Annotated in this window: 51 protein-coding genes and 1 riboswitch (2 of these 52 only partly in view); of the genes, 22 read left to right on the forward strand and 29 right to left on the reverse strand. The window is 36.8% G+C overall.

The features are described from left to right. Positions 1–69: riboswitch (cobalamin riboswitch) on the forward strand (it extends 134 nt beyond the left edge of the window). A 469-nt stretch (positions 70–538) separates the two neighbouring features. The 4 genes from ACQY44_RS22805 to ACQY44_RS22820 all read left to right on the forward strand — a co-directional run bounded on the left by ACQY44_RS22805 (position 539) and on the right by ACQY44_RS22820 (position 5,370). Continuing rightward, entirely contained in the window at positions 539–1,822 is a 1,284-nt protein-coding gene (locus tag ACQY44_RS22805; RefSeq protein ID WP_428232576.1) for a cell surface protein, read from the forward strand. Between the two features lie 44 nt (positions 1,823–1,866). After that, positions 1,867–3,108: a hypothetical protein gene (locus ACQY44_RS22810; RefSeq protein WP_428232577.1), complete on the forward strand. Its 1,242-nt coding sequence runs from the start codon at positions 1,867–1,869 to the stop codon at positions 3,106–3,108. Positions 3,109–3,112: 4 nt separating this feature from the next. Further along, positions 3,113–4,354 carry a hypothetical protein gene (locus ACQY44_RS22815; protein WP_428232578.1) on the forward strand — a complete coding sequence of 414 codons (1,242 nt, stop codon included), beginning with the start codon at positions 3,113–3,115 and terminating at the stop codon, positions 4,352–4,354. 68 nt (positions 4,355–4,422) lie between these two features. Further along, positions 4,423–5,370 (forward strand): DUF4465 domain-containing protein, encoded by a 948-nt coding sequence (locus ACQY44_RS22820; protein ID WP_428232579.1) that lies wholly within the window; start codon positions 4,423–4,425, stop codon positions 5,368–5,370. 215 nt (positions 5,371–5,585) lie between these two features. Here ACQY44_RS22820 and ACQY44_RS22825 read toward each other — a convergent pair whose 3' ends face one another. The 5 genes from ACQY44_RS22825 to ACQY44_RS22845 form a co-directional block, all read right to left on the reverse strand. Further along, the gene (locus tag ACQY44_RS22825; RefSeq protein ID WP_428232580.1) at positions 5,586–5,885 is read right to left on the reverse strand and encodes a PAAR domain-containing protein; all 300 of its coding nucleotides are present in this window, start codon (positions 5,883–5,885) and stop codon (positions 5,586–5,588) included. Between the two features lie 104 nt (positions 5,886–5,989). Further along, a complete protein-coding gene (vgrG, locus tag ACQY44_RS22830; protein ID WP_428232581.1) occupies positions 5,990–7,792 on the reverse strand; it encodes a type VI secretion system tip protein VgrG in 1,803 nt (600 codons plus the stop codon). A gap of 122 nt (positions 7,793–7,914) precedes the next feature. Then, the gene (locus ACQY44_RS22835) at positions 7,915–9,525 is read right to left on the reverse strand and encodes a phage tail sheath family protein (protein ID WP_428232582.1); all 1,611 of its coding nucleotides are present in this window, start codon (positions 9,523–9,525) and stop codon (positions 7,915–7,917) included. A gap of 12 nt (positions 9,526–9,537) precedes the next feature. After that, entirely contained in the window at positions 9,538–10,272 is a 735-nt protein-coding gene (locus ACQY44_RS22840) for a hypothetical protein (protein ID WP_428232583.1), read from the reverse strand. Between the two features lie 104 nt (positions 10,273–10,376). Then, a complete protein-coding gene (locus ACQY44_RS22845; protein WP_428232584.1) occupies positions 10,377–10,946 on the reverse strand; it encodes a DUF4255 domain-containing protein in 570 nt (189 codons plus the stop codon). Positions 10,947–11,582: 636 nt separating this feature from the next. On the opposite strand from ACQY44_RS22845, the gene ACQY44_RS22850 reads away from it, so the two are divergent. Next, positions 11,583–12,713 carry a patatin-like phospholipase family protein gene (locus ACQY44_RS22850; protein ID WP_428232585.1) on the forward strand — a complete coding sequence of 377 codons (1,131 nt, stop codon included), beginning with the start codon at positions 11,583–11,585 and terminating at the stop codon, positions 12,711–12,713. Between the two features lie 173 nt (positions 12,714–12,886). Further along, positions 12,887–13,240: a DUF1622 domain-containing protein gene (locus ACQY44_RS22855; RefSeq protein WP_428232586.1), complete on the forward strand. Its 354-nt coding sequence runs from the start codon at positions 12,887–12,889 to the stop codon at positions 13,238–13,240. 51 nt (positions 13,241–13,291) lie between these two features. On the opposite strand, the gene ACQY44_RS22860 is transcribed toward ACQY44_RS22855, so the two are convergent. From ACQY44_RS22860 to ACQY44_RS22875, 4 genes are all read right to left on the reverse strand, one after another. After that, positions 13,292–14,464, reverse strand: coding sequence for an oxygenase MpaB family protein (locus tag ACQY44_RS22860; protein ID WP_428232587.1), 1,173 nt, complete (start codon positions 14,462–14,464; stop codon positions 13,292–13,294). Positions 14,465–14,677: 213 nt separating this feature from the next. Further along, the gene (locus ACQY44_RS22865) at positions 14,678–15,436 is read right to left on the reverse strand and encodes a GH12 family glycosyl hydrolase domain-containing protein (protein ID WP_428232588.1); all 759 of its coding nucleotides are present in this window, start codon (positions 15,434–15,436) and stop codon (positions 14,678–14,680) included. A 334-nt stretch (positions 15,437–15,770) separates the two neighbouring features. Then, positions 15,771–16,253 (reverse strand): CAP domain-containing protein, encoded by a 483-nt coding sequence (locus tag ACQY44_RS22870; RefSeq protein WP_428232589.1) that lies wholly within the window; start codon positions 16,251–16,253, stop codon positions 15,771–15,773. Positions 16,254–16,457: 204 nt separating this feature from the next. Then, entirely contained in the window at positions 16,458–16,679 is a 222-nt protein-coding gene (locus ACQY44_RS22875; RefSeq protein ID WP_428232590.1) for a hypothetical protein, read from the reverse strand. A 403-nt stretch (positions 16,680–17,082) separates the two neighbouring features. Here ACQY44_RS22875 and ACQY44_RS22880 point away from each other — a divergent pair, with 403 nt between their 5' ends. Both ACQY44_RS22880 and ACQY44_RS22885 read left to right on the forward strand, forming a co-directional pair. Then, positions 17,083–17,718, forward strand: coding sequence for a hypothetical protein (locus tag ACQY44_RS22880; protein WP_428232591.1), 636 nt, complete (start codon positions 17,083–17,085; stop codon positions 17,716–17,718). A 90-nt stretch (positions 17,719–17,808) separates the two neighbouring features. Next, positions 17,809–18,261 (forward strand): hypothetical protein, encoded by a 453-nt coding sequence (locus ACQY44_RS22885; protein ID WP_428232592.1) that lies wholly within the window; start codon positions 17,809–17,811, stop codon positions 18,259–18,261. A 69-nt stretch (positions 18,262–18,330) separates the two neighbouring features. Here ACQY44_RS22885 and pgl read toward each other — a convergent pair whose 3' ends face one another. From pgl to ACQY44_RS22910, 5 genes are all read right to left on the reverse strand, one after another. Further along, complete coding sequence (gene pgl, locus ACQY44_RS22890; protein ID WP_428232593.1) at positions 18,331–19,047, reverse strand: 6-phosphogluconolactonase; 717 nt, start codon at positions 19,045–19,047, stop codon at positions 18,331–18,333. Continuing rightward, positions 19,028–20,566 (reverse strand): glucose-6-phosphate dehydrogenase, encoded by a 1,539-nt coding sequence (gene zwf / locus ACQY44_RS22895; protein WP_428232594.1) that lies wholly within the window; start codon positions 20,564–20,566, stop codon positions 19,028–19,030. The genes pgl and zwf overlap by 20 nt, the downstream gene beginning before the upstream one ends. A 27-nt stretch (positions 20,567–20,593) precedes the next feature. Then, positions 20,594–22,003 (reverse strand): NADP-dependent phosphogluconate dehydrogenase, encoded by a 1,410-nt coding sequence (gene gndA / locus ACQY44_RS22900; RefSeq protein ID WP_428232595.1) that lies wholly within the window; start codon positions 22,001–22,003, stop codon positions 20,594–20,596. Positions 22,004–22,526: 523 nt separating this feature from the next. After that, positions 22,527–23,561 (reverse strand): hypothetical protein, encoded by a 1,035-nt coding sequence (locus ACQY44_RS22905; protein WP_428232596.1) that lies wholly within the window; start codon positions 23,559–23,561, stop codon positions 22,527–22,529. A gap of 62 nt (positions 23,562–23,623) precedes the next feature. Next, positions 23,624–25,156 (reverse strand): sulfatase-like hydrolase/transferase, encoded by a 1,533-nt coding sequence (locus ACQY44_RS22910; RefSeq protein ID WP_428232597.1) that lies wholly within the window; start codon positions 25,154–25,156, stop codon positions 23,624–23,626. Positions 25,157–25,795: 639 nt separating this feature from the next. On the opposite strand from ACQY44_RS22910, the gene ACQY44_RS22915 reads away from it, so the two are divergent. Continuing rightward, positions 25,796–28,744, forward strand: a complete 2,949-nt coding sequence (locus ACQY44_RS22915) for an Ig-like domain-containing protein (RefSeq protein ID WP_428232598.1) — start codon at positions 25,796–25,798, stop codon at positions 28,742–28,744. Between the two features lie 245 nt (positions 28,745–28,989). Here the strand turns inward: ACQY44_RS22915 and ACQY44_RS22920 are convergent, their stop codons facing one another. Genes ACQY44_RS22920 through ACQY44_RS22930 form a run of 3 tightly spaced genes read right to left on the reverse strand, consistent with a single transcriptional unit; the run spans position 28,990 to position 31,258 of the window. Further along, positions 28,990–29,463 (reverse strand): hypothetical protein, encoded by a 474-nt coding sequence (locus tag ACQY44_RS22920; RefSeq protein ID WP_428232599.1) that lies wholly within the window; start codon positions 29,461–29,463, stop codon positions 28,990–28,992. Between the two features lie 34 nt (positions 29,464–29,497). Continuing rightward, positions 29,498–29,917, reverse strand: a complete 420-nt coding sequence (locus ACQY44_RS22925) for a Dabb family protein (protein ID WP_428232600.1) — start codon at positions 29,915–29,917, stop codon at positions 29,498–29,500. A 12-nt stretch (positions 29,918–29,929) separates the two neighbouring features. Then, on the reverse strand, positions 29,930–31,258 hold the full coding sequence (locus ACQY44_RS22930) for a hypothetical protein (protein WP_428232601.1): 1,329 nt from the start codon (positions 31,256–31,258) through the stop codon (positions 29,930–29,932). Between the two features lie 264 nt (positions 31,259–31,522). On the opposite strand from ACQY44_RS22930, the gene ACQY44_RS22935 reads away from it, so the two are divergent. After that, on the forward strand, positions 31,523–32,212 hold the full coding sequence (locus ACQY44_RS22935; RefSeq protein ID WP_428232602.1) for a response regulator transcription factor: 690 nt from the start codon (positions 31,523–31,525) through the stop codon (positions 32,210–32,212). Further along, on the forward strand, positions 32,209–33,579 hold the full coding sequence (locus ACQY44_RS22940) for a HAMP domain-containing sensor histidine kinase (RefSeq protein WP_428232603.1): 1,371 nt from the start codon (positions 32,209–32,211) through the stop codon (positions 33,577–33,579). Before ACQY44_RS22935 ends, ACQY44_RS22940 begins: the two co-directional genes overlap by 4 nt. 87 nt (positions 33,580–33,666) lie before the next feature. Here ACQY44_RS22940 and ACQY44_RS22945 read toward each other — a convergent pair whose 3' ends face one another. The 5 genes from ACQY44_RS22945 to ACQY44_RS22965 form a co-directional block, all read right to left on the reverse strand. Continuing rightward, complete coding sequence (locus tag ACQY44_RS22945) at positions 33,667–34,125, reverse strand: RNA methyltransferase (RefSeq protein WP_428232604.1); 459 nt, start codon at positions 34,123–34,125, stop codon at positions 33,667–33,669. A 410-nt stretch (positions 34,126–34,535) separates the two neighbouring features. After that, positions 34,536–36,119, reverse strand: coding sequence for an acetolactate decarboxylase (gene budA, locus ACQY44_RS22950; RefSeq protein ID WP_428232605.1), 1,584 nt, complete (start codon positions 36,117–36,119; stop codon positions 34,536–34,538). A gap of 3 nt (positions 36,120–36,122) precedes the next feature. After that, positions 36,123–37,130: a zinc-dependent alcohol dehydrogenase family protein gene (locus tag ACQY44_RS22955; RefSeq protein WP_428232606.1), complete on the reverse strand. Its 1,008-nt coding sequence runs from the start codon at positions 37,128–37,130 to the stop codon at positions 36,123–36,125. A gap of 69 nt (positions 37,131–37,199) precedes the next feature. Continuing rightward, entirely contained in the window at positions 37,200–38,105 is a 906-nt protein-coding gene (locus tag ACQY44_RS22960; RefSeq protein WP_428232607.1) for an AraC family transcriptional regulator, read from the reverse strand. A gap of 311 nt (positions 38,106–38,416) precedes the next feature. Next, positions 38,417–38,827, reverse strand: coding sequence for a helix-turn-helix domain-containing protein (locus ACQY44_RS22965; protein ID WP_428232608.1), 411 nt, complete (start codon positions 38,825–38,827; stop codon positions 38,417–38,419). Positions 38,828–39,008: 181 nt separating this feature from the next. Between ACQY44_RS22965 and ACQY44_RS22970 the strand changes: the two genes are divergently transcribed. The 3 genes from ACQY44_RS22970 (at position 39,009) to ACQY44_RS22980 (ending at position 40,714) form a co-directional block, all read left to right on the forward strand. Next, entirely contained in the window at positions 39,009–39,383 is a 375-nt protein-coding gene (locus ACQY44_RS22970) for a hypothetical protein (RefSeq protein WP_428232609.1), read from the forward strand. 479 nt (positions 39,384–39,862) lie between these two features. Beyond that, the gene (locus ACQY44_RS22975; RefSeq protein ID WP_428232610.1) at positions 39,863–40,030 is read left to right on the forward strand and encodes a hypothetical protein; all 168 of its coding nucleotides are present in this window, start codon (positions 39,863–39,865) and stop codon (positions 40,028–40,030) included. Positions 40,031–40,201: 171 nt separating this feature from the next. Beyond that, entirely contained in the window at positions 40,202–40,714 is a 513-nt protein-coding gene (locus tag ACQY44_RS22980) for a PRC-barrel domain-containing protein (protein WP_428232611.1), read from the forward strand. A 186-nt stretch (positions 40,715–40,900) separates the two neighbouring features. Here the strand turns inward: ACQY44_RS22980 and ACQY44_RS22985 are convergent, their stop codons facing one another. The 5 genes from ACQY44_RS22985 to ACQY44_RS23005 form a co-directional block, all read right to left on the reverse strand. Continuing rightward, on the reverse strand, positions 40,901–41,881 hold the full coding sequence (locus ACQY44_RS22985; protein ID WP_428232612.1) for an SDR family NAD(P)-dependent oxidoreductase: 981 nt from the start codon (positions 41,879–41,881) through the stop codon (positions 40,901–40,903). 73 nt (positions 41,882–41,954) lie between these two features. Further along, on the reverse strand, positions 41,955–42,218 hold the full coding sequence (locus tag ACQY44_RS22990; RefSeq protein WP_428232613.1) for a hypothetical protein: 264 nt from the start codon (positions 42,216–42,218) through the stop codon (positions 41,955–41,957). Positions 42,219–42,395: 177 nt separating this feature from the next. Beyond that, positions 42,396–42,908, reverse strand: coding sequence for a DUF421 domain-containing protein (locus tag ACQY44_RS22995; protein WP_428232614.1), 513 nt, complete (start codon positions 42,906–42,908; stop codon positions 42,396–42,398). 99 nt (positions 42,909–43,007) lie between these two features. Beyond that, positions 43,008–44,261 (reverse strand): DUF2252 domain-containing protein, encoded by a 1,254-nt coding sequence (locus tag ACQY44_RS23000; protein ID WP_428232615.1) that lies wholly within the window; start codon positions 44,259–44,261, stop codon positions 43,008–43,010. 298 nt (positions 44,262–44,559) lie between these two features. Next, positions 44,560–45,474: an SDR family oxidoreductase gene (locus ACQY44_RS23005; RefSeq protein WP_428232616.1), complete on the reverse strand. Its 915-nt coding sequence runs from the start codon at positions 45,472–45,474 to the stop codon at positions 44,560–44,562. A 587-nt stretch (positions 45,475–46,061) separates the two neighbouring features. On the opposite strand from ACQY44_RS23005, the gene ACQY44_RS23010 reads away from it, so the two are divergent. The 6 genes from ACQY44_RS23010 to ACQY44_RS23035 all read left to right on the forward strand — a co-directional run bounded on the left by ACQY44_RS23010 (position 46,062) and on the right by ACQY44_RS23035 (position 52,864). Beyond that, positions 46,062–47,117 (forward strand): pesticidal protein Cry7Aa, encoded by a 1,056-nt coding sequence (locus ACQY44_RS23010; RefSeq protein ID WP_428232617.1) that lies wholly within the window; start codon positions 46,062–46,064, stop codon positions 47,115–47,117. 22 nt (positions 47,118–47,139) lie between these two features. Further along, the gene (locus ACQY44_RS23015; protein WP_428232618.1) at positions 47,140–48,042 is read left to right on the forward strand and encodes a CorA family divalent cation transporter; all 903 of its coding nucleotides are present in this window, start codon (positions 47,140–47,142) and stop codon (positions 48,040–48,042) included. 346 nt (positions 48,043–48,388) lie between these two features. Next, positions 48,389–48,571 (forward strand): hypothetical protein, encoded by a 183-nt coding sequence (locus tag ACQY44_RS23020; protein WP_428232619.1) that lies wholly within the window; start codon positions 48,389–48,391, stop codon positions 48,569–48,571. A gap of 58 nt (positions 48,572–48,629) precedes the next feature. After that, complete coding sequence (locus ACQY44_RS23025; protein ID WP_428232620.1) at positions 48,630–50,138, forward strand: DEAD/DEAH box helicase; 1,509 nt, start codon at positions 48,630–48,632, stop codon at positions 50,136–50,138. Positions 50,139–50,369: 231 nt separating this feature from the next. Continuing rightward, complete coding sequence (locus ACQY44_RS23030) at positions 50,370–51,293, forward strand: ABC transporter ATP-binding protein (RefSeq protein WP_428232621.1); 924 nt, start codon at positions 50,370–50,372, stop codon at positions 51,291–51,293. Next, positions 51,290–52,864 (forward strand): ABC transporter permease/substrate-binding protein, encoded by a 1,575-nt coding sequence (locus ACQY44_RS23035; RefSeq protein WP_428232622.1) that lies wholly within the window; start codon positions 51,290–51,292, stop codon positions 52,862–52,864. The genes ACQY44_RS23030 and ACQY44_RS23035 overlap by 4 nt, the downstream gene beginning before the upstream one ends. A gap of 93 nt (positions 52,865–52,957) precedes the next feature. Here the strand turns inward: ACQY44_RS23035 and ACQY44_RS23040 are convergent, their stop codons facing one another. After that, positions 52,958–53,632: a YceI family protein gene (locus ACQY44_RS23040; protein ID WP_428232623.1), complete on the reverse strand. Its 675-nt coding sequence runs from the start codon at positions 53,630–53,632 to the stop codon at positions 52,958–52,960. 375 nt (positions 53,633–54,007) lie between these two features. Here ACQY44_RS23040 and ACQY44_RS23045 point away from each other — a divergent pair, with 375 nt between their 5' ends. After that, entirely contained in the window at positions 54,008–54,565 is a 558-nt protein-coding gene (locus ACQY44_RS23045) for an NADPH-dependent FMN reductase (protein ID WP_428232624.1), read from the forward strand. 121 nt (positions 54,566–54,686) lie between these two features. After that, entirely contained in the window at positions 54,687–56,960 is a 2,274-nt protein-coding gene (gene katG / locus ACQY44_RS23050; RefSeq protein ID WP_428232625.1) for a catalase/peroxidase HPI, read from the forward strand. Positions 56,961–57,243: 283 nt separating this feature from the next. Here katG and ACQY44_RS23055 read toward each other — a convergent pair whose 3' ends face one another. Continuing rightward, positions 57,244–57,671, reverse strand: partial view of an alpha-keto acid decarboxylase family protein gene (locus tag ACQY44_RS23055; RefSeq protein WP_428232626.1) — the end only. Its footprint extends 1,333 nt past the window's final position; 428 of the gene's 1,761 nt are visible here — the last part of the coding sequence; the start codon falls outside the window, past its right edge; the stop codon is at positions 57,244–57,246.

The following is a 57,671-nucleotide window of genomic DNA, read 5'->3' on the forward strand; positions in this document are numbered from 1 at the left end:
GTTTGCCGGATGAGAAGGCTGTTTAAAGATGGAACAAGTCAGGAGACCTGCCACAATCATATAGTTTAAAACTTTCGTGGAATAAAGTTGAGCAACAGTAAATGCGCCTGCTATTTTATAGCGGGATTCTTTCCTATTGTTTCTTTCTTATACCACGGAGATTATTTTAATAAAATCAGTGATGTATAATACCAGAAAAAAACGTTTCATCCTTTTTATATTATTTATTTCCTTTTTCTATTTTAAAGGAATGAATGATACTTTGCGCATTTTAAACCATGATGCCTTAAAATCTAAACTTCTTCAGGAATTACCGTTATCATACCATTTTTCAAAAGATAAAATCGAAAATTGGACCCTCCAATATCCAGTTGCTTTTTCTGGTTTTTCTCCCCAGACTCAAATTATAAAAAATCTTAGAGATTTCCCCGTAAAATACGGAAACCGGAAACTAAGCTCACACATAACATTATGATGAGCGATAGAATTCATTGCAGCAGACCATCGCTTTACTACCTAAAAAAATAAAAATAAATATATGCATTACAGATTCTTACCCAATTTTAGATTAGTACTCCTTTTACTGCTTACCATATTACTTGCCAACTGTTCTGATAATGGCGGGGGCAGTGACGATAGTAACCCACCAATAAGCAGCCAGGATATAAACACCACAAGATTTACCATAGTCGAGGTGAATACAAATACTGTTGCGGGTACAGAGGCTACTTACAACTGGAGTGTTACAAATGCACCATCACAAAATTATTCGCTCGTGAATACAAACGCAAAAGAAGCTTTGTTTGCAGCAACAGATACAGGAATTTATGAATTGGCAGTAGTGATAAATGATAAAGGGGCTACACAGACTAAAAAGATTAGCATAACAGTAAACAAAGAAACCAAAGAACTAAAAACCTTCATCTCCAAAGTATTTGATTTCAGACCGGCTCCGGGACAGTTTATAAATGATTTGCCGGCAGCCAATGATGGCGATACTACTGAAAGGGTTTTAGCGAGGGCCAACAGCTATCTGACCAAGAAAAACGGAGATCTGATTTCTCTTGGAGGTTTTGGAGGTTATGTCGTTTTTGGATTTGATCATACCATTGTAAATGTTAAAGGAAAACGGGATTTCAGGGTACTGGGTAATGCGTTTTGGGCTGATGCAAATCCCAATCCAGATCTTACGATGCGCGGTGGCAGTAGTGAGGCAGGGGTAATAATGGTTTCTTATGATCGAAATAAGAACGGACTTCCGGATGATGAATGGTATGAAATAGAAGGGGCAGGACATAAAATGGCAAAAACTATTGCCAATTACGAAATTACTTATTTCAGGCCGGACCCCAATAAAAAACCAGTTCCCGGTGGAGGAACAGGTACAGTGCAGTTTACCGATGTGGAATATATCTTTTGGAAAGACAATCAGGGCAAAGAAGGCTATATGGCACAAAATAATGCGTACAATCATTCTCTGGACTATTGGCCAAAATGGCTCAAAGACCAGCCAAGTATCACTTTTAAAGGGACGAGATTGCCAGATAATGCAGTCGATGAGAGCGGAACAGGAAGTTACTTTGTGCAGTATGCTTTTTTATACGGATATGCAGATAATGCGCCTAATAACGATGATGATTCGGCGATCGACATCAATTGGGCGATCGATAAAAACGGAAATAAGGTACAACTTGCGGGAATTGATTTTGTCAAAGTTTACAACGGCCTTAATCAGCAGGCAGGATGGCTTGGAGAAACTTCAACAGAAGTTTTAGGTGCCACTGATTTACATCTTTTGGGTGAAAATATTCCTACCCGATAAGCAATTCAATAGTGTGTTCAATTAAAATTATTATATCAAAAAACATGAAAAAAAACATTACCCATTTGTTATTAATTGCTGTTGCTGCTGTTTTTACAGGATGCAACGATGATGATAATACCCCCGCAGAAGGTCTTGCAATACCCATAGCAGTGAAGCTTCAGGAAAAATTTGAAGTACCTGCATTTAATGTATTAAACATAACAGCAACTGCTGATACCTCTAACCCAACCTATGAATGGGTACTCACCAAAAATCCTGCAAACCAGACAAAAGATTCTATTGTTGGAAATAGTAAAGACTTAAGATTTATTGCTTTATATCCCGGTCCTTATGAAATTACTTTAAATGTTACAGAAGGAGATAAAAAAGGAAAAAGCAGCACTACTGTTACTGTTATTAATGAAACTAAAAATTACAATCCTTACCTGACAGGCATTTATGATTTTAATCCGGCACCAGGTATGTTTGCCAATGACCTCTATAAGGACGGATTCGTAAAAGCAGATGTGATGCGAATAGCCCTGGGAAGAATAAACGAAACCAGCGTTGGGTATCCTATTGATTTGGGTGGGTTTGGAGGATCGATTGTAGTAGGTTTTGATCATACTGTTGTAAATATTCCGGGACAAAAAGATTTTAGGGTTTATGGAGGTGATTTAACAGATAAAGGCAATCCGCCTGCACCTGGTCTGATATATGTGGCCTACGATAAAAACGGAAATGGCAAACCTGATGAGGATGAATGGTGCGAAGTAATAGGAAGTCAGCATACGAAAGAAAATACAGTTAAGAATTTTAAAATCACCTATAATAAACCGGCTGCCGGAAAACCTGTAGTAGTAAGCGGCCCTAATGATCCTTTTGCAGATCGTGAACATATTTTTTGTGAAAACAATAAGTCCGAGTCTTATTATTTGCCAAGATCTAAGGGTAAAAAAGAATATTATCCAAGTTGGGTTACTCAGAACACAGCTGTGTATGAAGGAATGAGGCTGAATGTGAATTTTACACCGCAACGCCCGGGGCAAACTACTTTATGGAATTTTGACGCACCTGAATGGGGCTACGTAAACGCAGTAAATCCGGATATTGATATTGACTGGGCGGTGGATAAAAATGGAAATAAAGCCAATCTCCCCGGCATAAATTTTATAAAAGTGGTGAACTGTGTGAGCGAGCCAATGGGACTGTGTCATCAGCAATCTTCAATGGCTACGAGGGTTGCAGGTGCAGCTGATCTTCACCTGTTAAAAAAATACAATCTAAAAAAAGTAAAGGAATAAGAATATGAAAAAGTTTTTAAAATACAGTGTATGCCTATTGGCAATTGGCGCTTTTTATAACTGCAGTAATGATGATTCGAACTCAGATCCTGTGATTATAACTGAGCCGGAACCAAAGCCGGTCAAGGAACCTGTTATTACGCTAAAATTGCAATCGGATTTTGCGACAGAACGGTATAATGTTGTAGCTATTGATCCGGAAATAGGTATCGAAAATGCTAATGGTGCCGTTGCCCAGTACAAATGGACTGTAAAAGTTACCGGTAAGGACGGGGTGGTTAAAGACTCTGTTATTGGTGATGCGAAGACCTTACAATTCATAGCTCCAAAGGCACAAGATTATGCTGTAGATCTTACTGTTACGGTAAATAAAGTTGTAAAACAGGCTTCCGCCAAAGTTAAAGTTTCAGAAACAGGTAAAACATACACTTCAAAAGCTTTGTCGCTTATTGATTTTGTACCATCTCCAGGTTATAGTATAGAAAACTATGCTTTTACGACAAAGATACAAGCGTTAGAAACAATTCAGACGGATCTTAAAGCCGGAACGAGTATCAATCTGGGAACTTTTGGCGGTTATATTGTTACAAAATTCGACCATACTGTTATTAATGCCTATGGCAAACGGGATTTTATTGTTCAGGCGGTTGTGAATAGCGCTACTGTAAAGTATTTCCCGGTAAGCATCAAAGTGGCTTATGATGCCAATAAAAATGGTATTGCAGAGGACAATGAATGGTATGAGATAGCGGGTAGTGAATACCATAAATCTTCGACAACAAAAAATTATGAAATCACCTATTATAAGCCAGATCCTAATAAGGCAGCGGTAACAGGCACAGCCGATTGGCAGTTTGACAAAGAATATTTAAAATGGTCGGATAATAAAAATGCATCAGGCTTTATTACAAAAACAAAAAAATGGAGACGCTATAATTATTATCCACAATGGATCGGAGATTCTTATACAGTGAAAGGTACAAAAGTCTACCTGCCTGTAAAAGATGTAAGTGATGGAGAAGGAACAGCTTTCAATGTTGGGACTTTTGACTGGGGGTATGGCGGTATCAAAGATCCTTCAATAGATATTAGCTGGGCGGTAGATAATAACGGAATTAAAGTGCATTTGCCGGGAATTGATTTTGTGAAAGTATATGTTTCAACATTTGCAGAATTAGGGTCTTCAGATTTATTGACAAGCTCTTTCAAAGAAGCTGAAGATTTAAATTTTACAGCAGCCAAATAATCAAAGAAGTATGGTGCTATATACTTACAATAATTAACCATGAATATTAACCCTAAATTTTATAAATTATGAAAAAAGTACTTTGTTTTTTGACGGTAGGTTTGATTTTGGGACTTTCGTCCTGTAGCAATGATGAGAACCTTTTAAGCAATGAAAGTGCCAGTGCAGCCGCACAAAGCTCCAGTGTAACTTCAAAAAAAGCGGTAATTGATCCTGCGGTAGGAACCACATCTACCCTTAATCTTAGCAGTTCTTTATTAACGAGCGGAACCACAACAACCGGAGGTAAGTATTGGGAAAACACCTATGTTTCAGGCACGAATTTAAATGTAGATATCTTTACGTTTTCTCATACTGCTACTTCTGCAGGTTATAATTACTGGGATGGTTTTATTGTGTCAAATGTAAATGACATTAGAGATTACGGTTCAGGAGCTGCTCCCGGCGGATCTGATGGCTGGGTGCCTCATCAGTGGGGAACTATGGCAGGAAGTGGTTTTGGCAGTTCTTCTACGATTCCTGCAGGAACTCCCGGTACAACCGGAGATCCTTATATTGTGGCATATTGGTCAAGTTATTTAGATCCTCAAAATCCGCAAGGGTCTACTTTTAGTGAAAGTGGATTCTCTAACTGGATTAAAATTGGAAACACAGGATTATATTCAGTTCAGGGATTAAAAATCAATATGCATCCATGGCCCTATTATGGCTGTTTGAATGGGGATGGTTTTGCGAGGGCATTTAGTTCAGGCGACCATTTTGATTTATTAATTTATGGTGTTGATGAAGATGGAATTATTACAGCTCCAATCACGCATTCATTAGCGAGCTACACAGGATCTTCTTTGGTAATGCCAACAGGATGGGTAAATGTAAATACCTTAAATCTTCAAAGTTTGGGAGATGTAAAATATCTTGTTTTTCAGCTGTACTCAACAGACGCAGATCCAGTTTACGGGATAAATACGGCGGCCTATTTTTGTTTAGACAAGCTTTCTGTAAAACGAGTAGAATAATAAAAAGAGCATGTACAAAAACAAAAGAGCCATCGAAAGATTGGCTCTTTTGTATTTAAAAACAGATGACATCTCAGGTTAATTAATACATAATCAGTTCGTTTTTTATGATTTTACAAAGGATTCCCTGATCAGAAAATTTGCTAAAGCATTTGATTGTAAGATCATTTTCTTTTTGTAACAATTATAAAATGGTGTCGCTTTTTACAATGTACTTATCCACCTATTAGGACATTAAACGCTCCGAGAACAATTGAGCCTCCATGAGCGGTTGGATCTCCCAGTCTGGCAGCGGGTAATCCGTCTATCATAACTGTTGCCGATCCTTTTATTATAGTATCCGGTGGTCCTACGCATGCGAGCGTATCCCCAACTCTGGCCGCCGGTAATCCTCCTATTAAAACATTTGCTGCTCCCGGACCAATGATAGGCCCGCCTACATGTGGAATTGGAGGTAGTCCCGGTGTTGCCATGGGACATTCGTGAAAATCTGTAAGTCTTGCTGCTGGTGGCATATTCTTAAATTTTAAAGGTTAGTGATTAATTATTAATTGTTAATTGTTGGTATGTTGTACAAAATTTGCGAAAATCTAAACCTTGACAAAGCGTTATGCATTTATTAGTTGATCATTACCATAGCACCTTTCAGCGTCAATTGCATTCCGCCTGATACCTGAGCTGTTTGCCCGCCTTGCGCATTATATTGGTTATCGGCGTTTTCTTTGATATTTATTCCTTTTGTGGTAACATCACCGTTATTGGATTCGATGGCAACGCCTTGCATTCCTTTGATTGTAACATTTTGCTGAGCTGAGATGTTGATGTTTTTTTGGCTTGTCATATCAATACCATTACCAGACATTACGATACTGTTTTTATTCTCATCATTAATCGTAATTTTTTTGTCTTTATCACTTATAATAATGGTGTTTTTATTAGGAGTAGCAACGGTCCAGATTTTGTTTTCATCATCAAATTCTATAGATATCCCGGATTTAGAAACAATGGCTTTTTTTGAATTTTTATCGTCGGGCGCTAAGTCTTTGAAAGGTTTTATTTTGGTATTGCTGTATAAGCTTCCCAGAATTACGGGATAACGCGGATCTTCGTTCAAAAAGCCAAGAATAACTTCATCTCCCACTTCGGGAAGGAAAAAAGCTCCGGCATCATTGGTAGCATAAAAGTTAGAAAGTCTTGCCCAAATACCTGCTCCGTTACTATCGAATAAAGGAACGTCTACAAGAATTCGGTATTGAGAATCCGGATCTCCGGACATTTTTTTTACCGTTCCGTTAAAAAGGCCTCTTGCTCCGGGAATTAAACCGGAAGCGGCGGGTGCCATGACATCAGGCTCTTCGGTAAACCAAAGTGGCGAAAGACCAAAAGAAACTTCGGATACCCAGTTTCCCTGCGAAAAATCATGAACCACTCCTGAGATGAGGTAATCACCGTTAAATCGGGTACCAAGTCCCTGAAAAGTTATCTGTTTCCCGGGTTCAGCCAAACTGCTTCCCTGAAATTTAGCTTCCCCTGTTATTTTAGAATATTCACTTTTTAGCATTTGTGCTTTAGACCAATTATTTAAATCTTTAGTATCTAATGAGGCCGAAGTTTGCAATTGAAAAGCTGATAAACCCACAACTTCGGATAGTTTTTGAGACGATAGATTTCCGGCTCCTTGTTCATTGGGTGCTGCCTGACCCTTTATAACAACTTGATTTTTATAATCCCAGCTATTCGAAGTTACATTTCCTAACTGCGTCTCAGCGTTTAATTTAGCATTAAAATGCAGTAAGTTATCTCCATACGTTACAGTCAGTACAGATGTCGTATCACTGTTGGGTGCATTCACAGAAATTTTGCCGTTTATAGTTGTTACAATCAATCCATTTGCTTCAGCAAGAGCCAGAATATAATCCCAGTCGGTTACATAATATTGCACTTGTTCCGGCCATACAGTAGTGGTAGCAGCCACGTTTGAAGTTAGTCCTGAATATTGTGCTATAATGGATGAAATGATTTCACTGTCTTTTTTATTGGCATAAGTAAGACTTTTTCTTCCTACGATCATTTTTATTGCAGGATCACGGCATTCAACTTCCAGTATTGACCCACTTAATTCATCAATACTAAGGGATTGGCTCATGATTATTCCCTCAAAAATAATGTTATTAAAACCATCATATCCGGCTTCTATACGAACTACTGCACCGGGTAAAAAGACAGATGAGGAACTTATGTCAAAATTGCCCGTGCTGGCCTCACCGTCTAAAATCACAATTTTAGCCGTAGCGATTCGGTTTACTTTTTTTTCGACATAGACAGATACTATGCTAATCTCATCCGGAATTGCACTTCCGTTAATTTTAATAGAGTAGGAGATTACTAAATCTTCGTTTGACATTTCTTTTGATGTGGCCATGGAGTTGGGATTGAATTATGATTAAAGTATTAGTTTATTACTACCATTTAGATGTCTAAATTTGTTGACGTTGTTGAATTTAGTTAAGGCTATTCTTTTTTTTAATTATTAATTGCGATGCTTCAAGTTTCTTTGTTAGCAAGATGTTTCATTTGCTGTTGAACTGTAAGGGTAATGAATTCATCAGGACGAATAAGGGCGACTTTTATAAGGACTATCATGTACCCATTTAGAATATCTTCGCCGTTCATCGTCTGACCTAATCCGCAAATAACCTGAAAAGCATCTTTTGGACTTGCCCCCTGTAAACCACCCTGTTTCCAGACAGAAGTAAGGAAATCACTTATCATTGAAGTAGCAGCTACCCAGGTATTTTGGTCATTAGGCGCAAAAATAAAAGGCTGAATGGCAAATTTGCAAGACTGTTCCAGATAAACGAGGGTTCGCCTTACAGAAATATATTTAAAGTCCGGACTATTTCCATCTAAAGTTCTTGCTCCCCAGACTAAAATTCCCAGACTGTTAAAGGAACGGATAACATTTATGGATTTACCGCTAACGGCATCGACATTCAAAGGACCTTGCTGACTGTCTGAAAGGGCAATAGGTAATGATATTACTCCGGCAATAGAGGTGTTTGCAGGTGCTTGCCAAGGACCTGTGTTGGTATCGGTTGCCGTAATAACACCTGCCATTCCACCGCTTGGCGGAAGAATATTAGCGTTGGCCAGTACATGATTTATAATTAAGGAATAGAGAGAACTTGCATTCATAAGTGCATTATTATTTTGAGCAATAGTCAGACCGCTTTCCGGATTTCGAATGTTGTTAAGAATTGCAGTAATATCCGGGTTGGGAGCACTTGACGGGTTAATTATAGATTCTAATTGTTTAAAGTCACCACCAAACAAATTGGTATAATCAATAGCTGTATTTTGCATTAGATTAGTTCCTATAAAAGGGTAATACGCTATTCCGTAGCTTAGTCCATTCATGCCTGTATGCGCCCTGAAATTTGCAATATCCTGTTTGTACAAAACAGGATCTGGTGCATTTCCTCCAATGATATCAAAAATACATACGCTGGTCATCAAAGTACTGGCCTGATTCAACATATCCTGCATAAGTGTACCATTGTCCTCAAGGTTTAGCAAAGTAGCCTCAGGACAAATATACATTGTTGGTTCTTGTGCGTTTAATAAGGCATAAAGACCTTTTTGCAAATCGTTCAACTGTACGTTTGCGTTTACAAGAGGAGCATCCGGTGCCATTGGTTTTTGAGAAGCTGGTCCGTAAGGCCCAACAGATACAATGTAGGCATCTCCACCGCCGTTTTCATAAAAGAGTTTTACACTATTGTACAAATAATAAATAGTACTCGGATCCGGAACTATCGAGTAATAAGATCCATTATTTAAGATATAATCGCCCTTAACAGGTTGACTTTTTTGTTGTACTAAATAATATTGAGGACTATACTGTTTCGTCTGATTTGTTGGTTGCTGAGGATCTGGCAGGCAAAAATAAGTAGTAAACTCAGCAAACGAACTGATTTTTACAGGGATCTTCGTATACGATTTTCCTAAGTAAGAAGCTTTTGGCGTGTATCCTATAAACGCTGGTACCGCTGTAGCCACTCCTGTAACCGAATTTGGAAAAGCATTTAACTCCTGAATGTAAACACCGGGAGTCTGAATGGTAGCTAAATTTGTTGATTTTGATTTAGGGCTCATTTTTATTTGTTTTTACAGATAGATATACATTGGCGACACCACTTGACCACCCTGGCTATTTTGAATTATTGTCATTCGGGAAACATCAGGAACGGGTAGACTTTTAATAATTATTTTAGCATTTATATTGTCTGGGCTCAATTCCTTTCTGCCACTAGTATTGATCAGATCAAATTTGAATTTGGGTTTCTCGCTAAGAGAAATATGTTTATTATTTGAGGTAAAAAGCAAGGCCTGTTCCCCGGTTTGAAGTGTTACTTTGGTAGGACCGTCAAACTGTACGATGCCTTTTTCGGTAATGGCAGCATTGTTTAATAAAACATCATTTTTATTAATGACATAATAGTACCATTGCGTTTCTCTTGCTTTAAAAATTATTTCAAAAAGTACAGGACTTGAGTTGTTGAGGAATTTTTTCAGGTCTTCAAAATAAATTTTCAGATTGCCTGTAAAAGAATTTGACTGCTTGGTCTCTAAGGTTTCAAGGAGTGTTATAGTTCCGTTATTATTATTATTATTATTATTATTATGACTTGTATACGTAATTAACCCAAACCAGTTAATGGGTAACGCTGTAAAAAAATAGAAGTTAAGATTACTGGATTGCATGTTGAATTCGAAATAATCCTGCGAACTAGTTTTAGATATATAATCCAACATAGTGTTTATGGGTACTGAGGAATTATACAACACTTCAAATCCATTAGAAGAAGGATGTAGTATAAAACCATTTTTCTTCAGTAGCATTTCAGTTTTATTTTCAGGCATAAATTGCAGGCAATCGCATTTATTGTCCTCAAAGAAAGTATGGGACGCCAAAACACTAAATATCTTTATATAATTGCTGTGTATCATTTGGCGAGATCATCATTTATACCTTTTAAAGCAGGAATAGTTTCTGTGATTTCAGGAGTCTGAACTTGTGTCAATCTCATCTTATAAATTACAGAAGGCCGGTATTTTGCCCCCATTGCTGTCCATAAATGGTGCATTTGATCAGAAGAAATTTTTTCATATTCAAATTCCAGTTTTGTCAAACCTGCAGGAAAGGCAGCAAAGGAGGAAGGATCTAAAGAATTATTAACGTGAAAAAAATAAATAACAGCATCCAAAAATTGTAAAGATTCGCTATAATTGTCAAAATTACTGCTAATGAGTATGTCTAGAGTGTATCTTTCGATAGGATTAAAACCAGAATAATTTTCGTTTTCTAATTTTTTACTTCTAACATAAGAAGGCTGATTGGTTTCTTTCTCTATATTAATTAGGGACACAACTACTTTGTTTTGATTCACCTGTGGTAATGAACCATTGGGCTCAACAAGATAATTAAGGACTATTTTTTCTTCATCCAGACTAAAACGGTTTCTAAAAAACTGTCCGAGTACTTTACTGGTAAATTGAAGGGATTTTTCTATCATAGCAATTTGAAATTAGTTTCATTAAAAATGGACAGATTCTTTTTAAATCCCAAAATAACTAAATCAATATCTAATGAATTCACGGTATTGTTCAGATTGGTTTCAGTTGAAACGGATACAGCAGAAAACCTAAAATTAGTTATAGTGATTATTGTATTCAATACCCTTTTGACATCGTCACATTCTATTACTACAGACTTTTTCTGGGGCATATTTGAAATACTATTTATTGCTCAGTTATGTATTTTTTAATCTCGTTTAAAATTAAATACGGAGGGCTTATAAAAAGAAAAATATGTTATAATATGGATTTTTCATGTCATAAAACCCTTTTTGGTATAAGTTATACGTAAGAGTTTTATGAAAGCAATAGGGCTTGTATTATTTGGCTTATAAATTTATAAAAAATATAAGATAATACCACTAATACTATTGTGTGTTTTGTTTTTTTGAAGCCTGTAAAAGATAAAAAAGGCTGTTTTTTTATTCTGTCAAAAGCGTATTTTTCAAAAAACTAAAGCCCAAATTTAAATAGGTATTTCTACTTATAAGCATTTGAGTATATTTTATATCTTTGATTATCAGAATTATACTATTTATTGTGGTAAAATAAATTAAATTATAAAATAAAATGATATGAGTAAAATTTTAATTTTAGCAGTTGACGGAGGTGGTATAAAAGGAATAATACCGTCTTATTTTCTTACACAATTAGAAAGTACTATGGGACTGCCTTGTTATCAGATATTTGATATTATAGGCGGGACTTCTACAGGAGGGATTATTGCCACTGCTCTGACTTCTCCAATAAACGAAACAGTGCCTCTAACAGCATCAGAGGTATTAAGAATCTACAGTACTGATGGTGATAAAATTTTTGTATCGCAAGAATTTGAGGAGCTCAAATATGTATCACATTACTATGGAGATGACGGCAAAGGAAATGGCATAGAACCTTATTTGCAAAGTACCTATCTGTGGTCTTCTCTCAATGATGCAAAAAATAATATGAAGGAAGTGTTGAATGGAAGAACAAAACATGTTTTTACAACCAGTTATACCATAAATAGTAACGGGGGCATCATTAACAATCCACAAAAAGGAAGTGATTATGGCCCTTATTTATTTAACTGGTTAGATGCTTCAGATTATCCGTCAGATGATTATTATGTCTGGGAGGCAGCAAGAGCCACAAGTGCAGCTCCAACCTATTTTCCTGTTGCCCATGTAGGCGGTAATCAGGGACCAAATTCAGCTGCAAATGAAAGATGGGCGCTGGACGGCGGAGTAATGTCTAATAATCCCGCCATATGGTCTATTAGCGAAGCTTTTAGAACCGGATTAGCGAGTTCTTTAAGTGATATCGTCTTAGTGTCATTAGGAACCGGTTCTTATCCGGCCGGAGCAGGATTGGTTACAGTAGATCAGGGAGGTTTGGATCCTGATAATGGAAATTGGGGTGTTGCGCCCTGGATGGCTAGTGATTTAGATGATTTAGCGGGTATAGAAAATGGCGACGCTGCCATTATAAAAATAATTACAGAAGCGGTTCAATTGGTATCAAGTCAGCAATTAATAGGATTGACGAATTCGGGATTATCATATTACCGACTAGAGCCGCCAATTGCACAAGCCCAATCTCAAATGGATAATGTAGACCCGTCAAATGTTGAATCTCTAATTACAAGCGCATCGGATTATCTTAACAGTCCCGAAGGCAGTAGTATTTTTGAGCAAATTGTGAATGAACTGACGTCTAATCTATAGATTTTTCTTTATAGAAATACCAGTATAAAGTTATAGTGCGAATGTTTCTTTATTCTTTGCAGAAACATTCGTATTTTATCTGTTTGAAATTAATGCAATAAAACACATCAAATTCAGGCTATTTAAGGTATTTTAGATTGCGTACTAAATGGAACATTTTAATCAGGATAAAAATGGATGAAATAAAATTATACATTGAATATGTAGCCAAAGGAATTGAGATCGCCGGTATTATCACCATAATTATCGGTACAGTGCTGGCAATGGGCAAGTTTATTTTTACATTACAAAATACGGTTCCACGATCTTATAAGATCTTAAGACAAGAACTGGGTAAAGGTATTTTGCTGGGTTTAGAAATCTTAGTAGCCGGAGATATTATAGGTACTGTAGTCACAGAACCTACAATGGACCGCGTTCTTTCATTAGCGGTAATTGTTTTGATCAGAACCTTTTTGAGTCTGTCACTTGAAGTAGAGATCGAAGGAAGATTTCCGTGGCAGAAGGGTAAAGATCTAATCGAATAAAAATTGGGACTTTCAATTTAATTCAGGAGTGTTGCTAAAAGTAGTACCCGATTAACTGGTGCTATTTCCTGCTTTCAGGTATTCTTTGGAGATCTTTACCTGAATTAAATTACCGAGATATACAGAACGTTTGTAATTTTTGTCGCTACTTGAAATTAGTTTCTGGTAAAGGATATTTCGCATTTTTCGAAATCGGGGGAAAAAATACGGCATTCGGATTTTAGAAATCTGAAGTCTCTCACAGGTTTCCTTGTCTACCAGAAATCGGACAAAACTAGTGTGCAAATAATTAAGGAAATTCTTCTGATATGCTTTTTGGAAAATATTAGAGGCTAAAGATTCATTTTCTAAAGCTTTTGCCAGCATTACAGAATCTTCATCGGCAGCAGCCTGAGAAGTAGTCCACAAATAAAACATTTCTGTCGCTTCTTTTTTATTATTTGGCAGGTATTCTGTTGGGAGACCAAGCAGGTAGCCTATGTATTTCCAGAGATGAAAAACTCCCAATTCTTCCTTTTGCGAGATATCAAGACCAAGTTTATGAAGTCCATGCAGGAATATAAGACTGAACCCAATACTGGTAGCGACCATATCGGCAAAATTAATGGGCTCTCCCCAGGTTTCTTTATCCCAGGCAGGATGCTTTTCTTTAATCATTATTCTGGAAAAACAATGTATCATTCTGGTTCTGAAAGCATACTGATAACCATCATGATTAATTTCTAATGCATTATTGCGTGTTACATGCGTCCAGAAATCTAAGGTGTCCGTTATTCTTTTTGCGGCGCCTTTTTTTAATGCACCGGTATACACAAGTGCTTTATTGAGATACGCATAGTCGTACCCGCCCATGAGGCTATAATCCCGAAGTGAAATAAGTGCGTTTGTACCGCTACGCATAGAAAGCTCACAGCCTGCAACAATGAGATTATGATCCAGCCAAGGCGGAATTTCCTGCATCTGAAGCATCATTTTTTTTATATTATCAGGCAGTATATCAGTAGGCGTTATAATAGTGCGGGATAATTGCTGGATATAAGAATAGGCTTGTTCGAAATTGCGGTTGGCAAAAATTTCTTTGGCAGCAAGATCTCCCAAAGTATCATATTCCAATTTCATTGGTTTATAATAGTCCGTATGATCAGGATTGATCGTTGCACCTGACCAACTGATGAGGTCATTTCCATTGCCTTTATCCCAAAATGTCCTGATGTGATGATCCATATGATGTAGATTAAACAGACAAGTACCTTTTGCTTGCCTAATGGTTTAACCTAAAGTACAAAAAAATAAGCTTCAATACTATTGAAAAGAATTTTTGCTTTTTTATTAGAATTTAGAGCGAATTTAATCTTGGCATAAACCATCACATAGTGAACAAAAAAAAAAACAGACTCAATTGTTGGATTGAGTCTGTTATAAATATTTTTGTATAAATTAATTGCTGGTAACAGAGTAGCTGTTACAGGTAAAATTTACCCCGGCTCCATTTGTACCATAGCAGGATGAGATTTCAAAACCATACTGTATGTCTCCAACTGTAACATTGCCAAACCATCCTTTATCTTTTATCCAATTATAAATGGCTTTTGCATCAATTGTCCCGCTATTGGTTTTTGTTGTACGCAAGAAAGAATACACATTATTAGAACCATTGTTTCCTCTAAATACGTTCCAGGTATGACCACCAATGCTTTGGTTGGTATAGACCGGAACTGCAGCACCACTGGAGGAATAATTATAAGAAATTGGTTTTACATTTCCTGAACCATCAGAATTTCCGGTATAATTCAGCCATAGCATTATTTCATTGGCTTTATTACTATCCCAAAGATCATAAGCTGATACCCAGGCCCCTCCACTTGGGGTAGTAGCATTAAAACTGGTGCTAAGCGTGCTGATGGCACTCAATACTTTACCCACATATTTGGTCGAATTTGGATAGGATTTAATTCCCGCTGTATTGGGATGATTGGCCCAAAGTCCCCAATTACTATAACTATTTGCCCATATAGACTGGCTTCCGGCACCGGAGCCCCATATGTTGTTGTACACAGTATAACCTCCATTAGACCAACTCGCATATTGATCAGAGGACGACCATGCCGCTTTTACTTCGGGGTCTTTGTTTAACTCTGTTGTTTCGCAACTCATAAACAGAAGGCTTAATACTACAAATAAAATTGATTTTTTCATAAAATTTTAGTTTAAGGTTAATTAATAAAGTTGCACTAATGTATTAATAATTAAGTATTTACCGTGATATTTATTAATTATACCCCTAATTTTTTAATTATAATCATAAAAAAATAACTATCCTTTATAAAAATGCAAATTTGATTTTTAGTTATGGTAAAATTGACCATAAATAAAATAAAAAACTGAGAATACTTTAATTTATAAAAAATAAAATGGTCTTATTCTTAATATAGTAAGAATAATTCTGTTATTTTGATGATCGCTAGAGAAGAGTAATTGTTGGTTAATGTGTTGTAGTACAGTTGAATATGTTTTTGGTAAAGAAAATAGTTTACTTTCCTAAATTGGCAACCCATGTATTTCCTGATTTTCCAGCACCCATTTCTATATAAGTGCCACTCATCATAGCTTTGCAATGGTCTTCGCTATTTTTCCATCCTAGTACAACTTCGGCGGGAGTATTATAATTACGGGCAATTACTTCGCCTACGTATTTACCGGTATAACCAAAGGTAAAAGCTCTTTGTATAGGACTGGTACCTTCCGGGGATATGTGCGAAAAAAAATCCCGTACATTCATATCATGGGCGTAATAGATTGCAGTTTGTGTTAATATCGAATTGCTTACCAATGGCGGAACAGGAGGCATGTCTTCGGTGCCACATTTACATCCCGTTGCTCTAAGCTTGTTCATTTCGGCCAAAACAGTAGCAGTAACGTTGGTATCAATAACCACAGGTGTATCACTATCGTTATCACAAGACAGGAATAAAAAGACCGTTAAAATGACAATAATAAAATGTTTTGAAAACATAGCAAATGATTCTTAATGAGAATATAAAGATATTCGTTTTTTTATTTTGAAGACTTTCAAAAGTTAACGTTCGCTACTAAAATTTCGGACTAACCATTCAAAATTACCTCGCTATAGCCAGTAGTTTGTATTTCATTACAAAATTTATAGCAATAAAAAACTCCATGTCAAATGGAGTTTTTTATTGTTTAGCCTTATAAACTGCTAGATGCTTGCCATACCATCTGCATCTCCAGTACTTTCGCTTACCGTCTTTTCAATACAGCTTTGATCCTGATAAGAATGATCCGGTTTGTCATCCCAGTGTCCCCAGTCTCCCCGATAAGATTTTACATAGATTAAATCAATATTGTCTGTTGCGTAAACCTTGCATTGATACGGGCATTTTTTAAGGTTCTCACTTTGAAAATTATTTGAATTCTTCATGACTTGAGTGTTTAGGTATTTATCTCAAAATTAGTGGTTTAGCAATACGTTTAAGTTACATCATAATCCGTTTTTGTTATCAAATTAACATATAAATTTAATCAAATTTTTCAATTAAACTACAGTAATATAGTACAAAAATATTTGCTGTCATTTTTACGATTAATATTGGAGCGGTAGTTCGCATTATTAAAATTATGATACTGAGGTTGAATGAAATACAAATTACTAATGTTTTAGGCACCTTTCAGGTTTTCAAACAGAAAGTAGTTCATTTTTCAATTGCAATTTTTTTTAATAAAAAGTGATGAAGTAAAAAACAACTACGACTTGATTTTTATAGATTTGTAAAATCTATATATTCTCAAATCAGTTGGGGAAATAATCATAAAATCCAAAAACAATGAAATCTGTTAGTTCAATATTTTTATTTTTAATGTTTGTCTCGTCAAATTCTTACTCACAATTGAGTTCAGATAAAATATTCGAAAGTTTTAAACAGGGAGAACGTACCAATTGTTCGTCGATTGCTTTTATTAAAGCCTCTTTAAATGTGTATGGATTAGATAATCTTTTTGTAACTGAAAAAATAAGTGACAATTCATATACTATTACATTAAAAAATAACGCCACATTTAATCTCAAAGAAGATGAAATAAATAAAGCGAAGGTATCAGCTGATTTTGTATTTATCAAAGACAATTGCGAGAGCGAAGAAATAACAGATTATGCCATATTGACTTATGCAGTGATGGCAAAATACAAGCAAATTATTGACAAGGAGGCCACTTTTGATAAAGCATTAGAGGCTTTAGAAGATGGAGCAGTATATACCCCAACCATTTACAAATATTTAGGATTCAAAAAAGGCAAGCAAATAGAAAAGTTAAAGCGACAATCCGGAAGTGAATTCTGCGGGGTTGTGGCATGGTCAACAGCACATGCCGTTTTTGTTTGCGAGGAATTTATGGACTATTACGGGAACAAAAAAAGTATATGGATAAAGTATCCGGGGCGCTTTAGAATAATCAAGTCATAAGCGATTAAAAAGAAAACGATAAAAATAAAGTTGCAATTTAAGTTAATTTATATATTTTTGTTTTTATCAACAACCAACTAAATAAAAAAAATGAAGAGCAAAATTATTTTACTAAGTGCACTTTTCTTCTTGACAACCGGTGCTATTTCAGCACAGGCAAAAAATGCTCCAAGAAGTATTATCAGTACAACAGCTTTAATCCGTAAATACCATGATCAAAAAGAACTGAGTGGTATGCAAAAAGGAGAACTTTTAGAATTGTATATTGAGCGTATTAAAGTTTTAGTAAAAACACTTCCTTACATCGCCTTAGTTACCAAACCAGGTGTAACCATGTCAGATTTAGGTATTCCTGACGATGCTGAGCACAAAAAAGTATTAGATGCTCAGGCAGTAGGAACTACTGATTTTTTAGATATAACAGTAGGGTTCCAAAGAAAGATGATGCCTTATTCTGATAAAGGAAATCTTATTGCAGCAATATTGTTTTACGAAAACACATTAAAATCGTTACACGAGTTCAATGAACTGAACGAAATGTAAGATCATTTTCAACAAAAAAAGTTTATACTGTAAAGTATAAACTTTTTTTTATTGAGCTTAAAAAGAATCTTATTTCGTGCCGGCAGCACTTTTATCTACAAGAAATAATAATTCTCCGGAAACGGGTTTAATTAACTGCATCGGGTAAGTTGCAGGATTATAAGTTCCAGTTGTTACCTCTTTTAATGCAGGCGCTTTTTTCTCCCCAAAGGCCACAACAATAATCTTTTCAGCTTTGTTGATTAGCGGTGCAGTAAGCGTAATGCGATACATCTTTTGAGGCTCCAGATAGTAGGCAGCCACCCATTTATTTTGTTCTTTTAATACTTCCTGACCAGGAAAAAGAGAGGCTGTATGACCGTCATCGCCCATTCCTAATAAGATAAGATCAAATTTTCCTTCATCTCCCAGAACTTTTCTAATAGACTGTTCATAGGTAATAGCATACTCTTCAGCCGTGACACCCTCTTTGTACATCTCGAATATGTTGCTTTTTGGAATAGGAACGTGGCTTAGTAATGTAGCATAAGACATTTTTGCGTTACTAAGGTCATCATGAAGAGGCACCCAGCGTTCGTCGCCCCAGAATATGAACACTTTACTCCAGTCTATTTTAGTTTTGTAATCGTCAGAGGCTAATAATTTGTAAATTCCTGCAGGAGATGAACCTCCGGTAAGTACAGCTGTAAATTTGCCTTTTTTAGCAATTGCCTGTTGTGCTGCAGCTACAAAAAGATCTGCAGCTGTAGTATTGATTTCTTCTGTACTATTGTATATCTGTATCATCTAAAATATCTTCTTTTATATTACTTTGTGTATTTTGAATCCAGGCATGTCCCTGACGGGCCAATAATTCGTCAGCTTCTTCAGGTCCCCAGCTTCCTGCTTTATAATTAGGGAAATTGGTTGGTGGTATCGTTTTCCATACCTGCTGAATAGTATCAATAGCATCCCATGCCTGTTCAACCTGATCCCATCTCATGAATAGGGTAGGGTCACCTGCCAAAGCATCAGCGATTAACGTTTCATAAGCTTCCGGGGACATGGTAGAGCAGGAGAAATAATCAAATACCATCTCTGCCGGTCTCAAAGAAAGTGACAGGCCTGGTTTTTTGGTCATAAATTGCAGCTTAATATCCATTGCCGGCTGAATATTGATAATTAGCCTGTTGGGTGTCATACCTTCTTTTCCATAAGAAAAGGCAGAATGCGGAACAGGTTTAAATTGTATGATAATTGAAGATTGCTTTTCTTCCATTCTTTTTCCTGTACGCAGGTAAAACGGAATTCCCTGCCATCTCCAGTTATCCAGATAAATTTTCATGGCCACATACGTTTCTGTCTTAGAATCCGGAGCAATTCCTTTATCCTGGCGGTATCCCGGAACCGAATTTCCTTTTATAACACCTGCATCGTATTGCCCTCTGACAACGTAGTGATCCACTTCATCCGGTTTGATGCGACGAATAGATTTTAAGACATCTGCTTTACGGTTTCGGATATCATCTGCTTCTAATGAAGCGGGAGCTTCCATAGCAGTCATGCATAAAATTTGAAGCAAATGGTTCTGAATCATATCTTTTAAAGCACCGACTCCCTCATAAAACCCGCCACGTTCTTCGACACCCACTTCTTCGGCTACTGTGATTTGAACAAAATCAATAAAGTTACGGCTCCATAAAGGCTCAAACATTGAATTTCCAAAACGGAAAGCAAGAATGTTCTGAACGGTTTCTTTACCTAAGTAATGATCGATCCTGTAAATCTGTTCTTCTTTGAAAGTATGCGAAAGCATCTCATTAAGCGCAATTGCAGAAGTTTTGTCGTAACCAAAGGGTTTTTCAATAATAATACGATCTTGCTTGGCATTACCGGCAAGTCCGATTTTTTTGATGTTACTAGAGATGGTAGTGATAAAAGAAGGAGTGATGGAAAGGTAAAAAAGACGATTGGCACGTTCTCCAAACACCTCATCAATACCCTCTATCTTTTTGCTTAAACTTTGATAAGACTCTTCTTTGTCAATATCAAGACTATGATAGGTGATATGAGATAGAAATTTTTGTGTTTGAGGGTCAGAAAGACCTTTTTTTCTTGAAAAAGTATTTAGATTTTCTAAGACATAGCTACGGAACTCTTCATCGCTTTTCTCAGCTCTTCCCAGTGCGATAATCTGAAACTTCTCTGACATACGACCGTCAAGATACAGATTTTGAAATGCAGGAAAGAGTTTTCTTTTTGCGAGATCTCCGGTTCCTCCAAAAATAACAATGATTGTTGGATTTATATTTTTGAACTTATTCATTTTGTATGTTGTGTTGCTTAAAGTTCTTTATTCAGACCATTGTGTGTGAAAAACACCAGTGGTATCAATACGTTCGTAGGTATGAGCTCCAAAATAGTCACGTTGTGCCTGAATTAGATTTGTTGGAAGGTTTTCAGATCTGTAGGCATCAAAATAAGCTAATGAATTCATAAGCCCCGCTACAGGTAATCCTTTTTGAACAGCATATTGAACAACGGTTCTTATTCCTGCCTGATTCTCTGTTAATTTGGAAGCAATTCCCGAATCTAAAAGTAAATTTGGTAAATCTGCTTTTGCTGCGTATGCTTTTCTAAAATCTTCTAAAGCATTGGCACGAATAATACAGCCTCCGCGCCATATTTTGGCAACAGTTTCCAGATTCAGTCCGTAATTGTATTCTTTAGACGCAGTATGAAGCTGTGCTAATCCCTGGGCATAAGTGACTACCATAGAAAAGTAAAGTGCTGATTTTAATGCTGCAATTGCTTCGCTTGTATTTACATTCGTTTCATCGTTGGTTTTCCAGACTAATTTAGTGGCGGCCTCAATTCTTTCCGGTTTGGTTTTAGACATATCGCGCATAACAACTGCTGCATCGATAGTAGGAACGGGTACCTGCAAATCCATTGCATTTTGAGAAGTCCATTTTCCTGTTCCTTTAGATTTTGCCCAGTCCGAGATTTTATTGATCAGCCTGCTGCCGTCTTTGTCTTTTTCCTTCAGTATGTTTCCGGTAATTTCGATCAAATACGATTTAAGATCCGTTTGGTTCCATTCTTCAAAAGTTTGCTGAATGGTATCTTCATCCAGATTGTACCCTCTTTTCATCAGGTCATAGATCTCAGAGATCAGTTGCATGATTCCGTATTCGATTCCGTTGTGCACCATTTTTACATAGTTACCGGCAGATCCGTTTCCTAAATATTCTACACAAGGTTCTCCATCTACTTTTGCCGCAATGGCTTCAAAAATAGGACGAAGTCTTTCGTATGCTTTCTGATCACCACCAGGCATCATAGCAGGACCAAATCTGGCGCCTTTTTCACCTCCTGAAATTCCCATTCCAAAAAAATGAATTCCCTTAGCCGATAATTCCAAAAATCTTCTGTCTGTATCCGTAAAATAAGTATTACCGCCATCAATTATAATATCACCTTTGTCCAGATGAGGAAGTAAACTGGCAATGGCACTGTCAACAGGTTTTCCGGCAGGAACCAGCAGCATAATAGCTCTTGGCTGTTGTATAAGCCCAACAAAATGCTTAACATCTGTCGTAGCTTCAATTCTATGATCAGGATCGGCTTCCTGCTGAAGAGAGTTAACTTTTTCAGTATCTAAATCTAAGCCTGCTGCCGCAAAGTTATGGCTCGCAATATTCAAAAGTAAGTTACGGCCCATTACACCGAGTCCTACAATTCCAAAATCAAATTTGTTCATAGTTTTCAATTAACTAAAATTATTAGAAAAATGTTTTTTCCAAAAAAAAGTAAGAAAAAAAACAATAAGGCTTTTTCATTCAGTTCTTTGCAGAAAAACAAAGTTTGTTTTAATCTTATATTTTAAGATCTACTGTGCTAAGTTAAGAAAAATGTGAAACATTAAAGGATTAATAGTCCTCTTTAAGGCTTTATTATGATAGTTTTTCTGGTGTAAAAAATACGTTTTATTTAAATTGTAAGACTCTTTAAAAGCCAATTGGATTTGTCTTTTTAATTAAATGTAAAAAACGACAAGTCCGGCATTCATATTTTGCCTTATGTCACAGATCAGAAAAATAAAATGATCTACAGCTTTTCGTGATTAGGTTTAAGAAGTAATTACTATAAACGAAATGAAGATTATTTCCTTATATATAATTAACAAGCCAGAAGAATTGTTTCAAATAATAATTTTTGGTTCACTATTATCTTCAATGTTTCTGGCCTGAAAAGTAGTAAGTTTCTTAATAGGAGATATTATTTTATGCTTCAATATTTACTTTCGCAACAAAAGAAGATACTGTTTTGGTATCAGCACTATTTTCAGCAATATAAACCCCTAATATATTATTTTTATAGGCGGTATTAGCACTGGTAACATTCGCTCCCGGAAACTCAAGATCTATCCAATTTGCTTCTCCAAATGATCCGTCTGAATTTCGACATACAGCAACAAATGACGCACCGGTTTTTTTCCCGTCTAAAGTAATCCAGTCAGAGGGCATATTGTATCCATGATCTTTAGATGCGGTAATGCCTTCAAAATGAGTTATTATGGATAGAAGGGTTTCGTTCTTGTAACTAAAAGATTTTAAGTTACTCGTCTTTTTGGTTGTCGCATTATAATCAATCAGAAAAGCCTGACTTAGCTTCCCTAATTTAGGACTGGTATATCCTCCCGCCAGGGTATAACTTTCACCACCATTATGCCAAATACCATATAACGTAGTCGTTAATGAATCCGGCAATTGAAATTCTGTACATTCTTTATTGGCAATATCATACAAAAATGCGTATCCGTTTTTATCATTTTCTACATCATAATTTCCAACAGCGAGGCCGCCCATTACGCTGTGAACAAATACATTATTCGTATTTCCTCCATTAGGCAAGACCTGAACCCAGGTTCCTGAACCATCAATAGGACCTTCATAATAAAATCCGAGGTTGCCACTTGGTGCTTTACCCGTAGAAGCTGATATTTTATAAGAGCCAACAAATTGTATCGTGCCGTGAGGTCCGTTATTTGGTCCGTAGCAAGAAGTGTTGGTTACTGTGGCTTCTGGTGTACCTGGAAAATTAACAACATGCCATTTTCCTTCATTGCCATTTCCTTTAAGTGTTCCTTCATAAATCAATCCCTGTACAATTCCATTCTGGCCTAATAAACTGCCTGAAATGTATACATTTTCAGATCCTGAGACACCTCTTATTCCTTGTATTGTAGTCTGCCCGGCAGGATTATTAAAATCGGCATAACTTACTGTACTAACTTCGAGATTTATATTTTGTGACATAATGCGTGGGGTTTTATTATTATTTATTTGATGGGGTACTTTTTAGATTTTAGAGCTGTTTTTTAGTTGAATGTCGTAGTACTGTAAACATCTTTTGGCATATTGACCCAGAGTTTTTCTACTTCGAGTTGATGCAACTGCTCCTCTAAATCTCTTCTAATATCACTGTATCCCGGATCGTAAGCAAGGTTTGTAATTTCTAATGGATCATTGATTAAATCATACATTTCATATTGTTTGAAATAAGCAGTTGATGCATCAAAGTAATAATCGAATTTCCATTTTTCTGTCCGGATACAACGGATACGATTAGCTGCTTTTACAACTGTCCAGCTGCTATTAGAGCCAGCCTTTATATCGTCATAAGTGAATAAGATGCTATGCTGAACGGGAGTATTGTTCTCCATTACAGGCAGTAAACTGGTACCTGCAAGTCCGGTAGGCGGATTTGATACATTGGCGATATCTAAAAAAGTAGGCATAATATCAACCAATGTGGCCAATGCCATTGACTGTTTTAGATTATGGCCTTTGAATAGTACCGGATTTGAAATGACAAGTGGCACTCTTAACGCTTCTTCATAGGCGACAAAAGTTTTCTGGCGCAGTCCTCCGTGAGCCAGACCCATTTCTCCATGATCTGAGGTTAGAGTAACAATGGCAGAGTCTGCCAGTTTATTTCCCTCTTCATCTTCCTGGTATAGCTCTTTGATCAGATATCCAATTTCCTTATCCACATGACTTAATAGGTGACCATAAAAATTGATATAGTTCAGTTTGTCTTCCGGAGTGGTTATTTCGCCCAGGCTTAGTGCCATATTGAGCAAAATTTGCTCCTGGGCCATTGGTTTTTTATTTTCAAGCAAATTTTCATTAACGGTAGCCGGAAGCCCGATTTCTCTGCCTGACCAGGTTGACGAATGATATCCTGACGTACCTGCCGATTTTGGATAGGCTAAAACATCATGCGGATTTACAAGTGAAAGAATAAGACAGTACGGTTTATGATTTCCTGCAGCTCTTTGTACTTTTACTTGTTTGAGATATTGTATGGCCTCGGCGGTGTATTTTGCATCATGATTCGCATATCCGCCACCAAAATTAAGCGGATTAACATCTTCGCCGGCATCTGGCGCAACCCAGCCCATTGCTCCAAATAATGAAATATCTGCAGCTGTTAGATCTTCATAGTTCGTACTCGTGCCATTTGGCGCGACTCCCTTGCTCATATGCCATTTGCCTCTGTATTGCACATCGTATCCTTCTGCCCAAAGGACATTCATGATATTGGGCAATGAAGTACTGAGTGTTGGTTCTTGCGGAGATAAAAGACCTCCTTCGGTTAAGGTTTGGCTTACTCCATGTTTGGCAGGATAGGTCCCCGTAAATAAGGTTGCACGACTAGGAGAACACATGCAAGTATTGCAAAACGCTCTGTCGAAACTAAAACCATTTTGTTTTAGAAATGTCAGGGTAGGCAGATTTTCTTCTTCCCATCCGGGTGGAAAATGTTGAGTAGCACGCTGCTCATCTGTAATAATAAGAATCAGGTCCGGCTGTTGGCCAATTTGGTTCAGTTTTTCTTTTAAGTCCATTGTTTGTTGTTTAAGTATTAATAAAAAAATATTATTATGTAAGCATTAATGAGGATATGGGGTAATCTAAAAGGGAGTGGATTCGGGAACTTCTTATAAAATTGAATGTAATTTTCTTATCGAACAGGGCTGGTAATAATCAGAAATAGTAGCAGCACCTTTATTAGGTAATGAATATGATTTTCAATTAATAAGAATAAAATTACAATAATAAAGTGAGCCTGCAAAACGTATAAATACCTGTTTTACAGAAATATGTAGTTCATTTAATTTCGTTTTTCCTGATGCAAAAATTCCCGTCAGGAAATTGAAACAATGAAATACTCAGAATAAAAAGATGTGATCCTGATTTTTTTTAAGAGAATAGATACGGAATGTAAGTTTTGAAGCTATTTTAAATTCTTACAAACACTAACAAACTTGTTTTTCGCTTGAAATAACAAATACGCTATCTATATATCTTCTTGATTTAATATTTTGATTAAAAATGTATAATGCTGATTGTTAGTTAATTGTGTTAGCGAAAACGTTATCTTCATCTTGATTTTTAGTACATTCTTTTTTTAGTTTCTTTTTTAAGTCTAGTTTCGTTTTGTCCTTTTTTTAGGAACTAACTTACTAATTTAAAAACCAAAAATTATGAAGAATCAATTACTTACTATTTTTTTTAAAAGGGTCCAATATTGTCCCGCAATGTGGCTTTTTTTTATCCTCTTAACTTCAGGTCTACAGGCACAGCGGGGGTATTATGATGCCCCTTACAAAAGGTATGAAGCAAACTTGGGCCAGTTGTCTAATGGAGCTTCGACTACTCCAAAATCATATGCTCAGGCTGATCTTCAATCAGAAACGTCAGATCAGCAATGTGTAAATATGTCTGCTACCAACGCTACAGTACAATGGACACTTACCGAAGCTGCAGACGGACTTGTAATCCGATACAGTGTTCCTGATGGACAAACGGCCACTTTGGGTGTGTATAATGGGAATACAAAAATTACCACTTTGACTCTGACAGCAACCTGGTCGTGGGAATATTTGTGGAGCAATGGAAATCCTAATAATGGCGGGATTACGAATCAGAATCCAAGAATGCGATTTGACGAAGTACGTTATAAGCTTCCTGCTAAAATTGCTGCATCCGGACAGTTAAGACTAGTAAGAGAAACAGGGAATGTTCATGTGGATTTCGCTGAGATGGAACCAGTTCCAACGGCCGTTACAGCTCCAGCAGGTTCTGTTACTTATACGGGGAACGGAAGCGATCTACAGACTTTTATTGATGCAAACGGCGGTAAAAAAATATTTGTACCAAGTGGTGTTTTTAATGTGAATCGGGAATTGTATTTTGGGACTGCCAACACTTCTTTGATAGGTGCCGGAATGTGGTATACCCAAATTAATTTTACTAACACGAGCAGCTTAAATGGAGGATTACGTGCCAATGCAACCAATATTTCATTTACAGATCTTTACCTGACAACAAATTCGGCTTCAAGAAGTAATTCTTATAAAGCCATAAACGGAGTTTTTACAAGCGGTTCGACATTAAAAAATATTTGGGCAGAACATTTTGAGTGCGGTGCCTGGATTGCACAATATAATACGGGAGGACCAGCAATTGCCGATGGATTTACCCTGTCTCATTGTCGTTTTAGAAACAATTATGCTGACGGGATTAATCTGTGTAAAGGAACCGCCAATGCCATTGTAGAGCATTGTAACTTTAGAAACAATGGTGATGATGATCAGGCGATCTGGTCAGCTGATGGACAGGAATGTATCAATAATACGTTTCGATACAATACTTCAGAAAACTGCTGGCGTGCTTGTGGCTTGGCTATCTACGGAGGTAAAAATAATAAAGCGTACAATTTAATTATAAAAGATAACTTAGAAGCAGGGATCAGGGTTAGTAATAATTTTCCAGGAGCACCATTTAACAATGATGGTATGCACGAAATACACGATATTACGATAACAGCATGCGGAACTTTTAATGATACCTATAACAATCCTGTAGCGGCGGTAGACATTTTTAGTGCCACTAATGCTGGTTCTCAGGTTAAAAATGTCCAGCTTTATAATATTGATATTTTAGATTCCAGAAATGATGCTATATCTATAAGCAAAAGATCAGGAGACGGTATTTATAATCTTAGTTTTAAAGATATAACGGTTAACGGAACCGGTAAGGAATATCCAAACAATAATGCACTTAACAGAAATTGGGGCAGAGGTTATTTTGTATTGATAGCAGGTTCTCCTGCCGGAAATGGTACATACTGTAATATGAATTATTCCAATAGAGGCGGTAATGCCACAGCTAATGAAGAATCGAGTGCAATTGGTACATTTTCATGGACACAAAGCAGTAGCTGTTCCAGCACATCAGTTCCGGTTACAGGCGTTACGGTTAACCCGGCAACAGCTACTTTAGGCGTGGGTGCAACACAACAATTAACCCCCACTGTTGCTCCGGCCAATGCCACAAACAAAACAGTGAGTTACAGTTCTAACAATACTGGTGTGGCAACCGTAAACGGGACAGGTATAATAACCGCAATTGCTTCCGGATCTGCAACAATTACTGTGACAACTCAGGATGGTGCAAAAACAGCAACTACTGCCATTACGGTAAATGCATCAAATGTAGCGGTAACAAGTGTGAGTCTTAATCCAACAACAGCTACTCTAAGTGTTGGTGCAACACAACAATTGACACCAACAGTTTTGCCATCTAATGCAACCAATAAATCGGTGAGTTATAGCTCTAACAATACTGGCATAGCAACGGTCAATGCAGCAGGTTTGGTAACTGCAATTGCTAACGGATCAGCAACCATTACGGTCACCACTGCAGACGGAAATAAAACAAGCACGGCAACAATAACAGTAACTACTGCCACCGGGGCTTATTTTACCATTAAAAATAAATGGACCAATAATTATTTATACGATACCGGTGCCAATGTGGGTTATGGAGCTACAGTTGCCAACAATAACTACAAATGGGAAAAAGTAGCTGTCGATGCTACTTATTTTATATTAAAAAACGTAGGTACCGGAGATATAATGCATATTGAAAACCTAACCGGAGCGGTACAATGTACTGCAGGATCTTCTGGTTGGTACAGCGCACAATGGTCTAACGAAAATGTTGACGGTACGTGGGTAAGAATTAAAAACAGATGGCAAACAGGCAGTATGATTCATATAGAGAATCTAAATGGGGCTGCTCAATACGCCGGAGCTCAAAATAATTGGGAAAGTGCACAATGGCAATTTCAAAGTACTGCTACGGCAAAGAAAATTGATGTTAATCAGGCTGAAGTCACTAACGATAATAATTCTTTTGTTGGTATTTATCCCAATCCGGCGGTCAACAAAGAATTTAATATTGTATTGCCGGAATTAGAAACCGGAGATACAGCAACAGTAACGATTAATGATATAAACGGAAGAAAGGTTTTGGTAAAAAAACTAAATGCATCTTCAAAAATCAATCATGATCTAGCTTCAGGAATATATGTTGTTACCATTAGTTCTAATGCTTTTAATGTTTCTAAAAAGCTGATTGTTAAATAATCCATTAAATTTAATTCTTAAAAGATTAATCGGAGGGGGAAGCTGTAAATCGCAACATAATAATCTGTAATTCAGGAAAAATTCGAAGTTTTGATACAGGTGTAGTCATAAAGGTAACAGAGGGTACTTTTAACCTTCGATATAATGAAATAATTAATCGAAAATGAGAATAAGGTTATCTCAGTAACAACAAAAAGGTGTTTGATATTCAAACACCTTTTTTTATTTTAAATAAAGATTTAAACCTATTTTGATTCAGGCTGAAAAAGATCATCTGAATTTTCTGTAATAGGAATATACAATCGTTCCCAAACATCACTATCCACCATATCCCAGCTGTGGCCTTTTCCTTTTAGATCTTCAGCGAGTAATACGACACCTGGTTCTATTATAAAAGTACTGCCATCTGATACCTTAAATTTGATTTTGCCTTTAACAGTGATTACATATTGTTTTCTTGGTGCCGGATGTGCATTTTTTTCCCACGCTTCCGTTTTATTGCTGTACCAGAACGAAGCGGTGTTCATGTGCTTTAATGACGGTATAGAACCTTTTTCGAAGGAACAGCTGCCATCAGGATTATTGATAAGGCGGTAGGCAGGAATCTCCGAAGCTTCTTCGAGGGCTTTCACCTGAACTTTTTTATGATCTTGTGCATAATTGCTGTTTGCTGACATAAAGGCTACAATTAGGATAAATCCTTTTAATAAATTTTTCATTTTGTTATTAAATTTAAAAGTAATAATTATTTAGTTATTGATTGTACACAGAATCGTGAACCATCATTTTATTAAAGAACGGTTTGTATTTCGCTACCAGAGCAAGATGTCCGTCAAGCTTACCATAGGTTTCTAAGTCTTCAAGAGAATCAAATTCCATTGAGGCATTATAAGTAAATGAATTGTCCATTACGGGTCTTGGAGTTGAGTTTGCCGGTCCGCCATAACGTACATTTTTGACATAAGGCAACTTTTTAAGCCCTTCAAAAAAGTGCTGAAAATCTTTTACCTGAGCTGCTGTAAGTTCCGGTTTAAGCCAAAGGAGCAGGTAGTGAAAATAAACGGTTTTAGGTTGAGGTGTTACTTCTTTTAAAGTATTTGCCAATACTTTACCTCCCGTAAGCGCAAGGGCTCCGGCACTCGCTGATGTGATAATAAAATTTCTTCGTTTCATAATATGTAGCTTTTAATTAAAATCGATTCTGTATTTCAAAACAAACTGCCATTTTCGGTCGGATACCGTGGCCAGATTTGCATCATTTAAGGTGTAGATGGGACGATTTTGAGCGTCAACGGTCAGTCTTGATGACATACCGTTCATCAACAAAGAGACACCTGCATCATACGTTAATGCTTTATCATGAAGCCCGTCAAGATCTGAAAGCATAACACTGGCTGCGGGTTGTAGTTGTAGATTGTTTTTGTCTTTGTTAAAGTAGGGTAGCGTACCACCAATTTGTAGATAATATGTATTTCCGGTTCCTATCACTGGTGAATTATTACCGGCACCGTTAAGGCTGCTTGCAGCTGTATTTACACCACTTGCAGGATTGCTGACACCGGAATAACGTACATAGTTAGGACCATAATTATTATTCATTGCCATGGCGTAAGCACTAAAAGAGGTACCGCGGTCTTTGTTTATGGGAGTATCGTAGAAAAGGTCGACAGCAAAACTTTTTTCATCATCATTAATGGTGGTTTTCGTTTCGTCTAAGTGCCACAGCGCATTGTGCATGTATTCGAATCCTGCTCCTAACGCAAGAACTTTCTTTTTACCACTATAAGTTCCTGAATGAAAAGGGGATGAATTGTTTTCTGTTTCAAAAAATTCATATTTAAAATAACCCGAGTAGTCTTTGTTAGGACTCATTTTACTAAATGTAGCCACATTGTATTGAGGGTCTGCACTGACATTGGTATACGGATCTGCAATCACCACACGGTAATCAAACTTGCCTATTTGCCCTTTTGCATAAACACTTAGCTCTCGTACTGTTTCATCAGATATACCTGCATTTCCGGTAGCATAAGACGGTAAATCGTATAGTAAAGTGTTTAATGGCCCTGTAGTAAATCTTGATAATCCTCTCCAGGTAGATCGGCCTGCACCGGCAGCAATGATATCGTTGAATTTGTATTCTGCGTAGGCATCTAAAAGTTCAAATGCAGGTGTTGTTTTAGAGGCCACATTTACGTTAGTCAAACCACCCTGCAAGATAAAGGTGAATTTTTCAGTAGGCTGATACGCCATTTTTACCCTTACTCTTCTTAGCGACAAGTCGGAAATGCTATTGACCTGCTCACCGTTTACCAAACTTCCCGGATTCAGCTCCAGATAACGTGCCCATATTTCGGTATAACCGCTAAAGGATATAGAGCGTGTTTTTTCATCGTTTAAATAATGCGTAAGCGCAGGGTTTCCAAAATCGTTCTTTTTTTGGGCACTTACTGTGTTTGTTAGCCCTGCAAACAGAGAAAAACAGATCCCAATTTTTAAATATTTTGTTTTCATGTATCGTTAAAATTTATATTTAGTTTGGTAGTGATCACTACTTGTTTTTGACAGGACAAAGGTAAATTCAGCTTAGGCTTAGGGGTATTAGAAAAGTATTAGAAAGCTTTTAGAATGTTATTAGAGAAACCGTTATTTTAGATTTAAGTATTTGTAAATCAGTGTTTTTTTTAATATTACTCTAATTAGATCACTGATAGTAGCCTTTTACAAAAAGAAATATTGTCGTAAATTTGATTCCGATTTTAAAATCAACGGATACAAATGAAGATATTGATAGTTGAAGATAACAGCCGTGTATCTGCCCTTCTTAAACGAGGACTTGAAAGCCAGGGCTACCAGGTATATATTGCAGAAGAAGCAGAAGAAGGACTGGTACTTTTAGAGAGAATTGATTTTGAATTAATCATCACAGACATTATGCTCGCTGCAATGGACGGCATAACTTTCTGTAAAAAAATCCGCCAGGCAGGAAAAAAAACACCCATAATTATGCTGACAGCATTGGGCACTATCGATGAAAAGATTGAAGGTTTTGATGCCGGTGCAGATGATTATCTGGTAAAACCCTTTGAAATACGTGAACTTTACGCAAGGGTTAAAGCCCTGCTTCAACGCAAACATGATTCAGGTAATACTTTCGAAGAAACCGCTCAAATCGTTTATAATGATCTTATTCTCGATAAAAGAACCAAGGTTATCTATCGGGAAGGGCAGACCATTAATCTAACGCCTAAAGAATTTAATCTGCTCTACTTTATGATGCAGAATCCGGAAAGACTGCTTACACGTGATGAAATAGCAGATAATGTCTGGGGCAATAATTTTGATACCGGAACCAATTATATCGATGTATATATAGCCTATCTGAGAAAAAAGATCGACAAAGGTTTTGATCAAAAACTAATTCACACTAAAGTAGGGATGGGATTTATTTTAAGCAATAAACTATGAAATTAGTAACCCGAACAGCTCTTGCTTATGCCATTCTAACGGCTTTTATCCTTTTTGTTTTTGCCTACAGCGTATATTTTGTGTCTGAAAAAAACAGAAAAGATGAATTTTTTGATCGGCTTGATTATAAAATAATATGGCGTGCCGAGTTTATATTTGATGCACAAATCAATAAAAATCTGATTCAATTTCTTCATACTAAAAACAAGAAAGTACTTAATGAAGCTGATATAAGCGTTTACGACAGCAACTTTAATCTTTATTTTTCAGATAATATACCACCGCTTGGCAGTAAAAAAATACTGCAATCCATAAAGAAGAATCGGTCATTAAACTGGTTCGACAATAAATACCAGTACCGGGGTATTTTATATATAGATCATGACAGGGAATTTTACGTAATAGGCAGGGCAGTAGACGTGACCGGTCTAAATCATATTAATGCTTTCAAGGAGAACCTGCTTTATGTCTATTTTACTTCTGTAGTGTTGATATTTATAATAGGTTTTGGATTTTCTTATTATACATTAAAACCTTTAAAGGATATTATTTTTCAAATCAGAGATATATCCGAACATAATCTGAACAAACGCATAGTAGTGCCAAAAGCGAAAGACGAACTTTATGAGCTTACTCAGACCTTTAATGCGACCTTTAACCGTTTAGAGAAATCCTTTAACAACCATCGTAATTTTGTCACCACAATATCGCATGAATTCCGGACACCATTGTCTATTTTAATAGCAGAAATTGAGCTTGGAAAAGAATTAAACCAAACGATAGAGGATTATAAAGTATCATTGGACAATGCTTTAGAAGAAGCAAATCATGTTTCTCAGCTTTCGACGGCACTGCTTGATTTTGCCCGTGCCAATTATGACAGATCACAAATAAAAATGTCAGATATCCGGATAGATGAAGTGCTTGTTGATGCCAAATTAAATCTCTTAAACAAGAAAGATGTAAAGTATAAGATCGGTATAAGCTACACCAACCTGGATGATACGGATGCAAATTTCTATAATTATTTTGGTAATCCCTACCTGTTGCAATCTGCCTTTTCGAACATTATGGAAAATGCCTGTAAATATTCTGCAGACCATTCCTGTCATGTCGATATAAATGCTTCTGCCGATAGTATTATCCTCACTTTTTCTGATAATGGCATTGGTATTCCTGAAGGCGATTTAGAACAGATCTATAATTTATTTTACAGGGGAAAAAATAAAAACTACGAGAATGGTTATGGTGTGGGATTGTCTATCGTTAAACAAATTGTTAGCCTGCACAATGGTGCTATCGAAGTTAGTTCAATCGTTGGAAAAGGAACAACTTTTACAGTTATTATTCCCAATAAAATAATTTGAAGCTGGTTTAATGGGATATAGAGAAACTAAAAGTCAATAAAAATTGAAAAATAGTACCTTGAAAAACGTATTTCCTGATGCGTTATTTTAAGAACGTGGTTTAGATAAGTTTCTGTCGTACATAATAATACTTCCTGCCACGGCGACATTTAAACTTTTCTCTGATTTAAATTTTATTAAATGATGGCATTTATCCATTACTTTTCTGGATAAACCATGATCTTCTGCCCCTAATAAATAAACACAACGCCTTGGATGTTCAAAGGTTTCTAAATCCGAAGCTTTTTCATCTAATTCAACACCAACCAATCGAGCTCCTTTAGGTAAGTTTTCATAAAAAGCTTCAAACGTATCATAATGAAAGTAAGGAATTGCTTTTACTGCATCATGGGTATCAGAGGCTTGTTTAGCATAGCGATTGCCTATGGTAAATATAAAAGTAGCACCTAAGTTTTGGGCCGTTCGCCACAAAACACCCAAATTTTCGGGCGTTTTACCATTTTGTATCCCGATCCCAAAATATTCATTTATAAAATTATCATTCATAAGGGCAAAAGTACAAACTGTAAATACATAAATCAAATTATCGTTAGTTTGATATGAATTATTTCTATGCCAAATCCTGGAGCTTTCATTGTCTCCGTGTCCCGCAGATTCTGTCTCTGACCTGACGACGCCTTATATCCATTTGATCAAAATGCTCGATGCAGTAGAACTAATGAGAGAAAGGGGAGTGGAGAAAATTAGGAAAACGAATCAGAATGATGCTCTAACGGAATAGAATACAGGATCAAACTCGTTGTACGAAGTCTCCCGACTTCGTACGCACTCCAATAATCCGCAAAGAGAATCAATAAATAAAATTGGAACGGAATATAGCAACGGGTACGAAGTTGGGAGACTTGGCCTTTAAACTGATTTAATCTTGAGCAAGAATTAATTGAGGTACTTTCCCGTTACTTCCCTTGTTCAACTCTCTTCAAGCCTTCGTGGTCCTTTGTGTTAAACTTGAAGTTTTGAAAATCTTTATCCGATGGTATATCCAAATCAAAACCTTTCAGTTCTGCTATTTCAATTATCAAATTTTTCGCTGTTAGATCCAAAACGTGTCCACTTTGTTTTTTGTCGTCTGAAAGGAAATGAAAATGAAACCCACTTACATTAATGCCATTTAAATACTCAGGGAAATAATATCCAATCAGCGTTCCTGCGGTATTTTCGTACTCAAAAAATTGCTGTTTTTCTAATATGGTTGCGAGTTTTGGAAAGGGTTTAGTTTTTACAGGAGGAAAAGCTCTTGTTTTTATATCATCAAAATTCCCTGTAATTTTGATAGCATACATTGCATTTTTATTTTTCAATGATTGCGCTATTTGCTCCAATAAAATTTTATGTTCCACAATTGGTTTCACGAAAAATGTAGTGTCGGATTTAAAGAATGTTACTGAAGAAAATGAAGTTTTATGTTCATCTTCTAGTACAACCGTTTCTCCTGTAGATTTGGTTTGATACGCTTTTCCGTCAAGCATCGTTAGTTCACCATCTAATAAATCGGGAGCCCCCAAACCAAAGTCGCCCTTTAATTTTAGTTGCTTTATAGGTAGGGTTCCTTTATACAAGCCACCTATAAAAGCATCAATAACACCAAAGTTATACAGTTTATTGAATTTATTTTGAGCTTCTTTTGATAGTTGTTCTTTGTCTATGATAACAACTTTATTTTGGAACATTTGTGGCATCCATATTTTATTGGTAACATGGTCATAATAAATATCTGCTGTGCTTTCTTCGGTAAAAAGGAAGTTTGCTTGCTTCTTTTTAAGATCATATGTCCATAGTTTTCCAAAGCCAATAGTAGGGAATGTTACCCAATCAGAAATTATTAGATGACTATCGTCTAGCCATTCAATACCATCAAAAAAACCATTGGAGATATTAGGCAGTTCTTCAAAATTTCCATTGCCCTTTTTGATGTAAACGGCACCTTGACCAAGATTTTTTCCATTGGTACAAACAGCCAATTGATTGGTCTTTTCATGGAATGAAATGCCATTTATTGTTGGTATGTTCCCAATAATTTCATAGGCTCTTGTTCCAGTGTTTATTTTGTAAATATTACCAGAAACAGTTTCTGTAACCGCTATAAAACCTTTTTCTAAACGACAAATATCATTTAAAATAACAGCGTTGGGAATCTCCAATTCGAAAACAGTCTTTCGAGTATTGATATCAAAACCAACCACTCGCTCCAAATCTGCTACATACAAAACATTGCCTTCAATGGTGATTCCTTTTGGAGTGTTCAAAACATCTTTGGTTGGAGCAAATTTTAATTCAATTAATTTTCCATCGGCAGAAATTTCGCTAATAAATCCGTCACCATCTTTACTAAAAACATCTTGCCCTTGATTGGAAACAAAAAAACGTTTCCCGTTTGATGTTACACTTTCTGGCATAGAAAACCCATTAAAGGTTTGTTGGGAAAACCCTTGCATTGAAAACAAACACAATAAGCCAATTACGCTAATTTTGATTTTCATTTTTTAAAATTTAATAATGATTTTTCCGAATGATTTTCCAGATTTCAACTTGCGAAAGGCTTCCTGTGTTTGTTCAATTGGAAAAACACTATCCACAATCGGTTTAATATTATTTTTCTCAATTGCATTTACAAGCTCATTCAACTCTTGGGCATTACCCACTGAATACCCTTGTAAGCGAACGTAATTCATAATCAGTGGAAAAACATCAATGATGATTTTACTCCCCGTCATAAAACCAACCAATCCTACATAACCGTTTTCTTTTACAGAAAGAATACTTTGTTCAATTGTTTCACTACCTGCAACATCAAGTGTAACATCTACGCCAATTCCTCCGTTTAGTCGTTTTACTTCTTTACTAAATTCTGGAAATTCTTTGTAGTTAATGACTTCATCTGCTCCTAAATCTTTTAGTTTTTGTTCTTTTTCCTTACTCCCCGTTGTAACAATTACTTTCAATCCAAAAGCCTTTGAAATCTGCAAAGCAAACAATGAAACACCACCACTACCTTGTACCAAAATAGTTTGTCCTGCCTGAATGTTAGCTTGCGTAACCAAATTAGCCCAAGCTGTTAATCCTGCTACCGAAAGCGACGCCGATTGTTCATCGCTAAGGTTTTTTGGTGCTGAAACTAAAGTGTTTTCGGGTTGTACCGTAAATTCTGCCAATGTTCCCGTAACCTGTATACCTGTTCTAATTTCATTGGTATAAGTAGTTATTTTTCCTGCTTCCCAACGTGGAATGAACGGAATAAGCACACGATCTCCCTTTTTCCATCGGGTTACATTTTTCCCTACACTTTCAACTATTCCCATACCTTCAGAAACAGGAATATGGGGTAATGACAAATTGGGTGCAACAATTCCTTCGACTACGATAAGGTCTAGATATTGTAGCGAAACGGCTGAGGTTTTAACCAAAACTTCATTATCGCTATAGGTTGGGGTTGGTATTTCTTTGAGCTGTAAATGGTCAATGCCAAACTGTTCTAATTGTATTGCTTTCATAAACTATATTTTTATGAAGCAAAATTAGAGTTTGGCTATCTCTTAGAATTATGCGAATCAAACAAATGGTTATGAAATAGAAACAAGCTCTTTTTGAAAAGACTTGGGTGTTTCTCCTGTTTGCTTCTTAAAGAAAATAATAAAGTTGGAAGAATGTTCAAATCCCAGACAATATCCAATTTCGGAAACGTCCCAACTACTATATTGCAACAATGCTTTTGCTTCTTTAATAATTCGTCCAGAAATCCATTCGGTAGTAGTTTTCCCCGTGATTTCTTTTAAGGAACGGTTTAATGTATTGGTATGCACATTGAGTTGTAAGGCGTATTCATTAGCATTCTTTAACTTTAGCACCTGATTGGGTGAATCTATTGGAAATTGTCTTTCCAATAATTCCAAAAACAAGGTACTGATGCGTTCAGAAGCATTTATGGGCTGATAGAACGTATTGGGTGGTTGAATTTTCATTACTTCGTGCATTATAATTTGCACATAACTCCTTAATAGATCATACTTGTTTACATAATCGGATTGGATTTCGCTCAGCATGTTTTCAAAAATGCTACTCAGTAATTTCAAACTTTCATCTGATAATAAAAAAACGTGATTTCCTCCAACCTTGAACAAAGGAGATTGAGATAGACTTTCATTTTTCAAATTTTGACTAATGAAATCTTCCGTAAATAAGCAAAAATAACCCGTCTGATTTTCTGACAGCGGTTCCCAAGAATAAGGAATCAGAGGATTCATAAATGTAATGGTATTGCCATTGATGTTAATGGATTTATTTGCGGATGAAATGATTCCTTCTCCGTTTAATATCAACGATATTTTATAAAAATCTCTTCGATTTGGAGGTAATGAAGTAGAGTCACAAGCAAATTCTTCCCTCCGATACACGTTGAATTGTCCTGCTTTAGGATATTCCTGTCCATGTCGGGTATGAAATTCAGCTACGTTTTCTTTTTTATTCATCTTGCTAAATTATGAAATTCAAACAAATAATTAAGATTTTGAATTATTTTTTTTATTTTTCAAAAAAATAGTTCACTCCTCGCTGTGCGAAGTCTCCCGACTTCGTACGCACTCCAATAATCCGCAAAGAGAATCAATAAATAAAATTGGAACGGAATATAGCAACGGGTACGAAGTCGGGAGACTTCAAACAGCAATTGCGAACACTTCGTGGAGTGAAGGGTGGATTTAGTTCCAAGCCCGCTGTCGTTCGAAAAAAAAAAGAGACTCAAAAGTCTCTTTTCTAGAATGAATATATTTTCAATAAATAATTATTTAGTAATCAACTTTTCAAGCCTAACCATCATTTCATCTTTCTCTTTCAACATACGCTCATACAACGCAATTTTTTCATCATATAATTCTACAATTTTGTCAATTGGATTAAATGTACAGTGTGGGTTAACTGCATTTAATGTTGATGTATCATTACTTGTAAAAGTATTAGAAATAATATTCACAGCCTGCTCCTCATCAAAATTCTGAAAAGCTTCAACAGGAATTTTTAGTGCTTGTGAGATTTGATCCAATATATTATCTTCAATTACATCTTTTTGCTCCAGCATAGAAATTTTCTTCTGGTTCCAGTCATTTCCCAGATCAAAAGCCAATGCCTCTTGTTTGATGCCCAGCATTTCTCTGAAGCGTTTTACGTTTCTTCCCTGATGTATTTTCTGTTCCATAATGAATATTAATTTTTCTAAAGGCTCAAAGATAAAGCCATTTGGGTTAAAAAGCATGAATTTCAAAGATAAAAAAATATCTCATAAAACATCTATTCTGTAAGATAATATATCTATTTTAAGAATAGTTTATCCTTTGCAAAGCATAGAACTTCGCTTGAGAATTTTAAATCTCGTTACTATGAAAAAGAATAAAATATCCTACGACACTGGCTTTTGGGCAAGCTTCGTGACAGGAAATCCATTTAAGGCATTCGATGTTTTTTTTGACTTTGCCCATCTTGATTATTACAAACAAAATTTAAGTCAAGCGGTTTTTTATAGTTATAAAACAAAGGTTTATGAACAGGAGAACCCCGGCAATGTTTTTTTGTTTTATACTGCTGTACGTTCTTTCCTCAAAGTCTGTTACTGCCTGAAAAAGAAAAGCAAAAAATGGAAAGTGAAAGTGCCTTTGTGCTCTGAAGCGGTTTTTCATCTTTCTTCCCTGACGAAGGAAGAATACGACAATCCTTTTATAGTATTTCAAAAAGCATTTAATAAAAAAAACGCTTGAAGAATATGAATTATTTCTATGCCAAATCCTGGAGCTTTCATTGTCTCCGTGTCCCGCAGATCCTGTCTCTGACCTGACGACGCCTTATATCCATTTGATCAAAATGCTCGATGCAGTAGAACTAATGAGAGAAAGGGGAGTGGAGAAAATTAGGAAAACGAATCAGAATGATGCTCTAACGGAATAGAATACAGGATCAAACTCGCTGTGCGAAGTCTCCCGACTTCGTACGCACTCCAATAATCCGCAAAGAGAATCAATAAATAAAATTGGAACGGAATATAGCAACAGGTACGAAGTCGGGAGACTTCACACAGCAATTGCGAACACTTCGTGGAGTGGAAAACTCAAATTATTTTCAGATCCATCTACTGGGAATTGTGTAACATCCTGCTGAAATTAAATACTTGTTAAACTCATCTCATTTGTATCTTTAATAGTGTTTTTTAATCTATTAAATAATCAAAAAAAAATAAGTTATGGCAGAAATTAAAATTGAGAAAAAGAAGCCGGTATGGCCATGGATTGTAGCAGTCTTGTTGATCGCAGCAATTGTATATTATGTCTTTTTGAGAGATAACCACACACAAAGCGGGAGTAGTGTCGAAATCGAAAACACTACAACTACAGACAATACAACAAAATAATAAGGAAATAGGCAGGAATGAAAATAGTGCTTTGGTCACCAATTCAAATAGGTGTATAAAGAGATGTTTTTGTGAATTGATTTGCCGGAATAGAAGTAAGGGCAGACTGAAAAGCAAAGTTCCCTGCAGCTGAACTGGCGGAAAATATTTATAATATTAAAAAAATAATTTATGGAAAATAAAGATAGAAATCTATACAGATTAGACGAACTTTCTGATTATAAAATTGCCTCAAACTATTCTGACGTGCGAGGATGGAAAATAGTAGATGCTGACAACCGAACAATAGGCACAATTGATAATCTTTGGGTCAATAAAGATATGAAACGTGTTGTGTATCTGGATGTGAAAGCAGATAAAGCATTAATTGAGGATAGCCGTAATGAGGTTCATGATGCTATAGCAAACGACAACGGAAAAGAGTTTGTCTATCAGGACGGAGACAGCCATGTTATAATACCAATTGGATCGGTTATTATTAATAAAGATGCTAAAATTGTTATGGCTAACACTATAGGATATGATACATTTAGAAACACTAGCAGATATAACAGGCAGGACAATTTTAACAGGGAATATGAAAGAAGGGTAATGAAGTCTTATTATCCTGAAAATGATCCTGACTCTGTGTACTATAGTGATAATGACTCTTTTTACAACCGCAGGGAATTTGATAACAAATAATACTTTTTATCACTTATTCTACAGGAGAAAGCCGACATTTTAAAAAGTAAAAATGCATTAAAAAGATCAAACATCTAATCATGTTTGATCTTTTTTTTGTTAGCAAAGAGTTTACTTTTGTAGTTGGCGATGTGCCACGATTTTGCCGTATTTTAAAGCAAATTTAATGTTATAGGGGCGGCATAGTTACGATTTCTTACCCATTAACAGCAAAGCGGCACCAATACCCAATCCTGCAAATAAAGCCAGGCTGAGGTTTGTTGTTTTTGAAGGTGGATTTCCATAAACCCTTAACGGCTCTTTAGAATTTGTCAAAACATTTCCGGCATCATCCTGCTTTATGGGATTAAGTTTCATTTTCATTCGAACGGCTGCAGATGCTGAATTGATTACCAGTTTTGGAAATAATCTGTAAGTGTTTGTAAGTGCTGCAGCTTTGAAATCTGGAAACAAATCTTTTTTTGGATTTTTTGCCAAATCTACCATTTTAGCAGCAGTATCACGTGGGTCAGAAGCAATAAAAGGGATCTTCACATCAAAACCAGAATACTTGGCTGAATGTAAATTACCGGTAGAATTTTGTAATTGAGGATATAAATTACAGATATGGATATCCTTATGATTTGATATTTCGCCCTGAAGGCATTCCATCATGCCTCTGATTCCAAATTTGGTAGCAGAGTACACAGCACTGTAGGGTGCAGGCATGAATCCTCCAATAGATACATTATTGATTAAAATTCCCTGATTCTGTTTTTTAAAAATTGTAATGGCATTATAAGCTCCATGCATATAGCCAAACAAATTGGTTTTAATTACCTGCTGATGAATTTCTAACGGAATTTCTTCAAATTTTCCACTTGCCATAACGCCGGCATTATTTACCCAGACATCAATTTTTCCGCTCATAGCCAAGGCTTCCTGAACAACTTTTTCGACATCTTCAGCAATTGACACATCTGCACTTACACCAACAGCCAAAACGTTTAACGTGCGGCAATATTCGACTACTTCATCAATACCTTTTTGACCTCTGGCTACTGCTACTATGTTGCATCCCTCACTGGCGAAAGCTTCTGCCGTCGCCCGGCCAATGCCGCTGCTTGCACCTGTTATAACAACAGTTTTTCCTTTAAGGCTGTCTCTGAGTATTTTGATCTCTTCCATTTTCTTATCATTATAATATTCATATAAGCTGCTAAAAATAACTTGGGTTGCGTTAGTGTTTAAGAAGGTTTTACTATGGCTGCTTTTTTAGTGTATTCTTTTTCAGTTTAGTATCCGATTCTTCTTCTTCCCAATCATTTTCGTCGTATTCTGAGTCAAAATCATCCTCCAGATCTTCTTCCAGGTCGCCAAGTTCTAAGTTGTAATGGTTGCTGGCGGTTAATTTAGCTTCAAATGCGTCCAAATAATCGTCGTAGTTTAATAAGAGCTGTTCTTCATAATAGGTCATATCATCTGAAGATTGTTCAGATGTATAATAGTAATGTTCAGGATTCATATAAATTAGTTTAAAATTAATAGCGTAACAGTGATCTAATTTTTTCAATTAGAATTACTTAAAATTACAGCTTCTATCCCATAAGAATTTATACAATTTTCAGCAAGGATTCTTAAATTTTCATCTTAAAACCATAAGGTGGCACAGGGGATGTTCACTTTCCCAAAGTGTACTCTATTATGGTGTAATATCATCTAAAGAACTGCTACCGTGACCGTGTGACTTTCTTACCACTGTAATTTGTCCGTTGAGTTCCATAACAACAGCTTTGACGTCTTTGATCTGGTCAATTCCCGAATTTCTGATCATTGAAAATATTTCACCTTTGGTAATAGCCTCTTTTGCCATGGTTTTCTCTATAAATTCCCCGTCATAATAGATAAGGCTGGGCACTGCATTTATAAGCTTTTCCATTTTTCTGGATGATCGGGCGGTCCATGCAAAAAAATACTGTAGTATAATAATAAGGAACAATACAATAGCACCTTCTACTAAAGGAACCATGGCCAGCATCATATAGGATAAAGTCGATCCCAAAGCGACAGTAACAACAAAGTCAAATGCATTAAGTTTCGCCAGTGTACGCTTGCCTGAAATCCTGAGAAAAAAGAATAATGTAATAAAGGCGATGATAGTGGCGAGAATAACATGACCTATACTTTTCCAGTCTTTAAAAAAAACTTCTTCCATATTATTTTTATTGAGATGAATAAATTTCTATAAAAAGCAACTGAATTTTTAATTAATTAAACAGGTAAGGAGCGAATTATTGTACAGTTTTCTAAATCATTATTCCATTTTTATAGTTCCTTTTTCTACGGCAGTTAATAATGCATGGTAATCCTTATTGTTTTGCTTGCTGTAAATAAGAGAAAAACGGCCAATTGCTTTTTTAAATGTGTCACTTTTACCAATATAACCAGCTATGGCAGCAGCATTGCCTGTTCTGGCATGCGCTTGGGCAAGTGCCCAGCCACAAGAATTAGCATAGTGCACAAGATTTTTGTAGTTCATGGTTTCTATAACAGGTTTTATTTTTGCATCCCGCATTTGCCTTACGTAATAATGTCTACCGCTATCATCAGAGGTCCAGCCTAAGAAAATATCAGAAGCAGATTGCATTAATCGCTGACCGTTAACTACCCGTTGACCGTGGTGTGCATACTCACTTTTGGCTGTAAAAGGTGTGAGTACGCTTTGATATGCTTCTTTAAACTGCAGGAATAAGGGGTCTCCCGAATCAGATAACAACAGAATTATTCCGCACCATGTACCGACACTCCCAACTCCAACAACTTTTACCGCCACGTCTTGAATTTTATAATTTTCCAGCAATATTTTACGATCGTCAGGAAGGGATTCTATGTACCGAAGAAATGCATTTTCAGTCCGATGCAAAAAAGCTTCTTGTTTGCTGTCTTCCAGATGGTAAATAAGTGGAGGATTGTCTAAGATTCGGGCTTTTCCGTCGTTTACCTCGGTCATTTTTTCAAATTCTTTTTCATGAGGTGTTCGTTCAGAAGCTTTTTCAAGCCGTTTTTGATCTAGTTTTTGTGATAACGAATCGTTGCCGGATTTAATCATGTCTTCAAAACTAATATCTTCATACCAAACCTGAAGGGCAGACATTTTTGCATACTTCCTCATGTTTTTGGTGTAGCTGGTGACCACTGTTTCTGCTATTTCTTTGCATTTGGTCTTTGAAAAAGCCTTATGTCTGGCTGCAATTGTAAAACTGGCCGCCAAGCGTTTGATATCCCATTCCCACGGAGCAATAGCCGTTTCATCAAAGTCATTTATATCAAAAATGATGTTTCGTTCCGGTGTTGCAAATCCACCAAAATTCATCAGGTGACAGTCCCCACATATCTGTATGTTAAGTTTAGTAGAGTTCTGAGCACCAAGATCAGTAGCCATGACTCCCGCTGCGCCACGGAAATGCGTAAAAGGGGATTCTAAAATGCGTTGATACCTTATAGGCAATAGCTCTTCGATACGCCCTTTTGTTCGTTCGATATGAAGGTCCACGACGTTGCGTTCCATTGCCGGGAGTTTTCCGTGTGATGTTCTGGAGCAATTTTTTCTTAGCGAACGACCAAAGTTATATTGATCTTTTCTGTTTTGTTTAAGTTGCTGTAAATTATGGATTTCAGGATTTTCGGAACTCATTTTTTTATTTTTAATGCATTATACAATTCTATTCCCAACAATTCAGCTCAACTTAGTTGCAGGCTTACGCAACTGCACCAATCAGGAGCTTTCTTATTATTGGCAAATTATAAGCAACCATTAATTCGTGTATTTTCGAAAAATATTGACTTACAAACGAATCTATTTTTATTTATGAATTTCCATCGCCTCCGCTTGCACCATAAATCTGTCCTGTTGCATAACTTGCATCATTGGCGGCAAGCTGCACATAAATGGAAGCAAGTTCGGCTGGTTGCCCCGGTCTTCCCATTGGTGTTTTTGAACCAAATTTCTTAAGTTTTTCCATTGTTGCACCTCCGCTTACCTGAAGGGCTGTCCATACTGGTCCGGGTGCAACGCCATTAACCCTTATTCCTTTTGGAGCAAGTTGCTTGGCCAGAGATTTAATATAATTTGTTGTGGCTGCTTTCGTCTGCGCATAGTCATATAAATCTTCGGTAGGAGCATAGGCCTGTACAGAGCTTGTCCCGATGATTGATGCACCCGGCTTAAGATGCGGAAGAGCGGCCTTGATAATCCAAAAAGGAGCATAGATATTGGTTTTCATGGTCCAGTCGAATTCTTCTGTTGATATATCCAGAATAGAGGCATGCGTCTGTTGTCTTGCAGCATTATTAACTACAATATCAAGTCCGCCAAGTGCTTTTACAGCTTGGTCGACTAGTGACTTACAGAATGCTTCGTCTCGTAAATCTCCGGGAATGGCAACAGCTTTGCGACCTTCGGCTTTAATGAGCTGTATTACTTCTTTGGCATCTTCTTCTTCGGTGGGATAGTAGTTTATGGCTACGTCCGCACCCTCTCTTGCATAGGCAATAGCGGCAGCTCTTCCCATTCCAGAATCTCCTCCTGTTATAAGTGCTTTTCGTCCCTTGAGACGTCCACTTCCTTTATAGCTTTTTTCCCCATGATCGGGACGCGGATCCATTTTACTCACCAGACCCGGCCATGGTTGTGATTGTTCCTTAAAAGGCGGCTCCGGATATTTTGTTGCAGGATGTTCAGTGATTGCAGATTGAGGGGTTATTGTGTTTTTAGTCTCCATAACTATTTGGATTTGAGTTTTTATGATGGTATCAAATTTTTAATGATCGGTCATTCTTACAATAGAAAATCTCCATGGCCCTTTTGTTCGAGCATACTGCAGAATTCGCTATCGAGATAATTTGATTCTTTGCTGAAACACAACAAAGGTTCATTTAATGATTCATAGCGCTGTTCCAGATGGTTGCGTTCATGTTTTTCCATAAACAGTTGTGATCCTGAATTTACGGAGGTTTGCTGATAGAAAGTATTGTGGTTAGCTGTTGTCATATTGATTCGCTTTATGTTTGTAATTTTCTAACTCAAATCTAAAAAGACAATATTTGAAATAATTATATCATTTACATTCTAAAGTTGTTTAATTTACAGTTGGCAATTTGAATTGCTATATTGTTTTAATGTTTTGACTCATAGATTTGTATGTCTTTTTTAAGGAAGCGAAAACAATTGACGGAAGGTTATGCAGACGGATCAGATAATGAATGAATTTTATAAGAAACGCCTTTTAATCTTGAAAGGATTTATGAATTAAATGTAAATTTATTTAGTAGTGTAGAAGTACATTTATTTAAAAAAAAATCTAAATATATGCTACAAAAACACGGCTTAGTTTTAACTAAAAGAGAACTTGATTTTGAATGCGATGGTGTCCTGAATCCTGCGGTTATTTATGAAGACGGAAAAATTCATATGTTTTATCGTGCTGTAGCCAAAGGGAATCGCTCAACAATAGGATATTGTTTGTTCAAAGATCCTTTGAATATCGAAATGCAACTCGATGTTCCGTTGCTTGTTCCAACAACTGAAAATGAAAAACATGGTATCGAAGATCCCCGAATTGTCAAAATTGATGATATCTATTATCTTTCCTATTGTGGTTACGATGGCGAAAACGCCTTTGGATGCGTTGCAACTTCTACAGATTTAAAAGAATTTAAAAAACACGGCATTGTAGTTCCGCAAATAAAAGGTTTTGAACTAAACGGCTTTTTACAGGGACAACCGCGTTTAAACAATAAATATTTCACACCCAGTACAGGAAGTGAAGGTTATGTATGGGATAAAAATGTCGTTTTTTTCCCGAGACGCATCAATAACAAATTATATTTCCTGCATAGGATAAATCCGGGTATTCAAATTGCGTGTGTTGATTCACTTGAAGATTTGACGCCTGAGTTCTGGTGCGAATATATGCTGGAATTTCACCAACATATTGTACTTGATCCCGACCACGACCACGAGTTTTCGTATTTAGGAAACGGAGCTCCGCCAATAGAAACCCCGGAAGGCTGGATATTAATCTATCATGGCGTTCATGATACGGAGGAAGGTCATAATTATGTTGCTTGTGCCGCCTTGCTGGATTTAGAAAATCCGTGTAAAGAGCTGGCAAGATTACCAGAACCCCTTTTTTCGCCGGATCAAAAATGGGAATTAAACGGTTATGTTAACAATGTATGCTTCCCAAGCGGAACTGCGGTAATTGAGGATCAGATTTATATTTATTATGGTGCGGCAGATGAAAGTATTGCGTGCGCTTCAATTCCAATGAAATATTTACTTGACGAACTGCTCTCTAATAAAATTGAAGTTGTCGATCAACCGTTGATTAATTCTTCTATAAATAATCAAGCAAATACTTAGCTAACAATCAAAAACAATCAAAATGCCTATATCTAATTGTACAATAAAAGATAGCGAGATCATCTGGATTGATGCTGTTGACCCAACAACTGATGAACTCTCCGGTATAAGTGAAAAGTATAATCTGAATTCCTATGCATTACTGGATTGTTTGGACCCGGATCATCTTCCTAAATTTGAAGAGCATAATAATACCCATTTTCTTATTATAAGAGTTGTCAATGACAATAAGGAAAAATTGCAGACTGTTCAGAGTCTGAGCTGTAAAATTGCTATTTTTTATAACGAGTCCTTCCTCATTACAGTACATCGCACAGCACAGCCTTTAATTTCGAATATAAAAGAAACGTATGTCGATAACGGTAAAGTCAAATCAAGTACAGGCATTGTAATTCATATTGTTCGTGATGCATTACATTCCTTTGAACAGCCTGCCATCGATTTATCCAGCGAAATAGATGGTTATGAATCTAAGTTATTTTTGAAAAAAAACATTCCGACCGATATGATCGAAGCTATTTATTACCTGAAAAATAGGGCAGGGCTGTATAAAAAACTGCTCTTGCTTAGCAATGAAGTCGTCAATTCAATTCGGGCAGAAGGAGAAGAGGCTCCGGCACTTCGGGATGTGCATGATCTTCATACCAAACTTTTGATGCTTAACGATCAGGTTCAGGAAGATGCCAAAGAATTGCTTAATATTTATCTGTCCTTATCGGCCAGAAAAACCAATGACGTCATGAAAGTACTCACCGTATTTTCAGTTTTCTTTATGCCACTAACCTTTATCGCAGGAATCTATGGAATGAATTTCAAATTTATGCCGGAACTTAATTATTACTGGGCATATCCTATTAGTTTGTTTGTAATGGTTTTAGTTTCGATCATAATTTTTCTTTGGTTTAAAAGAAAGAAATGGCTTTAAACTAAGAGTTTATAAATACAGTGCTTTTAAATAAAGCAAAAATAAACAGAACTAAGATGAAGGCAGGCAGAAAGAATCAGACAGACTATAATTATGATACTCCTCACAAAAATAACTACTGTAAGAACAGTTAGAAGCAGGGCGGAATAGTGATTTATGTATCGTTGCATCTTACCAAATTGATATAATATAACAAAAAGAAAGTAATGATATAAAGTTCAGCTGTGACTGATATTTTAATTTAGTAACTGCAAAGCGTAATCTGATTTTTGTATTGACAGTAAATACATTACATCAGAAAACAGCGCATAACAAAATAAATACAGTAACCTTAACAAGAAATCTTATGTTTAAAAAAGGTCAGAATGTACAGCAGGAATTTGGCAATCAGATCATGAAAGTAGTTGATTTTGAGCCGGAATTTATTGAAAATGTCATCACGGAGTGGGAAGACGAAGAAGGTACTGTTATCACAGGTAAATTTATGGAATCACAGCTTGTGCCGGCTGATCCGGAAAACGGGAAATAAATTTGCACTATAAAGTAAACAAGGAGTAGTGAATCAAATTCTTCATATACGATTTAAGATGAAAAGTAAAACACAGGATAAAGCATCCTTTTATGCCTATCAGGAAAGAGATATAGCCTGCATATTTGAAAAAATGGAGGTGATGCCAAAAAGCAAACTTCTGTATCAGCTTCCCACCGGAGGAGGAAAAACGATGGTTTTTTCAGAAATAGCCAGAAGATTTATAGCACAGTTTGGCAAAACTGTCGTCATACTAACCCATCGCAAAGAACTATGTACACAGACTTCAGGGGTTTTAAAAAAGTTGGGGGTGCAGAATTGCACTATCAATAGCGAAAGCGGGAATTTTAAACCGGGTTGTGACTGTTATGTCGCCATGGTGGAAACGCTGCGCAACAGGATCAAAGCAAAAAAAATTAAACCTCAGGGAGTTGGTCTTGTGATTATTGATGAGGCACATCATAATTCCTTTAGAAAATTACTGGGCAGTTTTAAGAACGCATTTGTTATTGGCGTAACGGCTACGCCATTCAGTTCTGACATTTCAAAACCTATGAAATATCATTATAAAACCCTTGTTACCGGTAAAAGTATAGCTTCGTTAATAAACGAGGGTTACCTGGCCAAACCAAAAACTTTTGTGCATGAAGTCGAACTCAATAGCCTTAAAACGGGTACCCACGGTGATTATACCGTAAGTTCTTCCAATGAATTGTATGGCTCTGCTCCCATGCAGGAGTTATTACTGAATTCTTATAGGGAAAATGCCTCAGGAAAAAAGACTTTGATCTTTAACAATGGGATAATAAGCTCTCAAAAAGTCTGTGAAACTTTTACCACAGCAGGAATTGCTATCAGACATCTGGATAATAAAACCCCTGATGACGAGCGAAAGGAAATACTGAAATGGTTTAAGAAAACAAAAGACGCCGTGCTTACTTCAGTGTCGATTCTCACCACAGGCTTTGATGAGCCTACCGTACAGCATGTAATACTGAACAGGGCCACTACTTCGGTTACGCTTTACCATCAGATGGTGGGGCGCGGGGCACGGAGGCTTCCCTCAAAAAAAACGTTCGGGATAACCGATCTCGGGAATAACATACAGCGATTCGGACCTTGGGAAGAACCGGTAGACTGGCAGTTTGTTTTTGAAAAACCGGAAGAATTTGCGAAACAATTGCAGTATCACGCCACCGGGCATTCTGCGGTGCAATCCCATGGAATGTCTGCAGAGCTGCGCGCAAAATTCCCCAACACACTCGAAATGACCTTTGATATAGCCGCAAGCTACGAGGAAGCCATAGACATTGATAAGAAACCCAAAACAGTCATCCAGCAATCTGTAAGACAACAGGCTATGATGTGCCTTGATAATGCCCAGTCGCTTTCACAGGCAATAGCCCTTGCCGGGGAATTGCAGCCTGAGATTGACTGGAGGGTCAGACAATACGTAAAATGCCTGGACAATGCCAGCAAAAATTACAGAGACTGGCTAATGGAGGATTATCAGAATCGTCTCAAAGGACTCATTATTAAATTATACCCCAAACTTCATAGCGCGTAATTACTATCAAAGCAAATAACGCATAAAAATTGGTGGTATTTGAAGTATACTCCGATGTAGAAATTTTTTTCACAAATTTTATGAGATAAATAACTATCTTTAATAGAAGGTCAGAAACTCAGAAGCATTCGATCTCATCTATCTTGGTGCAGGCAATGGAATCAGATCTACTTTTTTACTGAAGCATCTTTTAGATCAAAAAGCTAATTTTAATTAATGTCACAATAGAATATGATTAGTATACAGGGAGTTTCCAAAAGTTTTGGTTCGAACAAAGCGGTAGATTCAATTTCATTTGAAGCCAATGATAGAGAAATTCTGGTAATATTAGGGACTAGTGGCTGTGGTAAAACGACTACCTTAAAAATGATCAATCGGCTTATTGAAACCGATAGGGGGAATATTCTTATTGACGGTAAAAATATCAGGGATCAAAAACCTGAATCACTTCGTAAAAATATTGGTTTTGTAATGCAGCACGCAGGACTTTTTCCGCATTATAACGTGGCACAGAATATCGCCATTGTACCCAATCTGTTAAAATGGGATAAGGAAAAGACAACCAAAAGAACATTAGAACTTTTAGAAAAATTACATCTTACAGAAGACCTGTTAAAGTTTTTCCCTCATGAACTTAGTGGCGGACAACAACAGCGTATTGGTATTGCACGTGCACTTATTGCAGATACTCCGGTTCTTTTAATGGACGAGCCTTTTGGGGCTTTAGATACGATTACAAAGTCGGCGATTCATAATGAATTTAAGAATCTTGATGAACTCAAAAATAAAACGAGCATTTTAGTAACCCACGATGTAGTAGAAGCCTTTGAACTCGGACATCGTATTTGCCTTATGGACAAAGGACGAATTGTTCAGATAGGTGCTCCGGCAGAAATACTATATCATCCTGTAAATAATTTTGTAAAAGAATTCTTTGCGAACAATCGGTTAATGCTGGAATATAAAATTGCTTCCGTAAAATCGGTAGAATCTTTTCTTCGAAAGCCATTGTCGTTACAAGCAAAGGAACAACTTACTAAAAATGCCACCATCTGGGAAACCCTTCAAATTTTCAGTACGGACAATGTTTATAATGAAGATTATGACGAACTTTTGCAGGCTTTTAATCACTACAGAAAACTTCAAACGGTATGACACAACAGCAAAGCCTCTGGCAATTTATGGTGTCACAGCATGAAAAGCTGTTTGTACAGATTGCACAACATCTGGGACTTACTTTTTTATCGCTGCTTCTGGCAATTATAATTGGAATTCCGTTAGGTGTTTTAATTTCCCGAAGACGGAGATTATCTGCTTCTGTTTTAGGTATAGCGGGCATATTACAAACCGTTCCCAGTATTGCCCTTTTGGGTTTTATGATACCACTTTTTGGTATTGGTACCACACCCGCAATCATTGCGCTTCTCATATATGCATTACTTCCTATTATACGAAACACTTATACCGGAATTACGGGAGTAGATCCTGTAGTTATAGAAGCCGCAACTGCACTTGGAATGAATAAAACCCAGCGATTGTTTAAAGTTGAATTTCCATTGGCTATGCCTGTAATTATAGCAGGTATCCGAACCGCTGCCGTTATCAATGTTGGGGTTGCTACTCTGGCTTCTTTTGTGGCCGCGGGAGGACTTGGTGAATTTATTTTTGGAGGTATCTCGCTCAACAATACCAATATGATTCTGGCAGGAGCAATCCCGGCGGCATTACTGGCTATTTTGCTGGATTTGATTATTGGTTATCTTCAAAAGTCCAGCTTAAAAAATCTTCGGAGAGCCTTTTATATTATTTGTGGTATTTTAGCTGTAACAGCTCTTTATTTTATATTTTCGGCTAAACCTGAACGCAAGATAATTGCTGGATTTACACCGGAATTTATGGGGCGTCAGGATGGCGATTTAGGACTTCGATCTGTATATGGATTAAAACTAAATCCGCTTGTGGTGTCCGATGCTATTATGTATGAAGCTGCGTATCACGGAAAACTGGATTTGATTAGTGGTTATTCTACCGATGGAAGAATTAAAGCCTTCGACTTAGTCGTTTTAGAAGATGATAAAACCATATTTCCGCCTTATTATGCCGCTCCGATCATCAAAATCCAAACCCTGAAAAAATTTCCGGGACTTGAACAAACGCTAAATCTTCTTGCAGGCAAAATCAACGACAGCATAATGACGGATCTTAATTATAAAACGGAACTTTTAAAACAAACTCCGGAAAAAGTAGCCAAAGATTTTTTGGTCCGTCAGGGATTATACAAAAAAGCAAATCAAGGTACTGGCGCAACCATCAGAATTGGTTCGAAGATTTTTGGCGAACAATATATTTTGGCAGAAATGTACCAAATGCTGATTGAAGGTTATACCAATTATAAAGTAGAAACCAAAACCGGACTCGGCGGAACAAAAATATGTTTTGATGCTTTAATGAATGACGGCATTGACTTTTATCCCGAATATACCGGCACAGGATTGTTAGTGTTGCTAAAACCTTCTGAAAAGACAATTACCGAAGTTTCGAAAGACAGCAGAAAAACCTATGATTATGTTCAGGGAGAATTTCAGAAACAATATGGTTTGCAATGGCTAAAACCAATCGGGTTTAATAATGCTTATGCGCTTATGATGCGAAGAGCTCAGGCACAGGATCTTCATATAAACACGATTTCACAGCTTAGTATTTATTGCGCTACAAATAAGTTCTAAACCAAAATTTCATTATAAAACAATGGACAAAATCAAAAAAGGCTGCCTAAAAATATTAGGCTGCCTTTTCTAGAATAATAATGAAGCGTTTGCTTATTTTTTTGCTGCGGTTATATTGATGCCAATTTCGATATCTTTACTGATCATCCATTCTGCAGGATTAGCTTCAGTAGCTCCAAATTTAATATCCCAATCTGTACGATTGACAGTAAATTTAGCTTGTAGTGTTGCAGTACCGTTGGCTACAGTAACCTTTGCTGGAAACGTAACATTAACGGCTTTTCCTTTAAGAGTCAGGTTACCGCTTACTGTTTTGTTAGCACCTTCTACAGCGTCTTTTGCAGGAGTCGCTAAGTTTGTAACACTGGTAATTTTAAAGTCAGCTGTTGGATTTTTTTCAACATCAAAAAAATCAGCACTTTTTAGGTGTGCTTCTAATTCTGAATATTTTTTGTCTTTTTCAGTTACTGATGCCGGATCAACCTTTATCGACTGCATATCGATTACAAAATCACCTGCCGTAAGCTCATTAGCTTCAACAGAAACTTCACCTGATTTAATGGCAAGAGTTCCCCAGCGAGGCGCAAAACCTCCTTTATGAAATGCTTTCCAGTCTACTTTAGAGGTTTCCAGGTTTACCGCTAATACTTCTCCCTTTTTTTCAGCAACCTGCTTTTCTTCGCTTGTTGTTGTTTCGCCTGATGATTTTTTACATGCCGTTATAAATAAAGTAACAGCGACCAATGTCAATACACTAAGTTTTTTCATTTGTTTACGTTTAAAAGATTTGTTAATGACTACGTCTAATTTAATGCAAAGTTTACTGATTAAAAAAAGACACGATTATACTAGTCGGAAATTTAGTAATAATTTAAGGAAAATCAAATAAATTATTCCTGCACTTATTGTGAATGTGTTAAAGATATCATTCAAAAATATGTCTTTACGATCAGTGGTTAGTTTTTTGATTGCTAATAGAGATGGAATTTATTTGTAAATACCAATGCAATTAAATTTATTTTGTAAGTAATTAGTATGTGATTGATGAAGAAATCAAGGTTCACACTATATTTTTTTGTAAATTAGAGAAATAAACCATGTTTCTGAAAAACAATAGGTTGTCAAATATAAAACACAATAATTATGAGTAAGGTAATTGGTATAGTCGCAGGAAGCCTGCGTAAAGAATCGTTTTCAAAAAAATTAGCAAAAGCTGTAGTGGCTATGGCACCTGATGGGTTTGATTTCAAAATAATCAATCTGGCTGAGCTGCCTATTTACAATCAGGATTTTGACGATCATAATGAAGTTCCGGCGGCTTACACAACATTTAGAAATGAAATAAAGGAACTTGACGGTTTTATTTTTATTACGCCCGAATACAACAGATCCGTGCCGGCGGTGCTTAAAAACGCGCTCGACGTTGGATCACGTCCTTACGGTAAAAATGTCTGGGACGGTAAACCGGGAGCCATTTTTAGTAATTCTCCCGGTGCTGTTGGAGGTTTTGGTGCCAACCATCATTTAAGACAAAGCCTTGTATTTTTGAACATTCCAGTGATGCAACAGCCGGAAGTTTACCTTGCCAAGGTGAATGAACTTTTTGATGAAAGCGGAACGATTAAAGAAGGTGCCACAAAAGACTTTCTTAAAAAAGCTGTTGACGCTTACATAGTATGGTTTAATAAAAATAAAAACTAGTTTCAATTATAAAAATATTTTTTTATAAGTTTTGTCTATAGAAGTAAATGTATTTATTATTAAAAGCTATAATATGTTTTTTATTTAGTTTGTAAATTGGTATCAAAATAAAATTCGAAGTATGGAAAATCAATCAAACGACATTAGCAAGTGCCCCTTTCACAACGGAAGCATCAATAATGCAGCTGCAACCGGTACAAAAAATCATGACTGGTGGCCAAAACAATTAAGAGTAAATATACTGAGACAGAATTCAGTATTATCAAATCCTCTGGACGCTAATTTTAATTACAGCGAAGCTTTTAAAAGTCTTGATCTTGAAGCGGTAAAAAAAGATTTACACGAACTTATGACTGATTCACAGGATTGGTGGCCGGCAGATTTTGGTCATTATGGAGGTTTGTTTATCAGGATGGCCTGGCATAGCGCAGGTACATACCGTGTTGAAGACGGACGTGGTGGCGCCGGTGGGGGACAACAGCGTTTTGCTCCTCTTAACAGCTGGCCAGACAATGTAAGCCTGGATAAGGCGCGAAGATTATTATGGCCCATCAAACAAAAATATGGACAAAAAATTTCCTGGGCTGATTTAATGATATTAACCGGAAATGTGGCGTTGGAATCAATGGGATTTAAAACATTTGGTTTTGCAGGAGGGCGTGCTGATGTTTGGGAACCGGACGAAGCCGTCTATTGGGGATCTGAAACCACATGGCTGGGGGGAGACGAACGTTATAAAGATGGTTCTGAAGGTGTCACAAAAGACCACGGTGTTGTTTCATCTGATGATGATGCAGATGGTCATATTCATTCCAGAAACTTAGAAAAACCTCTGGCAGCGGTACAAATGGGGCTTATATACGTAAACCCTGAAGGACCTGATGGAAATCCTGATCCTATTGCTGCAGCTAAAGATATCAGGGATACCTTTGGCCGTATGGCAATGAACGATGAAGAAACAGTAGCCTTAATTGCAGGAGGACATACTTTTGGTAAAACGCACGGCGCTGCCTCTTCTGAGCATGTAGGTGAAGAACCCGAAGCAGCAGGTTTGGAACTGCAGGGCCTTGGCTGGAAGAATAGTTATGGTTCGGGCAAAGGTGCCGATGCAATTACAAGCGGACTTGAGGTTATCTGGACAAAAACTCCTACGCAATGGAGTAATAACTTTTTCGAGAATTTATTCGGTTTTGAATGGGAACTTTCTAAAAGCCCGGCAGGGGCGCAGCAGTGGGTAGCGAAAAATGCTGAAGCAATTATTCCCGATGCTTTTGACAGCACTAAAAAACATTTACCAACGATGCTTACCACGGATTTGTCTTTAAGATTAGACCCTGTCTATGAAAAAATATCGCGTCGTTTTCTGGAAAATCCCGATGAGTTTGCAGATGCCTTTGCACGCGCATGGTTTAAATTAACGCATCGTGATATGGGACCAGTTTCCCGTTATCTGGGACCCGATATTCCTCAGGAAGAGCTTTTGTGGCAGGATCCAATTCCGGAAGTAAATCATCCGTTAATAGAAGAGAATGATATCAGTCAACTAAAAGAAAAGATACAAAATTCGGGATTAAGTACTTCTCAATTAGTAGCTACAACCTGGGCATCGGCTTCGACTTTTAGAGGATCGGATAAACGTGGCGGTGCCAATGGCGCACGTATTAGACTAGCTCCTCAAAAAGACTGGGATGTCAACAATCCTGCACAACTTAAAGAAGTTTTAGCGAAACTGGAAAATATTCAAAATGAATTTAACGCCGGTCAAACCAACGGAAAAAAAGTGTCACTTGCTGATGTAATAGTTTTAGCCGGAGGGACAGCAATTGAGAAAGCAGCTAAAGAAGCAGGATATACTATCCGTGTACCTTTTTCAGCAGGTCGTATGGACGCTTCTCAGGAACAAACCGATGTAGAGTCCTTTGGATACCTTGAACCAAAGACAGACGGATTCCGTAATTTTCGAAAAGCAAAATCAAGAGTTGCTACAGAAGAACTTCTGATTGATAAAGCAAACTTGTTAACCTTAACAGCACCGGAATTAACTGTTCTTTTAGGCGGGCTTCGTGTGTTGGATATTAATACTGATGGTACAAAAAACGGTGTTTTTACACATCGCCCGGGTAAACTGACGAATGATTTTTTTATAAATCTTTTGGATATGAATACCCAATGGCAGGCGGTTTCAAATGATAAAGAGCTTTATACAGGAAATGACCGTACCACTGGTCAGCCAAAATGGATTGGAACACGTGCCGATCTTGTGTTTGGATCTAATTCAGAATTGAGAGCCATTGCTGAGGTTTATGCCAGTGCTGACGCTCAGGAAAAATTCGTAAATGATTTTATCGCTGTATGGAATAAGATAATGAATCTGGACAGGTTTGATTTAGTCTGATCATCTTTGGTTAATTTATTAAATTAAAAAAAAATGTATATCAGACAGAATCCAAAAGGTTAGAACATTTAGAATTAAAATTGATAAAATGAGCCCGATATTGTATCGGGCTCATTTTCTTTTAGATCTGAACAAAATAGCACAAACCAAAAACAAGTAAACTTTTATCCAAGATCGATTGAAATTGGCATTTTGTTCATCTGCTATCCTCAGAAATTAGAACTGAGACGGCTATTTTGTTTGTCCTGTGACGGAATGTTTTAAAAATTACCCCATTTTAAACCTAACATAAACTCCAGTTTTTATCCAGAAATTCATCTTCTCCAGGCTCCTCAGTCTTATAAGCAATGGCTTCCGGAATAGAGTTCTTAAGTATGTTGACATGTACAATGGTATTTTCCTTAATGCTGTCAAGCTGTCTCAAAACCTCCTCGAGTTCGTCAAGACTGCTGACTTCAAAACCTTTACCTCCAAATACATCAACGAGCTTCGCATATTTCCAACGGTGCATTTCGTTGTAATCATAAACATCGTTTAAATCAGGAACGCTATATTCTACCTTGTCTGCACCACGAAACGGATTTGGATTAACAAGCATTTGTTCAATACCATAAATACCATTATCTAAAACAAAAACAATAGTGTCGTGTTTCAGTTTATTCTGTGTAGATATGGCCTGACAGGTTTCCTGAAAAGCACCATCCCCAACAA

Origin of the sequence: Flavobacterium sp., from assembly GCF_965277525.1 — a bacterium.
Lineage (GTDB): Bacteria > Bacteroidota > Bacteroidia > Flavobacteriales > Flavobacteriaceae > Flavobacterium.

Bases quoted from the DNA above. Each gene is read 5' to 3' on its own strand.
- ACQY44_RS22805 (WP_428232576.1), top strand. From the start codon at position 539: ATGCATTACAGATTCTTACCCAATTTTAGATTAGTACTCCTTTTACTG.
- ACQY44_RS22810 (WP_428232577.1), top strand. From the start codon at position 1,867: ATGAAAAAAAACATTACCCATTTGTTATTAATTGCTGTTGCTGCTGTT.
- ACQY44_RS22815 (WP_428232578.1), top strand. From the start codon at position 3,113: ATGAAAAAGTTTTTAAAATACAGTGTATGCCTATTGGCAATTGGCGCT.
- ACQY44_RS22820 (WP_428232579.1), top strand. From the start codon at position 4,423: ATGAAAAAAGTACTTTGTTTTTTGACGGTAGGTTTGATTTTGGGACTT.
- ACQY44_RS22825 (WP_428232580.1), bottom strand. From the start codon at position 5,885: ATGCCACCAGCAGCAAGACTTACAGATTTTCACGAATGTCCCATGGCA.
- vgrG (WP_428232581.1), bottom strand. From the start codon at position 7,792: ATGGCCACATCAAAAGAAATGTCAAACGAAGATTTAGTAATCTCCTAC.
- ACQY44_RS22835 (WP_428232582.1), bottom strand. From the start codon at position 9,525: ATGAGCCCTAAATCAAAATCAACAAATTTAGCTACCATTCAGACTCCC.
- ACQY44_RS22840 (WP_428232583.1), bottom strand. From the start codon at position 10,272: ATGCTACTGAAGAAAAATGGTTTTATACTACATCCTTCTTCTAATGGA.
- ACQY44_RS22845 (WP_428232584.1), bottom strand. From the start codon at position 10,946: ATGATAGAAAAATCCCTTCAATTTACCAGTAAAGTACTCGGACAGTTT.
- ACQY44_RS22850 (WP_428232585.1), top strand. From the start codon at position 11,583: ATGAGTAAAATTTTAATTTTAGCAGTTGACGGAGGTGGTATAAAAGGA.
- ACQY44_RS22855 (WP_428232586.1), top strand. From the start codon at position 12,887: ATGGATGAAATAAAATTATACATTGAATATGTAGCCAAAGGAATTGAG.
- ACQY44_RS22860 (WP_428232587.1), bottom strand. From the start codon at position 14,464: ATGGATCATCACATCAGGACATTTTGGGATAAAGGCAATGGAAATGAC.
- ACQY44_RS22865 (WP_428232588.1), bottom strand. From the start codon at position 15,436: ATGAAAAAATCAATTTTATTTGTAGTATTAAGCCTTCTGTTTATGAGT.
- ACQY44_RS22870 (WP_428232589.1), bottom strand. From the start codon at position 16,253: ATGTTTTCAAAACATTTTATTATTGTCATTTTAACGGTCTTTTTATTC.
- ACQY44_RS22875 (WP_428232590.1), bottom strand. From the start codon at position 16,679: ATGAAGAATTCAAATAATTTTCAAAGTGAGAACCTTAAAAAATGCCCG.
- ACQY44_RS22880 (WP_428232591.1), top strand. From the start codon at position 17,083: ATGAAATCTGTTAGTTCAATATTTTTATTTTTAATGTTTGTCTCGTCA.
- ACQY44_RS22885 (WP_428232592.1), top strand. From the start codon at position 17,809: ATGAAGAGCAAAATTATTTTACTAAGTGCACTTTTCTTCTTGACAACC.
- pgl (WP_428232593.1), bottom strand. From the start codon at position 19,047: ATGATACAGATATACAATAGTACAGAAGAAATCAATACTACAGCTGCA.
- zwf (WP_428232594.1), bottom strand. From the start codon at position 20,566: ATGAATAAGTTCAAAAATATAAATCCAACAATCATTGTTATTTTTGGA.
- gndA (WP_428232595.1), bottom strand. From the start codon at position 22,003: ATGAACAAATTTGATTTTGGAATTGTAGGACTCGGTGTAATGGGCCGT.
- ACQY44_RS22905 (WP_428232596.1), bottom strand. From the start codon at position 23,561: ATGTCACAAAATATAAATCTCGAAGTTAGTACAGTAAGTTATGCCGAT.
- ACQY44_RS22910 (WP_428232597.1), bottom strand. From the start codon at position 25,156: ATGGACTTAAAAGAAAAACTGAACCAAATTGGCCAACAGCCGGACCTG.
- ACQY44_RS22915 (WP_428232598.1), top strand. From the start codon at position 25,796: ATGAAGAATCAATTACTTACTATTTTTTTTAAAAGGGTCCAATATTGT.
- ACQY44_RS22920 (WP_428232599.1), bottom strand. From the start codon at position 29,463: ATGAAAAATTTATTAAAAGGATTTATCCTAATTGTAGCCTTTATGTCA.
- ACQY44_RS22925 (WP_428232600.1), bottom strand. From the start codon at position 29,917: ATGAAACGAAGAAATTTTATTATCACATCAGCGAGTGCCGGAGCCCTT.
- ACQY44_RS22930 (WP_428232601.1), bottom strand. From the start codon at position 31,258: ATGAAAACAAAATATTTAAAAATTGGGATCTGTTTTTCTCTGTTTGCA.
- ACQY44_RS22935 (WP_428232602.1), top strand. From the start codon at position 31,523: ATGAAGATATTGATAGTTGAAGATAACAGCCGTGTATCTGCCCTTCTT.
- ACQY44_RS22940 (WP_428232603.1), top strand. From the start codon at position 32,209: ATGAAATTAGTAACCCGAACAGCTCTTGCTTATGCCATTCTAACGGCT.
- ACQY44_RS22945 (WP_428232604.1), bottom strand. From the start codon at position 34,125: ATGAATGATAATTTTATAAATGAATATTTTGGGATCGGGATACAAAAT.
- budA (WP_428232605.1), bottom strand. From the start codon at position 36,119: ATGAAAATCAAAATTAGCGTAATTGGCTTATTGTGTTTGTTTTCAATG.
- ACQY44_RS22955 (WP_428232606.1), bottom strand. From the start codon at position 37,130: ATGAAAGCAATACAATTAGAACAGTTTGGCATTGACCATTTACAGCTC.
- ACQY44_RS22960 (WP_428232607.1), bottom strand. From the start codon at position 38,105: ATGAATAAAAAAGAAAACGTAGCTGAATTTCATACCCGACATGGACAG.
- ACQY44_RS22965 (WP_428232608.1), bottom strand. From the start codon at position 38,827: ATGGAACAGAAAATACATCAGGGAAGAAACGTAAAACGCTTCAGAGAA.
- ACQY44_RS22970 (WP_428232609.1), top strand. From the start codon at position 39,009: ATGAAAAAGAATAAAATATCCTACGACACTGGCTTTTGGGCAAGCTTC.
- ACQY44_RS22975 (WP_428232610.1), top strand. From the start codon at position 39,863: ATGGCAGAAATTAAAATTGAGAAAAAGAAGCCGGTATGGCCATGGATT.
- ACQY44_RS22980 (WP_428232611.1), top strand. From the start codon at position 40,202: ATGGAAAATAAAGATAGAAATCTATACAGATTAGACGAACTTTCTGAT.
- ACQY44_RS22985 (WP_428232612.1), bottom strand. From the start codon at position 41,881: ATGGAAGAGATCAAAATACTCAGAGACAGCCTTAAAGGAAAAACTGTT.
- ACQY44_RS22990 (WP_428232613.1), bottom strand. From the start codon at position 42,218: ATGAATCCTGAACATTACTATTATACATCTGAACAATCTTCAGATGAT.
- ACQY44_RS22995 (WP_428232614.1), bottom strand. From the start codon at position 42,908: ATGGAAGAAGTTTTTTTTAAAGACTGGAAAAGTATAGGTCATGTTATT.
- ACQY44_RS23000 (WP_428232615.1), bottom strand. From the start codon at position 44,261: ATGGAACGCAACGTCGTGGACCTTCATATCGAACGAACAAAAGGGCGT.
- ACQY44_RS23005 (WP_428232616.1), bottom strand. From the start codon at position 45,474: ATGGAGACTAAAAACACAATAACCCCTCAATCTGCAATCACTGAACAT.
- ACQY44_RS23010 (WP_428232617.1), top strand. From the start codon at position 46,062: ATGCTACAAAAACACGGCTTAGTTTTAACTAAAAGAGAACTTGATTTT.
- ACQY44_RS23015 (WP_428232618.1), top strand. From the start codon at position 47,140: ATGCCTATATCTAATTGTACAATAAAAGATAGCGAGATCATCTGGATT.
- ACQY44_RS23020 (WP_428232619.1), top strand. From the start codon at position 48,389: ATGTTTAAAAAAGGTCAGAATGTACAGCAGGAATTTGGCAATCAGATC.
- ACQY44_RS23025 (WP_428232620.1), top strand. From the start codon at position 48,630: ATGAAAAGTAAAACACAGGATAAAGCATCCTTTTATGCCTATCAGGAA.
- ACQY44_RS23030 (WP_428232621.1), top strand. From the start codon at position 50,370: ATGATTAGTATACAGGGAGTTTCCAAAAGTTTTGGTTCGAACAAAGCG.
- ACQY44_RS23035 (WP_428232622.1), top strand. From the start codon at position 51,290: ATGACACAACAGCAAAGCCTCTGGCAATTTATGGTGTCACAGCATGAA.
- ACQY44_RS23040 (WP_428232623.1), bottom strand. From the start codon at position 53,632: ATGAAAAAACTTAGTGTATTGACATTGGTCGCTGTTACTTTATTTATA.
- ACQY44_RS23045 (WP_428232624.1), top strand. From the start codon at position 54,008: ATGAGTAAGGTAATTGGTATAGTCGCAGGAAGCCTGCGTAAAGAATCG.
- katG (WP_428232625.1), top strand. From the start codon at position 54,687: ATGGAAAATCAATCAAACGACATTAGCAAGTGCCCCTTTCACAACGGA.